This is a genomic window from Phyllobacterium sp. 0TCS1.6A (genome assembly GCF_026420825.1).
Lineage (GTDB): Bacteria > Pseudomonadota > Alphaproteobacteria > Rhizobiales > Rhizobiaceae > Phyllobacterium.
In genome coordinates, this window is the sequence record NZ_JAPMAB010000006.1 from 233,033 (window position 1) to 285,122 (window position 52,090).

The window sequence follows — 52,090 nt, forward strand, 5'->3', positions numbered from 1 at the left end:
CGTCGCTGGCCATCGATGCCGCTGCCCGCGCGTTTCCGCTCTGGCGCGACCTGCTTCCGCAACAGCGCTCGGCAAAGCTGCGCCGCTGGTACGAGTTGATGCTCGAAGCCAAGGACGATCTGGCGCTGATCATGACCCTCGAACAGGGAAAGCCGCTGGCGGAATCACTTGGCGAGATCGAATATGCCGCATCCTTCGTGGAATGGTATGCCGAGGAAGCCAAGCGCCTGAACGCCGAGAGTGTCACCAGCCATCTCGCCGGCGCCGAAATGATGGTGCGCCGGGAGGCACTGGGCGTCGTCGGCGTCGTCACGCCATGGAATTTCCCCTCGGCCATGCTTACCCGCAAGGCGGCCGCAGCGCTAGCCGCGGGCTGCACGATCGTTGCGCATCCATCATCGGAAACGCCGTTCTCGGCGCTCGCGCTCGCCGAACTCGCCGACCGGGCAGGCATTCCGGCCGGCGTGTTCAATATCGTCACCGGCGAAGCATCGAAGGTCGTCGGCCAGTTCTGCGACGATGCGCGGGTCAGGGCCTTGAGCTTTACCGGTTCGACGGAGGTCGGCCGCCTCATCGCCCGCCAATGCGCTGCCACGATGAAGAACCTCGTCATGGAGCTCGGCGGCCACGCGCCCCTGATCATATTCGAGGACGCCGATATCGAACGTGCCGCGGAAATAGCGGTCAACGCGAAATTCGCCACCTCCGGCCAGGATTGCCTCGCCGCCAACCGGATCTATGTGCAGCGGCCGATAGTCCAGGCGTTCGGCCAGGCCTTCGCCAGGAAGGCGGCTGCGCTCAAGGTCGCTGCCGGCCTGACGGAAGGCGCCGAGATCGGCCCGCTGATGCATGAGCGCGCCGTGAAGAAGGTGGAGGAGCACGTCGAGGATGCGCTTGCAAAGGGCGCGAAATGCCTTGTCGGCGGCAAACGCCATCAGGCCGGAGAACTCTTCTACGAGCCGACCGTGCTCGCCGACGTACCGGACGATGCGTTGATCATGCACGAAGAAACATTCGGCCCGGTCGCTGCCATCACGGCGTTCGACAGTGAAGACGAGGTGGTGGCGCGGGCGAATGCGACGGAATACGGTCTCGTTGCCTATGTCGTTACCAAGGACGGCGCGCGCATGCTGCGCCTCGGGCGAAGCCTCGACTACGGCATGGTCGCCGTCAACCGGGTCAAGATCACCGGCGCGCCGATCCCGTTCGGCGGCGTCAAGCAGTCGGGCCTTGGCCGGGAGGGTTCCCGCCATGGCATCGAGGCTTTCACCGAACTCAAATATCTCTGCATCGATACGCACTGAGAATCACGAAAGGACATGGACATGCTCAACAGATCGAACGAACTCAATGCGTGGGACCGCGATCATTTCTTCCACCCGTCGACACATATGGGCGCCCATGCGCGCGGCGAAACGCCGACGCGCGTCATCAGCGGCGGCGAGGGCGTGCGTATCACCGACAGCACGGGCAAGACCAGCATCGATGCCTTCGCCGGGCTTTACTGCGTCAATGTCGGCTATGGCAGGCAGGAAATCGCCGAAGCGATCGCCGAGCAGGCGAAGCAACTGGCCTATTATCACGCCTATGTCGGCCATGGCACCGAGGCATCGATCACGCTGTCGAAGATGATCATCGACCGCGCGCCGGAAGGCATGAGCCGCGTCTATTTCGGCCTATCCGGCTCCGATGCCAATGAAACCAACATCAAGCTGATCTGGTACTACAACAATGTTCTCGGCCGGCCGGAAAAGAAGAAGATCATTTCGCGCTGGCGTGGATATCATGGTTCCGGCGTCATGACCGGCAGCCTTACCGGGCTCGAACTCTTCCACAATGCCTTCGACCTGCCGCGCGCGCCGATACTCCATACGGAAGCGCCATATTATTTCCGCCGCGCCGACCGCTCGATGAGCGAGGAGCAATTCTCCCAACATTGCGCCGACAAGCTGGAAGAAATGATTCTGGCCGAGGGACCGGAAACCGTGGCGGCCTTTATCGGCGAGCCCATTCTCGGCACTGGCGGCATCGTACCGCCGCCGGCACAATACTGGCAGAAGATCCAGGAAGTGCTGAAGAAATATGACGTCCTGCTCGTGGCGGACGAGGTCGTCACCGGCTTTGGCCGCCTCGGCACCATGTTCGGATCGGATCATTACGGCATCAAGCCCGACCTCATCACGATCGCCAAGGGACTGACCTCGGCCTATGCGCCATTGTCCGGCGTCATCGTTGCCGACAAGGTCTGGGACGTTCTGGTCAGCGGTTCCGATGCGCTCGGCGCGATCGGCCATGGCTGGACCTATTCCGCGCACCCGATCTGCACCGCTGCCGGCGTCGCCAATCTCGAACTCATCGACAAGCTGGACCTCGTGCGCAATGCCGGCGAGACCGGCCGCTATTTCCGCGAGCAGCTGGCGCAGGCGCTGGCCGATCATCCGATCGTCGGCGAAGTGCGCGGCGATGGGCTCATGGCCGCCGTGGAATTCGTGGCGGACAAGGACGACCGGGTCTTCTTCGACGCTGCCGACAAGGTCGGGCCGCGGATCGCAGCGGCTCTGGCCGAACGCGGCGTCATCAGCCGCGCGATGCCGCAGGGCGACATTCTCGGCTTTGCCCCGCCGCTGTGCCTGACGCGGGATGAGGCCGACATCGTCGTCAAGGCCACCGCGGACGCGGTGGAATCGGTCGCCCGGGCGCTTTGAGAGGGACCCATGCAGGATAGAAGCACGCAGACCATGGCCGCCGTCCAATTGGTCGGCCATGGCGGATTGGACAAGCTGGTCTACAACACCAATACCCCGCTGCCAGCCGTGGCGCCGGGTGAAGTCCTGATCGAGATCACCGCTTGCGGCATGAACAACACCGACGTCTGGGTTCGCGAGGGCGCCTATGGCACGGAGGAGGACGCGGGCGCCGTATCCACCTGGCGCCGGCAGGAGCCGACGCTGACATTTCCGCGTATCCAGGGAACGGATATCGTCGGCAATATCGTCGAGGTCGGCCAAGGCGTAGCGCGCGAACGTCTCGGCGAGCGGGTCATGGTCGACTTTTCCATCTATAATCGCGACGACGACAGCCTTGCGGACATCGACTATATCGGACATGGCCGCGACGGCGGCTATGCGGAATATGTGGCGGTTCCGGCCGAGAACGCCCATTTCGTCAATACGGACCTCACCGATATCGAGCTGGCGACGTTCTGCTGCGCCTACCTCACCGGCGAACAGATGCTGGAACGCGCTGCGCTGAAGGCCGGGGAGCGGGTCCTCGTCACCGGGGCTTCCGGAGGCGTCGGTTCGGGCATCGTCCAGCTCGCGAGGGCTCGAGGTGCCATTCCCTACGCTCTGGTCGGACCGGGCAAGGAGAAGGCGCTGCTCGACATAGGCGCCGAGGCCGTGATCACCCGCGGCGAAGGCAATCTCGTCGATGCGGTCGCCAAGGCAGCTGGCGGCAAGCCGATCGATGTCGTTGCGGATCTTGTCGGCGGCGCGATCTTCAATGATCTCCTTCGCATCCTGAGAGCTGAGGGTCGTTATACGACCGCCGGCGCCATAGCTGGTCCTGTCGTCCAACTCGACCTGCGCACCATGTATCTGAAACAGCTCGCCTTGCACGGCTCGTCGCAAGGGACACGCGGCGATTTCCGCCGGATCGTGCGCTACATCGAGGAAGGCCGGATCAAGCCGCTGGTCGGCGGCGTCTACCCCTTGTCCGAATTCCACCGGGCTCAAAGCGATTTCATGGCCAAGAGCTTTGTCGGCAAGCTTGTGGTCGTTCCAGACGCCAAATTGCGCGCCGATCGCTGATCAGTGAAAATCGCGGGATTTCGGCAGCATCCTTTCATTGCGGGGGTGACGCCCCCGCGATTCCATCTGCGATGAATGTGTCGGTTCATCGCTGCGCGAAACCGGCAGATGGGCACGCTGCTCCGACAATCTGTGCAGTTCCGCCGTCTTGTCATGCAGCCTGTTGGCGACGATGTGCACGACATTATCGGCGCTCTGCACCACGCCTTCGATCATGATCAGCCGCGAGCCCATGACTTCCCTGCGCTGCTTTTGGAGAAGTTTTTCCCATATCACGATATTGGCGATTCCTGTTTCATCCTCGATGGTCATGAAAACCACCCCCTTGGCGCTGCCCGGCCTTTGCCGCACGGTAATGATGCCCGCCAGCTTCACACGCCTGTTGTTCGGCAGAGCCGTCGCATCCCTGCAGCTCAAAACGCCTGCTTTCGCGAACATTTCACGCAGGAACTGCATGGGGTGACCCTTCAGTGAAAACCGGGTCGATTCATAATCGGCAACGACATGCTCCGAAAACCGCATGTCGGGCAGTCTGGTCTCGGCCTCGGCCGCCAATTCATTCGTGTCCGCCGCGAGAAAGAGCGGGAGCGTCTCATTGTCGGGAAACCGCCGAACCGCCCAAAGAGCCGCGCGCCTGTCCATGGCTATGGAGCGAAACGCGTCCGCATCCGCCAGCAGCACAAACGCCCTTCGCTCCAGCCGGGTCAGACGCCGCACCTGCTCCATATCGGAAAACGGCTTCTGCCTGATTTCGCAGATCCTCTTCGCCCAGTTCTTGGAAAAGCCTTCCACCTGGCGGAAACCGAGGCGCAGAGCGAGCTTATCCGCGTCGATCCGCTCGATCGTATTGTCCCATTCGCTGAAATTGATATCGACAGGCCTTACCTCGACACCGTGCTCGCGTACATCACGGATAATCTGAGCGGGAGCATAGAAGCCCATCGGCTGTGAATTGAGTAGCGCAGCCGCGAAGATCTCTGGATGATGGCATTTGATCCAGGCGGAGACATAGACCAGAATGGCAAAACTTGCCGCATGGCTTTCAGGAAAGCCATATTCGCCAAAGCCCTTGATCTGGTTGAAGCAATTCTGCGCGAAGGTTCGGTCATAGCCGCGGCCGACCATGCCCTCCACCATGCGCTCTTCCATTTCATGGATCGTGCCCATATGGCGGAAAGTCGCCATCGAACGGCGCAGTTTATTGGCATCATCGGCTGAAAAGCCGGCTGCGACAATGGCAATCCGCATGGCCTGTTCCTGGAAGAGCGGAACGCCCAATGTCCTGCCAAGAACATTTTCCAGTTCGTCAGCAGGGCCATATCTCGGCGAGGGCGATGGATAATGGACTTTTTCAATGCCTTTCCTGCGCCGTAAATAGGGGTGCACCATGTCGCCCTGGATAGGACCCGGCCTGACGATCGCCACCTCGATGACCAGATCGTAAAATTCTTGCGGCCGAAGCCTCGGCAGCATGTTCATCTGCGCCCGGCTTTCCACCTGGAAGACGCCGATGGAATCGGCCCTGCAAAGCATGGCGTAAACTTTTTGATCATCCGGAGGGATCGTGGCCAATTCCCAATGTTCGCCTTTGGTCTGGCGAATGAATTCGAACGCCTTTCGGATACAGGTCAACATGCCGAGCGCCAGGACATCGACCTTCATTATGTTGAGTTCGTCGATATCGTCCTTGTCCCATTCGATAAAGGTGCGGTCCTTCATGGCGGCAGGACCTATCGGCACCATTTCATCAAGCCGATCCCGGGTCAGGACATAACCGCCCACATGCTGGGAAAGATGACGCGGAAAGCCGATCAGCGCCCTGGTCAGTTTGATCGCGCGGCGGATCATGCCATTGTCGGGATCAAGGCCCGCCTGCCGGATCTCTTCGTGCTCGATGGTCTTGCCCCAGCTGCCCCAAACCATGTTGGCGAGAGCGCCGGTGACATCCTCGGTCAGTCCAAGCGCCTTGCCGACATCGCGAATGGCGCTGCGCGGGCGATAACAGATCACCGTTGCAATGATCGCGGCCCGCTTTCGCGTATACCGCTCAAAAATCCACTGCATGACCTCTTCGCGCCGCTCATGCTCGAAATCGACGTCGATATCCGGCGGTTCCTTGCGCTCGATCGAAAGAAAGCGCTCGAACAGCACCTCTGACTTCGAGGGATCGACAGCGGTGATGCCAAGGCAATAGCAGACGGCCGAATTGGCTGAAGAACCGCGCCCCTGGCACAATATGCCTTGCGAACGGGCATATTGGACAATGTCGTAGACCGTGAGGAAGTAGGGCTCGTATTTGAGTTGCTCGATCAATCGCAGCTCCTTTTCCAGAAGCTTCCGGACCTTGTCCGGGATGCCTTGCGGATAGCGCCGGGCCGCGCCCTTCCACGTCTCGTCGCGCAGGTGCTGCTGCGGTGTCTTGCCCTTCGGCACCGGCTCGTCCGGATAATTATATTTGAGCTCCGCCATCGAAAAGCTGATCGGCTCGATAAAGCGCTGGGTCTCGTCCAGCGCCGCAGGAAAATACCTGAACAGACGCTGCATTTCGTCCGGCGCCCTCAGATGTCTTTCGGCATTCTTCTCCAGTCTGCGCCCGATAGTTTCAATCGTGACTTGTTCGCGGATACAGGTGAGAACGTCCTGCAAAGGGCGGCGGGCAGGGGAATGGTAGAGCACGTCATTATGCGCGAGGAGAGGGACGTTGCTCGCCGCAGCAATCCGGGCCAGCGCTTCCGCCCGGCGTTTATCCGCGCCGTGATGCGGCATGGCAAGGCCAAGCCAGATGCAGGAAGGGGCGATCCTGCGCAATTGCCTCAGAAAATGCAGCAGTCTTCCTTCCGTATGGGCGGAGGGAAGCACGATGATCTGGAAATTGCGCGCCCGGAATTTGAAATCCTCGAAAAGAAGATGACATTCGCCCTTGATTTTGGCCCGCTCCCGGCCTTCGCTGAGCAGGCGGCAAAGCTGGCCATAGGCGGAACGGTGGCGGGGATAGACGATCAGGTCCGGCGTTTCATCCGTAAAGACGAGCCTGCAGCCTATGAACAGCTTCAAGGGCGAGCCGGTTCTTTCGACCAGTTCACTATGCGCGGAATAGGCCCGCACCACGCCCGCCAGGCTGTTGCGGTCTGCAATCCCGATACCGCCGAGGCCGAGATGATGCGCCTGTTGGATCAATTCCTGCGGGTGGGATGCGCCCTCAAGAAAGGAAAAATTCGTGGTGGTGGAAAGCTCGTGATAGGCCATCAGGCAAAGATTCCATGCACGAACCATTTGGGGTCGGGGTCATTGCGCTCATAAAGCCCTTCGCGAAACACCCAGAAACGCCGTCCCGCATCGTCCTCAAGCCGATAATAATCCCGTGTCAAAGCGCGCGAATTCTCCCGCCACCATTCCGGGGCGATCCGCTCCGGCCCTTCTGCCAGCACGATGATGTGACGCGCCTTGCGCCAGACGAATTGCGCCGGCGCGGCATCGGGAATCTCGAAAGTCGCCTCTATCGGTTCCGGCGGGTGGAACATGCGGATAGGACGTTGCGGCGGGTCGCCTGCAACATCGCCTGCATTCCATCTGGCAGCGGCCGCTACCTTGGTGAGAGTGGCAGGCTCCAGGATGGCAGCGCGTTCCGGAATATGCGTATCGACGAATACCGGCCGCAATACGCGCTTGCTGCCGAGCCGGATGGATAAGCGGTCGACAAGGGTTCCGATCTTGTCGGTTTCCTCGGCATGATTGTCCAGGCTGGTTTGCCTGGCCATGGTCTTCTCGACACGAAGCGCGGCGAGGCGGATAATATCGAAGCCATATCCCGCATCGAGCGGGTCCGAGAGCGAGGCGAGACGTTCCTTCAGCAGCCGCATCAGGATTTCCGCGTCGGTGACGGGGCGCCCGGTCTCGATACGCAGGCGGCGGATATTTCCATCCGCCCGGAAAAAGACAGCCTCCACCTCGCGAGCGCCCTCCACGCGTGCCTTCAGCTGCTGTGCAAGTTCCCCGGCAAGCTCGCGAATAACCCCTTCTATTGCCTCCATGAAGGTCAGCGGTTCCGCCATGCGTCTCTCTGCCATGCAGATGGGCACGATGCGGCGCGGGGAAATCGGCTCGCTGTGCCGGCTGAAGAGCGCATCCAGGCGATTGACCGTCCGGGCGCCGAACCTTGCGGTCAAGGCTGCACGCGGCAGGACATCCACATCGCCGACCGTCAACAATCCTGCCCGCTTCAGCCCCGAAAGATGCGCATGCTCGACTTCGAGACTGGTGAGAGGCAATCTATAGAGAAGCTGTTTCAGATCCGCTCCCGCAATCCCGCCTCCCGCAATCCCGCCATTGCCGTAGCGGGCGAGGGCGCGGGCGGCTGCAGGATTGGCGGCGATTGCCGAACGGACGCAAATGCCATGGCGCTTCAGGCTGGCATGAATGTCGTGCAGCAGCTTCTCCTCGCCGCCATGCAGATGCAGGCAGCCTGTCACATCGAGTATCAGCCCATGCGGCTCGTCCACCGCCACCAAAGGCGTATAGCGATCACACCAATCCGCCAGCTTCTCCAGGAGGGCATTGTCCTGGCGCGGGGCCGCAAAGGCCGTATCGAGCTTTTCGAATTGCGCACGGGCATCGGTCAAGGCCATGCCCCTGTACAGTCCCGCCGCGGCAGCCTTTTCGTCCACCGCCATCAAGCGCAGCACATTCGCCGCCTTTTCGACGATGACCAGATGCCCATTAGTTCCCCGTTGCCGATCTTCTCTCTTGAGGCGATCGGTAGGAAGGTATGGAAACCAAAGGGCCAGAAACCGGCTTTCCGAGTTTGAAAACATGATCGTCACTTTCCCATTCCAATAGCCAGCGCCCCGTCATTCCCATTCTGTTGCGGATCAAGCTTGCATCGAAAACCGGATGCCCCGGCGCATTGGCTCCGCTCGAGCGGGAAGGCGCGGCACGGATCATCCAGCGCGTAACGGCAGCATTGTCGGCCGGCGCCGCTCCGAGACGCAGCAGAAATGCCGGTGTATCGGCTTGCTGCGCAGTCAGGAGCAGCTTGCGCGAGGCGGTCAGGTCCAGGCATTTCGGATTGCTCCAGGGGGCGATGATGACCGCACCCATTCCCGCCGTGCCGAGACTGTCGCAGGCTGCCTTCAGGACATCCTGCGATGTCGAACAACGAACAATGATCAAACGCTCGGGGGCGAGGCCGAAATCATGAAGACCCGCAGCATAAGGAACCCCGTTCTCCCGCTCGGCAAAATCCTCTTCGACCCAGATGATGGGGCTGTGCGATGCCGCAGCGCGCAAGGCCAGGGCAATGATGAAGCCCGTTGCGGCGCCCGCATCGCCCGCCTGCGATGCAAAGACTTCATGGATTGCTCCCCGCTGCAGACCTTCGCGAAAAACGCTGTCGACGGCCTTTTCCCCAAAGTGAAAAAACGACCGCAAACTATTGCTTTGAATAGTCTTTCCAAGAAAAATTATATCGCGCCTTAGCGCTTCGAGGTTGGCGGCTGTCACGGTTCTTCTCAAGAATGTTCATGATATGTTCTATTATGTGACCAATCGACAGGCCAGTCAAGTTTCGCTTTGTGTGTGAACCATCATCAGGGCCCTCGATGCGACGAGCACCTTTGCTCCGGCTCCAAACTGCTTCATTGGAAGCGCCTGTAACTCAGCCTTGATCGCTGAGCCCGGCAGGAAACTGCCGAGCTCAGCGCTGTGCGCGTAGAATACGCTTCCAGATCGTCCCGCCCAAATATCGATTAAAGATGATGAAGTAGACAACGATCAAAGCAAATAGCAACAGCGCTCGCCAGCCAGTAAGCTCAAAGCCATTCGATGTGCGCCCGCCAACGATTGTTGCAACTAGAAATCCGAGCACAAAGAAGGCGGTGAAGAAATCCAGCACTGCGGCCGTGATAATACGCCAAGTCGCCGGACCTTTGCTTGGTTCTGCATCAGACATTCGATCTTCCCCCAATCACCTGATCTCAAATAGTTAGCTTGCCGCGCACGTGTCGGCAAGTCCGGCTCTCGATTGGAGTAGAAATGGCGGCTACGGTACCGGTAACTCAATCACCGAGCGCGAGAATCTCGGCAAGTTCGAGGTGGAACATGCAGTGTCGAGCAGCGCCTCGATTGAAGACATGCAGACCAAATTATAATTCTATGTAAATTCATGATTTTGATGTGGTGAGCGCGCAGGGATTCGAACCCTGGACCTACTGATTAAAAGTCAGTTGCTCTACCGGCTGAGCTACGCGCTCCCAGCGAGGCGTTTCAAGCCCTCGGGAAGTGCGGCGGAACATATGTGCGGGATGCCGATCGGTCAACAGCTATTATTATACGATTTTGCGACAAAAGGACTTTTCGAGCCTCGTTTATCCCGCCCTCAAGCGGATTTTGCTCTCATATCGGTTTGCCGCAAGGCAGAATGGCGAAAAGGTGATTGGAGTTTCACCCGGATTCGGCCTAATCCACGGCCAATCTAGCTTGAAGGAGCGCACATGGCGCTGGATGTTTCCTATCTCACGGCCGCGGGGGCGGGCGCATTGTCCTTTCTCTCTCCTTGCGTGCTTCCCCTGGTTCCTCCCTATCTCTGCTACATGGCCGGCGTCACGGTCGAGGATTTCAGGGCCGACCGCGCAGCGGCCGCCATGTCGCCGGTCCGCAAGGCCCTGCTCGTCTCGTCATTCAGTTTCGTGCTCGGCTTTTCCACGGTCTTCGTCCTGCTGGGCGCCGGTGCCTCGACGATTGGCGGCTTCCTGCGCATGTGGCAGCAGGAAATCGCCATTGCCGCGGGCATCGTCATCATCCTCATGGGACTGAACTTCCTCGGCGTCTTCCGCCTTGCATTTCTCTCCCGCGAGGCCCGCTTCCAGAGCAAGGGGGCTCCGGCCAGCCCGATCGCCGCCTATATAATGGGCCTTGCCTTCGCCTTTGGCTGGACACCCTGCATCGGGCCGGTACTCGGGCCCATCCTGGCTTTGGCGGGCGCGCGCGATACGGTCGCCGATGGCGCGACGCTCCTTGCCGTCTATTCGCTCGGCCTCGGCGTGCCTTTCATCATTGCCGCCATGTTTTCCGGCATGTTCATGCGCTTTCTCGGCCGTTTCAGAATGCATCTCGGCAAGGTCGAAAAGATCATGGGCGGGCTTCTCGTCATTACCGGAATTCTGTTCCTCACCGGCGGATTGCAATCCTTTTCCTTCTGGTTGCTCGAAACATTTCCCATTCTCGGCCAACTCGGCTAAAGGGACGAAATTACCTATTGGAAACCTGCGCCGTGCTACGCCTGCCGGCACATGGTTTTCCCGTCGATCTGAAGGTTCAAGATGGCCCAACGTTCCTGTCTCACAATCATACTTGCCGCGGGCGAGGGTACCCGCATGAAATCCGCACTGCCGAAGGTGTTGCATCCGATTGCCGGTCTGCCCATTGTCGGCCATGTCGCCAAGGCGGTTCAGGCGGCAGGCGGCATGGATATGGCGCTGGTCGTCGGCCGGGGCGCGGAGGCCGTCGAGCAGGCGGTTCGCAAGCTCGTGCCGGCGCTGAGCGTCCACGAGCAGACGGAACGGCTTGGGACAGGCCATGCGGTCCTTGCCGCGCGCGACGCCATCGCCAAGGGCTATGACGATATTCTCGTGGTTTTCGCCGACACGCCGCTGATCGAGACTGAAGCGCTGGAACGTGCGCGGCAGAAACTGGCCGATGGTGCCCATGTCGTCGTCATGGGGTTCCGGCCCGGCGATCCGCACGGCTATGGACGGCTGATCGAGGAAGAGGGCCGCCTTCTCGCCATTCGCGAGGAGAAGGATGCCAGCGATGCGGAACGGCGCATCGGCTTCTGCAATGGCGGCCTGATGGCCCTCAGCGGCGAGACTGCGCTCGATCTCCTGGAACGCATCTCCAACGAGAACGCCAAGGGCGAATATTATCTCACCGACGTCGTCGAGATCGCCAATGCAACGGGCCGCAACGCGGTTGCGATCGAAGTGGCGGTCGATAATGTCATCGGCATCAATACGCGTGTCGAGCTCGCGGCGGCCGAAGCCATCTGGCAGGAACGCAAAAGGCGCGCGATGATGCTGGCCGGCGTCTCCATCCAGGCGCCCGAAACCGTGTTCTTCGCCCATGACACCCTGATCGAGGCGGATGTGACGCTGGAGCCCAATATCGTGTTCGGTCCCGGCGTATTCATCGAGAGTGGCGCGATCATCCATGCATTCTCGCATCTCGAAGGTGCAAGGGTCGGGCGCAACGCCACGGTCGGGCCCTACGGCCGGCTGCGCCCCGGCGCGGACCTTGCCGAAAAGGCCAAGGTCGGAAACTTCGTCGAAGTCAAGAATGCCCGGATCGCCGCCGGGGCCAAGGTCAATCATCTGTCCTATATCGGCGATGCCGCGGTCGGCGCAGCGGCCAATATCGGCGCCGGCACGATAACCTGCAACTATGATGGCTATAACAAATCCCATACGGAAATCGGCGCGGGTGCCTTCGTCGGCTCCAATTCATCGCTGGTGGCGCCTGTTTCGATCGGAGACAACGCCTATGTGGCCTCCGGCAGCGTCATAACCAGCGACGTTCCGGCGGACTCGCTGGCTTTCGGGCGGGCGAGGCAGGAGATCAAGCAAGGCAGGGCCATCGAGCTCCGGGCAAAATACGAAGCCCGCAAGCGCGCCGGCAAGCCGAAAGCATAGTCAGGCGTATTTCAGTTCCACCGGACTAGTCCTGTCTATCTCCATTTAATTAGGTAAGGAAAATTGACTTTGCATGCCGCAGTCCGGCAACTAGACGGCAGAACGGTATTGGCCAAGCGTTGAGGTGATAAATGTGCGGAATTGTTGGAATTATCGGACAGGAACAGGTCGCGCCGCTTCTGGTCGATGCCTTGAAGCGGCTCGAATACAGGGGATATGATTCCGCCGGTGTTGCAACGCTCAATAATGGTACGCTCGATCGCCGCCGCGCCGAGGGAAAACTCGGCAATCTGGAAAACGCCCTGAAGGCCGAGCCGCTCAGCGGCACGATCGGCCTCGGCCATACACGGTGGGCGACGCACGGAGCGCCGGTCATCCGCAATGCCCACCCTCACATGACGCCGCGCCTGGCCGTCATCCATAATGGCATCATCGAAAACTTCGCCGAGCTTCGCGCGACGCTCGAAGCCGATGGCTATGTGTTCGAAACCGAGACGGACACCGAAACCGTTGCCCATCTCGTCACCCGCGCCATGGATCGCGGACGTTCCCCGGTCGAGGCAGTGCGCGAATCCCTGCCGCTGCTGCGCGGCGCCTTCGCCATAGCGATCATGTTCAACGGCGAAGAGGACTTGCTGATCGCCGCCAGAAACGGCCCGCCGTTGGCCGTCGGCTATGGCGATGGCGAGATGTATCTCGGCTCCGACGCCATAGCGCTGGCACCATTCACCGACCGATTGTCCTATCTCGATGATGGCGACTGGGCCGTACTGACACGCCGAGGCGTCGTCATCTATGACGAAAGCGGAGCCGAAGTGAAGCGCCCGGTGCAGAAGTCCGCCGGCAGCGCCTTCCTCGTCAGCAAGGGCAATCACCGGCACTTCATGGAAAAGGAGATCCATGAGCAGCCGGAGGTGATTTCGCACACGCTCGCCAATTATCTCGATTTCGCCAGGGGAACGATCCGAAGCGAGGCGAGCGCCATCGATTTCAGCAAGATCGACCGTATCGCCGCCTCCGCCTGCGGCACCGCCTATTACGCCGGACTCGTCGGCAAATACTGGTTCGAGCGTATCGCCCGCCTGCCAGTCGACATCGATGTGGCTTCGGAGTTCCGCTATCGTGAAATGCCGTTGTCCAAGGACAGTCTGGCGCTGTTCGTCACCCAGTCGGGCGAGACGGCAGATACGCTGGCATCGTTGCGCTACTGCAAGCAGCAGGGCCTGAAGATCGGCACCATCGTCAACGTCAGGGAATCGACGATGGCGCGGGAGTCCGACGTGATTTTCCCGACCCTTGCCGGCCCGGAAGTGGGTGTTGCCTCGACCAAGGCCTTTACCTGCCAGCTGGCGGTCCTCGCCTCGTTGGCTGTTGCTGCCGGAAAGGCGCGCGGCACGATCGATGCGGAAGACGAGAAGCGGCTTGTGCGCGAACTGTCCGAGATACCGCGTTTCGCCACGCAGGTTCTGAAGCTTGAGGAGCAGATCGAGGCGATCAGCCGCGAACTCAGCCAGGTCAAGCACGTCCTCTATCTCGGCCGCGGCACCAGCTATCCGCTTGCCCTCGAAGGCGCGCTGAAGCTGAAGGAGATTTCCTATATCCATGCGGAAGGCTATGCCGCCGGCGAGTTGAAGCACGGGCCGATTGCCCTGATCGACGAAGCCATGCCGGTCATCGTCATCGCACCGCACGATTCCTGGTTCGAAAAGACTATATCCAACATGCAGGAATCGGCTGCCCGCGGCGGCAAGATAATTCTCATCACCGACGAGAAAGGCGCTGCGGCAAGCACGTTGAAGACGCTGCACACCATCGTGCTGCCGGACATGCCGGAGCTCATCGCGCCGATCATCTACACCTTGCCGATCCAGATGCTGGCCTATTACACCGCCGTCTTCATGGGGACGGATGTGGATCAGCCGCGCAATCTCGCCAAGTCCGTCACGGTCGAGTAGGCCGCGCTAGCCGGCGCGGAGCAGGCGGATGGCCTCGTCGCGCTCGAAGAGATAAAGCAGGACGCGCAGCGCCTCGCCGCGCGTCGTCTGCAACTCCGGATCGCGCGTCAGTATATAGCGCGCGTCCTTGCGGGCGATCTCCAGCAGGTCCTGGTGGGCTTCGAGATTGGCAAGCCTGAAACCGGGCGTTCCCGATTGCCTCGTCCCCAGCAACTCGCCTTCGCCGCGCAGTTTCAGGTCCTCTTCGGCGATCCGGAAGCCGTCTTCCGTCTCGCGCATGATCTTGAGTCGCGCCTGGGCGACCTCGCCGAGCGGCGCCTTGTAGAGCAGGAGGCAGGTCGATGGCTTGTCGCCGCGCCCGACGCGCCCGCGCAACTGATGCAGCTGTGCAAGGCCGAAACGTTCCGCATGTTCGATGACGATGATCGTGGCATCCGGCACGTCGACGCCCACCTCGATGACGGTGGTTGCGATCAGCAGCCGCGTATCGCTTCGCTTGAACGCGCCCATGGCCGCGTCCTTCTCGGGTCCGCTCATGCGCCCGTGCACGAGACCGACACGCTCGCCGAATATCGGCCGCAGGCTTTCGAACCGCTCTTCGGCGGAGACGAGTTCGACGGCTTCGGATTCCTCGACCAGCGGGCAGATCCAGTAGACCTTCTGCCCCTCGGCGATGGCCTTGCGGATCCGGTCCACCAGTTCGCCGAGACGCTCCATCGGGAGGATGGCCGTGGTGATCGGCCGCCGGCCCGCCGGCTTCTCGGTCAGCTTCGAAACGTCCATGTCGCCAAATGCCGTCAGGACGAGGGTGCGCGGAATGGGCGTCGCCGTCATGACCAGCATGTCCGGCGCCCCGCCTTTCGACGTGAGCAAAAGGCGCTGGTGCACGCCGAACCGATGCTGCTCGTCGATGATGACGAAGGCCAGATCGCGGTAGTTCACCTTCTCCTGGAACAACGCATGGGTGCCGACGATGATATGGATCGAACCATTGGCCAGCCCCTCGAGGACCTGGTCGCGCTCCTTGCCTTTTTCACGTCCCGTCAGCAGCGCGACATTCAGTCCGGCCCTTGCTGCCAGCGGTGCGATGGTGGCGAGGTGCTGGCGCGCCAGCACCTCCGTTGGAACCATGAGCGCGGATTGTCCGCCGGCTTCCGCCACATGCGCCATCGCCAGCAGCGCGACGACGGTCTTTCCCGAGCCGACATCGCCCTGCAGCAGCCGCAGCATGCGTTCGGGCTGGCGCAGATCGGCGATGATCTCCTGAAGCGCCTGCCGCTGGCTGTTCGTCAGCGTATAGGGCAGGGCGGCGACGATCCTGGAGCTGATGTCGCCATTGCCTTCGAGGCGCCTGCCAGAAAGCTTGCGTGTCTTCATCCGCACCAGCGCAAGAGCGAGCTGCCCCGCGAGGAACTCGTCATAGGCAAGGCGCTGGCGGGCCGGCCGGTCGAGCGCGATATCCTGCGGTTCGCGAGGATTGTGCAGGATATCCAGAGCTTCCCGGTGCGATGGAAGCGCATATTTATCGAGAAGCGGGCGTTCTATCCATTCGGCGAGATCGGGCGACTTTGCCAGCGCCTCCTGCACGCCGCGTACCAGCACCTTCGGCGAAAGCCCGGCCGTCAGCGGATATACCGGCTCGATCAGCGGCAACGACGCGGCATTCTCGATCGGCGTGATATGATCGGGATGAACCATTGTCGGGCGACCGTTGAACCACTCCATCTTCCCGGAAACGATCACCGTCTCGCCGACAGGCATCATTTTCTCGAGCCACGCCTGTTTCGCATGAAAGAAGGTCAGTCCGACTTCACCCGTATCGTCATGGGCATAGACGCGGTGCGGCACGTTGTTTCTCCCCGCCGGCGGCGGCTGGTGCCGGTCGATACGCACTTCGAGCGTCACGATCGCACCTTCGGGAGCAAAGGCGATACCAGGCCTGTTGCGCCTGTCGATGATGCTGTGCGGCGGCAGGAAGAGCAGGTTCACCACGCGCGGATCGCTGCCGGGCGGCTGCGCGCCCAATAAGGTGCCAAGCAGACCGGAGACCTTGGGGCCGATGCCTGGCAGCGAGCGGACGGATGCGAAAAGTGGGTCGAGTTGGGATGGACGCATAAATAAGGTTTAGCGCGTTCAATATACGTTGCAAGGCTGACAGACGCGGCAAGGCAGGTTATACCCACCGCCACCCGCCTCTTGTAGCCCACCCATGGAGTTCCCAAATGTCCGGAAGCAGTCGCACCACTGCGGATCTGTCGCCAAGGCAGCGAAAAATCCTGTTTCGCTGCTGGCATCGCGGCATGCGCGAGGTGGATTTGCTTCTCGGCCAGTTCGCGAATGAGCATATCGATCGCCTGACCGATGAGGAACTCGACCAACTCGAAACACTCATGGATGAACTCGACCGCGATCTGTTGAAATGGTTCACGGGCGAGGCCGAGGTGCCCACCAGGCTCGACACTCCAATCTTCCGCAGGATCGTGACCTCGCGAAGCCAGATGAAGTTCTAGAAGACAATGAACGCATTCAACAAGCTCGGACTGAATTCCGGTATCGGCTCCCATGTCGTCATCGATGGCGTCGTGGACGGCTATGAGGCCTTTGCTCTGGCGAAGATCGTCGCCGAGGCGGGCGCCGGCGGTCCGGTGCTCTTCATCGCCCGCGACGGCCAGCGCGTCGCCGACATCGAGCAGGTGTTGAGCTTTGTCCAGCCGGACCTGCCGGTGTTGCAATTGCCCGCATGGGATTGCCTGCCCTATGACCGCGTTTCGCCGGGTGCGACCACATCGGCGCGCCGGCTGGCGGCGCTGACCGGGCTGCTGGCGCTGCGGGAACAGACGCACCCGGCGGTCATCCTGGTGACGGCCAACGCCGTCCTGCAGAAGCTGCCGCCGCGCGATGCGCTTGAGAAACAATTGTTCCGCGCGAAGCCCGGCAACAGAATTGACATGAACGAACTTGTTCAACGCCTTGAAAACAATGGCTTCGAACGCGTTTCGACTGTACGCGAGGTCGGCGAATACGCCGTGCGGGGCGGTATACTGGACCTGTTCGCACCGGGGGAGGAAGAACCGCTGCGTCTCGATTTCTTCGGGGATACGCTCGAAACCATACGGGCGTTCGATCCGGCAACGCAGCGGACTTTAAGTCAGAAATCCGAATTCGCCATGCAGCCCATGAGCGAAATCACGCTTTCGCCCGAGACGGTCAGCCGTTTCCGCTCGCAATATGTGCAGAAATTCGGCGCTGCCTCGCGGGACGATGCGCTCTATCATTCCATATCGGAAGGCCGTCGCTTTGCCGGCATGGAACATTGGCTGCCGCTCTTCTACGACCATCTTGAAACCGTGTTCCATTATGCGGGCAAGATGCCGGTCATCTTCGATCATCTCGCCCATGAATCGATGGCCGAGCGGCACAAGCTGGTGCTGGACCATTACGAAGCCCGCAGCCGCCAGTCGGACGGCAAGGAACCGGGTGATGCGATACCGTACAAGCCGGTCGAACCCGATGCGCTGTACCTGTCTTCAGAGCAGGTGGAGAAGGCTGCGCTCGATTCCGGCATGCGCATCGACTTCACGCCGTTCGATGCGCCATTCGTCTCCGGCCGGGCCACCATTCACGCCGGTGTCCGCAAGGGCCGAAGCTTCGTCGAGGAGCGATCGGCGAAGGATGTCAACGTCTTCGACAGCGTGGTCAAATATATCGGCGATGAGCGCGCTGGCGGCAAGAAGGTGCTTCTGGCCGCCTGGAGCGAGGGCAGCCGCGACCGGCTCGTTCAGGTTCTTGCCGAACACGGGCTCGAAAAAATCGAGTTCGTCGAGGATCTGCGCACCGTCAAGGCACTCGGGCGCGACAAGATCACGGCGAGCATCCTTTCGCTCGAGACCGGTTTCGATGCGGGCGACCTCGTCGTGGTCGCGGAGCAGGATATACTTGGCGACCGGCTTATCCGCCATTCGCGCCGCCGCAAGCGCGACAAGGACTTTATCAGCGAGATCGCGGCGCTGAACGCGGGCGATATCGTCGTGCATATCGATCACGGCATTGGCCGCTTCGTCGGCCTGCGCACCATAACGGCCGCCGGCGCGCCGCATGACTGCCTGGAACTGCATTATGCCGGCGACGACAGGCTGTTCTTGCCCGTCGAGAACATCGAACTATTGTCGAGGTTCGGCTCGGAGAGTTCCACCGCGGTCCTCGACAAGCTCGGTGGCGGCGCCTGGCAGGCGCGCAAGGCCAAGCTGAAGAAGCGGCTCCTCGACATTGCCGGTCATCTCATCCGCATCGCGGCCGAGCGCCAGATGCGCGGCGCGCCCGTGCTGGCGCCGCCGGAGGGGCTTTATGGCGAATTCGCCGCCCGTTTTCCCTATGATGAAACCGAGGACCAGGATCGGGCAATCGACGCGGTGATTGACGATCTCTCGCAGGGCAAGCCCATGGACCGCCTCATTTGCGGCGATGTCGGCTTCGGCAAGACCGAAGTGGCGCTGCGGGCGGCTTTCATTGCCGCGCTGAACGGCGTGCAGGTCGCGGTGGTCGTGCCGACGACATTGCTGTCGCGGCAGCACTTCAAGACCTTCGCATCGCGTTTCCAGGGGCTGCCGGTCAATGTCGTACAGGCATCGCGCCTGGTGGGGGCCAAGGAACTTGCCGAAAACAAGAAGGCGCTGGCGGAAGGCCATGCCGATATCGTCGTCGGCACCCATGCCTTGCTGGGGCAGGGCATCAAGTTCAAGAACCTCGGGCTGCTGATCATCGACGAGGAGCAGCATTTCGGCGTCAAGCACAAGGAACGGCTCAAGGAGCTGAAATCGGACGTGCATGTCCTGACCCTGTCGGCCACGCCCATACCACGCACGCTGCAGCTTGCACTGACCGGCGTTCGGGAACTGTCGTTGATCACCACGCCGCCGGTCGACCGCATGGCCGTGCGTACATTCGTTTCCCCGTTCGATGCGCTCGTGATCCGTGAAACGCTGCTGCGCGAACGCTATCGCGGCGGGCAGAGCTTCTATGTCTGCCCGCGCATATCGGATCTTGGCGAGATCAAGGATTTCCTCGATGCGAATGTGCCGGAGCTGAAAGTGGCGGTCGCGCACGGCCAGATGGCGCCGGGTGAGCTCGACGACATCATGAACGCCTTTTATGACGGCCAATATGATGTGCTGCTCTCGACCACGATCGTCGAATCCGGCCTCGATATCCCGACCGCCAATACGCTGATCATCCATCGCGCCGACATGTTCGGCCTGTCGCAGCTCTACCAGCTGCGCGGCCGGGTAGGGCGGTCGAAACAGCGCGCCTATGCCCTGTTCACGCTTCCGGCGAACAAGGTCCTGACCCAGATGGCCGATCGCAGGCTCAAGGTGCTGCAATCGCTCGATACGCTCGGCGCGGGGTTCCAGCTGGCGAGCCATGACATGGATATCCGTGGCGCCGGCAATCTGCTCGGCGAGGAGCAATCCGGCCATATCAAGGAAGTCGGGTTCGAGCTTTACCAGCAGATGCTGGAAGAAGCGGTGGCGGAACTCAAGGGAACGGGCGACACCGGATCCGACCAATGGTCGCCGCAGATATCCGTCGGCACCGCTGTCATGATCCCGGAAAGCTACGTGCCGGATCTGCAACTGCGCCTCGGCCTCTATCGGCGCCTTGCCGATCTCGACGATCTTCAGGATATCGATGGCTTCGGCGCGGAACTGATCGACCGTTTCGGCCCGCTGCCGGAAGAAGTGCAGCACCTGTTGAAGATCGTCTATATCAAGGCATTGTGCCGCCGTGCCAATGTCGAGAAGGTCGATGCCGGCCCGAAGGGCGCGGTGATCCAGTTCCGCAACAAGACCTTCGACAATCCCGCCGCGCTGGTGAAGCTGATCGGAGAGCAGGGCGCCATGGCGAAGATCCGGCCGGATCAGAGCATCGTATTCGTGCGCGACTGGCCGACGCCCGAAAAACGCCTGAACGGCGCCGCGGTCATCATGACCCAGCTTGCCAAGCTCGTGACGGACTGAGCCATGCCGCCGCGCTCAGGCAGGGCGCGGTTCATAGCCATCGGCGGTCTGGCGGATCGCATCGGCGAGCACGTCCGCCGATTGCGCGCCCATGATCGCGTATTTCTGGTCGAGGATGAAGCAGGGAACGCCGCGAACGCCGACCTGGCTGGCCATATCGATTTCCTGCCGGACGCCGACAACATCCGCATCGGTCGGCAGCAGGCTTTCGACGATCGCAGCATCCAGCCCCGCTTCGGCGGCGGCTTCGAGCAATATCTGCCGGTCGCCAATATCCTTGCCCTGCTCGAAATAGTACGAAAACAGGATGCCGACGAGCTCGTCCTGAACGTTCGGCGTTGCCTGGGCGGCCCAGCGGATGAGCCTGTGCGCGTCAAGCGTGTTGGGACTGACCTGGATGGCTTCGAAGTCGAACTCGATCCCGACTTCGCCGCCGAGTTCGGTCAGTTGCTGGTGTACCTCGAAAATCCGGTCGGAACTGCCGAATTTCTCCTGCATGTAGCGCTGCCGGTCCTTGCCCTTGGCCGGGATGGTCGGATCGAGCTGGAACGGCCGCCAGTTCACGGTGGCATCGAGGTCGGGATTGAGCGCTAATGCCTGTTCGAGGCGCTTGCGGCCGACGAAACACCATGGGCACACCACGTCGGAGACGACGTCGATCGTAATTTTCTTGGCAATCATGTCCATCTAGCGCCTTTCCGACCACCAGGTGGGTAACTGGTAGCCTATGAGTGCGGTTGCGTCCGGGTGCTTGATATGGGTCCAGCGGGCAACCCATTGCGCAGGCTGATAGTAGATAGGTATGAAATAATTGCCCGATATCAACACCCGATCGAGGGCGCGAACCGCGCTGACGAATTCGTCCTGCCGGCGCGCGGCAAGCATCTTGCCGATCAGCGTATCGACCGCCGGATCGGCTACCCCGGCATAGTTGAAGCTGCCGTCCGTATCGCGCGCCTCGCTGCTCCACCGCCGGAACTGTTCGAAGCCCGGCGAGAGCGAACCCGTATAGGCGCCGAGGATCATGTCGTAATCGAAAGTCTCGAGCCGCTTCTGGTACTGGGCGTCATCCACGGTGCGAATGGAAACGTTGATCCCGAGGCGAGACAGGGTGCGCCTGTAGGCGAGGCCGAGCCGCTCCTCCGCCACCGAGCGGGTCAGGATCTCGAAGGTCAGCGGATTGCCCGCAGGATCGAGCATGGTCTCGTCCCTGATCGCAAAGCCTTTGCCCATCAGGATGTCATAGGCCTGTTTCATCGCCGTTCGGTCGCGCCCGGAGCCATCGGTTTTCGGCGGCGCGTAAGTGCCGTCCATGACGTCGGGCGCAACCGCGGCGGGAAAGGCAGCAAGCAGCGCACGTTCGGTACTGTCCGCTGGTTTCCCAAGAGAAGAAAGTTCGGAGCCCTGCCAATAACTTGCGAGGCGTTCATAACGTCCCGCATAAAGATTGCGGTTGGTCCATTCGAAATCGAACATGGCGGAAAGCGCCCGCCTGACATCGCGATCGGCGAATTTTTCGCGGCGCGTATTGAATACGAACCCGAACATGTTCGACGGCGCCTTGGTCTTGAACGTTTCCTGGACGACACGCCCCTCCTTGAAGGCGGGGAAATTATAGGAGGCCGCCCATTTGTTCGGATCGCCTTCCATGAAGATATCGAACACGCCCTTCTTGAAGGCTTCGAACTGCGATTGCTCGTTGCGGAAATATTCGACGGTGATCTGGTCGAAATTGTTGAAGCCGCGCCGGCTCGGAATGTCCTTGGCCCAGTAATCGGGGTTGCGCTTGTATATGATGCGCTGTCCGGGACGGACCTGCGATACGAGATAAGGGCCGGTTCCGACCGGGACTTTCAGCGGCGAGGCATCGAAGTTTTCCGCATCGACGGCATGCCTGGGCAGGACGGGCGTCAGCGCGAGGATCAGGGGCAGTTCGCGGTCTGCCTGCTCGTTGAAGGTAAAGCGGATGCCCCGTTCCCCGACCTTGTCGATCTTCTCGATGCGGTCGAGGCGCTGCTTATATTGCGGAAGGCCCTTTTCGGCGAGGAGATGCACGCTGAAAATGACGTCATCCGGCGTAACCGGCATCCCGTCGGAAAACCTGGCGCGCGGATCGAGCGTGAACTCCACCCAGGTTCGCTCGTCATTCGTCTCGACCTTTTCCGCGAGGAGGCTGTAAACCGTGAACGGCTCGTCGGCGCTGCGCTGCATCAGCGTTTCATAGACGAGGTTGCCGAACTGGAGATCGTTGAAGATGCCGCGCGCCGTCGTGCGAAGGCTCTTCACGAGGAAGGGATTGAGGCTGTCGAACGTGCCGACGACGCCATAGGTGATCTGGCCGCTCTTCGGGGCATCGGGGTTTGCATAGGGGAAATGCTCGAAATTCGCGGGCAGGGCAGGCTCTCCCCGCATGGCAAGGCCATGAGCGGGCTCGGCGGATACCTGACTCCACGGCACCAGCGAGGTCGCCAGTACCAGTGTCACAATCTGCAAGCAATTTTTCAACATCAAACAAACCTTGAACTCGACCAGGCACATATCCTGATTCGAACCACAGAATATCATTTGGCGACAATTATGCGGCGGATCATGTTGAAACTCGGCGTCAAACGCGAAAAACTCTCAAAAACTGGTCTGGATTTGCTGGCACATGCAGTGTAACACGGCGTTCGGTAATCAGGGTCACTCTGTTGCCGCATTTGGCAATCAAAGCCAGACGAGCAAATTAAGTGATCGAGAGTGACACACTTGGGATAAGTGCGCTGAAAGGAACCAGTTGACCATGTCCAACCCAAAGATAATCGCTGCCACCACGTCTTTGGCGGGTGCCATCGCCCTGCTCGTCGGCGCAGCGCTACCAGCATCAGCCCAGCAGCAGCAGCAACAGCAGAGAGCGCCACAGGGTTGGTACAAGGTTTGCACGAAGCAGGATGAGAACGACATCTGCAACACGCAGAACATCGTTACCGCCGACAGCGGCCAGCTGCTGACCGCGTTGAGCCTGCTTGAGATCAAGGGCAAGGTAAACCGGAAGATCTTCCAGGTTTCCGTCCCGACCGGCCGTCTCATTACCCCGGGCGTCGGACTGCAGATCAATGGCGGCAAGACCGTCAAGGTCGAATACGCAATCTGCTTCCCGGACCGCTGCATCGCCGAAGTGGCGCTTTCGGACGATCTCGTGAATTCGTTCAAGAAGGGCAACCAGCTGACGCTGACATCCGTCAATTTCCAGAACAAGCCCAATCCGATCAATGTCGCGCTGACCGGGTTCACGCAGGCCTATGACGGCCCCGGCATGCAGCAGAACGAGCTTGAACAGCGCCAGAAGACGCTTCAGGAAGAAGTCCAGAAGCGCCAGAAGGAATTCCAGGACAAGATGAAGGCCGAACAGGAAAAGGCCAAGACCGCAAATTGACCTGATTTAAGGGCGCCTCGGGCGCCCTTTTTCTTCGGCCCTTTTTCTTGGGCGCCTTTTCCTTGGCGGCCTCAGTTCACATGGGGCGTTTTCACCCGGTAGAAGCCATCATTCACCTTTTCGAACAAGGCGCCTACCTGCGGGTGCCGCAGCGGCACCCCGGTCGTATCGGGCACGAGGTTCTGTTCCGAAACATAGGCGACATACTCGCTGTCGGCGTTTTCGGCGAAGAGATGGTAAAACGGCTGGTCCCGCCGCGGCCGGATGTTCTCGGGTATCGACTGGTACCATTCCTCGGTATTGCTGAATTCCGGGTCGACATCGAAGATCACGCCCCGAAAGTCGAAAATGCGATGGCTTACGACCTGGCCGATCTGGAACTTGGCATGTGTTATCTGTGTCATCGATATCGTTTGCTTTGGATGGTGTTTCCGTAATACCCGGGAATTCTCGATTCTCGCGCGCTAAAATCTAAAAGTTCATCATGCTTGACGTCTTCAATCTCGTACTACCGTTCTTTGGACTTATCTTTCTCGGCTTTTTCGTGGCGCGAGTGAACCGGCAGCCCCTGGAAGCGCTGGGCTGGATGAACACCTTCATCATATATGTGGCGTTGCCCGCCATGTTTTTCCAGATACTTTCGAAAACTCCCGTAGCGGAACTTACCCAATGGTCGTTCATCGTCGGCACGACCGGCACGACGTTTCTGGTGTTCGCGGCAATGTTCGCCATCGGCTTCGCCCGCACGCGCCGGGTTGACGAAAGCACGATCCAGGGACTGGCAGCGGCCTATGGCAATATCGGCTATATGGGCCCGGCATTGGCGATTCTCGCCTTCGGCGCACCGGCGGCGGTACCTGTCGCGCTGATCTTCTGCTTCGACAACATCCTGCATTTCGTCATGGCGCCGACCTTGATGGCCCTGTCGGGGAGGGAGCAGCGCCCGGCAGGTCTCGTCGCACTCAACGTCCTCAAGCGGATATTCCTCCATCCTTTCATCATTGCGACGATTTTCGGTATCGGCGCCGCCATTCTGGGTGCGGAACCGCCGCTGGCGCTCGAGCGCCTGATCGATCTTCTGGCGCGCGCAGCCGCGCCTTGCGCATTGTTCGCAATGGGCGCGACCCTGGCATTGCGACCCTTGAAGCGCGTTCCGCGCGAACTCTACGTCATCGTTCCGCTGAAACTGTTGCTGCAGCCCTTGCTCATCTATCTGGTGCTGACATGGATCGGCACGTTCCCCAAGGTGTGGATATTCACCGCCATGCTGACGGCGGCCCTGCCGACGGCAACCAATGTCTTCGTCATTGCCCAGCAATATGGCGTCTGGGTCGAGCGGGCTTCGAGCAGCATTCTCGCCACGACGCTGATCTCCATCGCGACATTGACCCTTTGGCTCTATGCCATGACGCATGGCTGGATAGGCTGATGAACAGCGCCCACTTGCGGCGGCCGTCCGCGAATGTATATATTTGCAAATGATTTGCAGTTGCGGATAATCAGCATGGATCAATTGGGTCGGACAGGGGAGCAGCCGGAAGGCTGGCTCCGCGGTAGGGGTGAGGCGTCGCTGTCGGACGTCCACCGCTCCATAGCGGTACGGAAGACAGGCCCGGGCTGGCGCCGCGCCGCTGCATTTGTCGGCCCGGGCTATCTCGTGGCTGTTGGCTATATGGACCCCGGCAATTGGGCGACATCGCTCGCCGGCGGATCGAAATTCGGCTATTCGCTGCTCGTCGTCGCGCTTGTATCGAACATCATGGCGATCGTGCTGCAGGCGCTTTGCGCGCGCCTCGCCATCGGTTCGGGGCGGGATCTTGCCCAGGCTTGCCGCGATGCCTTCCCCCGTCCGGTGGCCTATGTCCTGTGGCTCCTCGCGGAGATAGCCATCATCGCCACCGATATCGCCGAGGTTATCGGAACGGCCATCGGCCTCAATCTCATTTTCGGCATACCGCTGGAAATCGGCGTGCTGATTACCGCGCTCGACGTTTTCCTCATTCTCTACCTGCAAAAACTCGGCTTCCGCTGGGTGGAAGCGCTGGTCATCACGCTGCTGGGCGTCATCGCAATCTGCTTCGGCATCCAGATCATGCTGGCGGACCCCGAATGGGGCGCCGTCGTGCTCGGCTTCGCCCCGACGACCGAGATCGTGCGCAATCCGGAAATGCTCTATCTGGCGCTTGGCATTCTTGGCGCCACCGTCATGCCGCACAATCTCTATCTGCATTCGGGCGTAGTCCAGACCCGCGCCTATGGCCATACGACAGAGGAAAAGCGCCACGCCTTGAAGTTCGCGACGATCGACTCGACCGTTGCGCTGATGTTCGCCCTGTTGATCAATGCGTCGATCCTGATCCTTGCGGCGGCAACCTTCCACAAGACGGGTCAGACCGAGATCGCCGAGCTCGGCGATGCCCATTCGCTGCTGGCCCCGCTACTCGGCTGGTCGATAGCGCCGACGCTGTTCGGCATTGCGCTCCTCTGCTGCGGCATCAATTCCACCGTGACCGCGACGCTTGCCGGCCAGATCGTCATGGAGGGGTTCCTGCATCTGAAACTTGCTCCCTGGATGCGCAGGCTCATCACCCGCGCCATAGCGATCGTTCCGGCGGCCGCCGTGACGATCTGGTATGGCGATGACGGCACGGCCCGCCTGCTCATCCTGACCCAGGTGGTGCTGAGCCTGCAGCTTTCCTTCGCGGTCTTCCCATTGGTGATGTTCACGGCAAGCCGCGGCAAGATGGGCGCGCTGGTGGCGCCGCGCTGGCTGACCGCCATCGCCGTCTTCATCGCCATCATCATCGCGGCGCTGAACGTGAAACTGCTGCTGGACTACGTGCTCAGCTGATCGGCTTGGTGCGCCGGCTCGCCGCCGCGCGCCAGCCGCTGCCGGGGCGCAGACCCTCGCGCATGATGAAGCTGCGCAGCGGCGAGAACGCCCGCAACAGTTCCAGCCCGCCGCTGCGCACGATCTGCATCGGCAGAAAATCCGACAGCAGCGAACGGTTCAATGCGTCGACCGCGCCTGTGCGCGCCAGAATATCGGGGCGCCGGGCGCGGTTATAGGCGGCGATCAGGCCATCCGCGCCAAGGTCTGAACCGTCCAGCGGCAAGGTTTCCAGCAGCGCTTCGACATCCCTTATGCCCAGATTGAGCCCCTGCGCACCGATGGGCGGGAACACATGGGCGGCCTCTCCGGCGAGATAGACGCGGTTGCGGGCAAAGGCGGACGGGACGAGGCCCGCGAGCGGCCAGCTCTGCGGACCGGTTTCGATAGTGACGGCGCCGAGCATCGATTGCATCCGCTCCTCGACGCTCGTCGCCAGGTCCTTGGGCTCCAGCGTCATCAGCCTCTCGGCGTTCTCCGGCGTTGTCACCCAGACGAGGCTGGACCGCCGCCCGCTCAGCGGCACCTGCGTGAACGGCCCATGTTCCGTATGGAATTCGGTCGAGGTGTCGTGATGGTCGCGGCTGTGGCGGAAGCTCAACACCACCGCCGTCTGGCGATAGCTCCACTGCCGCACCGCGATGCCGGCGGCTTCTCTCGCCAGCGACGAACGGCCGTCCGCTGCAATGACGACCTCGCCGGCATGGACGCTTCCGTCGGCGGTTTCGATCTCCACCCCGTCCGCGGTCAATGCGTAGCGGCTTGCCTGCGAGGCGACGACATCGACGCCCGAGGCGGCGAGGGCGGTGCCCAGGCATTCGCTCAGCGCCTGGTTCGGAATATTATAGCCAAAAGTCGGCTCGCCGATCTCCGCTGCATCGAAAGTAACGGTAGAACTCCGGATGAGCCGGCTGGTTCCGTCGATGATCCGCATGGAAGTCATCGGCGCGGCGTGCGGCTCGATCGTCTCCCAAAGCCCCACGGATTGAAGAAACCGGATGGCCGGCATCATCAGGGCCGTGGTCCGCTTGTCCGCTGCGCCGGGCAGGGCGCCGATGGCAAGCACATCATGGCCGGACCGCTTCAACGCGAATGCAGCGAGCAATCCGACATGGCCTGCGCCTGCTACGATGATTCTGCCCATGACAACCGCACTCCTCGCTACCGCTTTCAACAGCTATATCAATCTCATTGCTTGCACTTTCCGCCATTTTCAAGAAAAGCTGGTCGCAAAGCGCATGTCATACAAGGATATAGTGGCGGCGAGACAATTATCATGCAGCAGATTGGCGCGGTCCCGTGAAAAAACCAGCTTTACCCAAGGGCATCAAGGCAAAGAAGGTGACGGCGCCGCAGGCCAAGGCCTTCTCGGTGCATCTTCTGACCGCATCGGGCTCGTTCCTGGCCTTTCTGTCGGTCGTCGCCGCCAGCGAGGAGAGCTGGACCGCAATGTTCTGGTGGCTGGGACTGGCGCTGTTCGTCGATGGCATCGACGGGCCCATCGCGCGCAAGCTGGACGTGAAATATGTCCTGCCCAATTGGTCGGGAGAACTGCTCGACAATATCATCGACTACATGACCTATGTGCTGATACCGGCTTTCGCGCTTTACCAGCGCGGCTTCATGGGCGAGGGGCTTTCGTTCCTCGCGGCGGCGATAATCGTCGTATCCAGCGCAATCTACTATGCCGATACGGGCATGAAGACCAAGGAGAACTTCTTCAAGGGCTTCCCAGTGGTATGGAACATGATCGTCTTCACGCTCTTCGTCGTGCGGCCGGGAGAATGGGTGGCCTTCGCCATCGTGCTCGTCGCCGCCATCGTATCCTTCCTGCCGATCTATTTCCTGCATCCGGTGCGCGTGCAGAGGCTGAGGCCGCTCAACCTGGCGATCTTCATCATCTGGTGCCTGTTCGGCGCCATCTCGCTGTACCAGCATCTGGATTCGCCGCTCTGGGTGCGCATCGGCATCTCGGCGACAGGCATCTATCTCTTCTGCATCGGCGCGGTGATGCAGGCATTCCCCAATCTTGGACGTGTGGAGAAAGCGTAATGGTCAAGGCGATAAGGGTTCACCAGACAGGCGGTCCGGAAGTTCTGTCCTATGAGGACGTGGAGCTTGCAGCGCCGGGCGAGGGGCAGGTCCATATTCGCAACGAGGCGATCGGCCTGAATTTCATCGACGCCTATTACCGCACCGGTCTCTATCCCGCGCCCAAGGGCCTGCCGCTCATACCGGGTCACGAGGGCGCTGGCGTCGTGCTTGCCGTTGGCACCGGGGTTACCGACCTCAAGCCCGGCGATCGCGTTGCCTATACCGATCCGATCGGCGCCTATGCGCAGGAGCGCCTTATCCCCGCCGATCGTCTCGTCAAAATTCCGGACGGCATTTCGGCGCAACAGGCGGCCTCGATGATGCTGAAAGGCATGACCGCGCAATATCTGCTGCGGCAGACCTTTCCGGTGAAGGCGGGCGATACGATCCTCTTCCACGCATCCGCCGGCGGCGTCGGCCTGATCGCCGGTCAATGGGCCAAGCATCTTGGCGCAACGGTGCTCGGCACTGCTGGCTCGCCCGAGAAGATCGAACTCGCCCTCAAACATGGCTATGATCATGTCATCAATTACCGCACCGAAGACTTCGTCGAGCGGGTCAAGAGCCTGACCAACGGCAAGGGCGTGGACGTCGTCTACGACTCCGTCGGCAAGGATACGTTCGATGGCTCGCTGGATTGCCTGCGGCCGCGCGGCATGATGGTCGGCTTTGGCCAGTCCTCGGGGCCCGTACCGCCGTTCGATCTCGGCATACTGGCCAGGAAGGGCTCGCTTTTCCTCACGCGCCCGTCGCTCTTCGCCTATGTGTCGTCGCGGGAAGCGCTGGTGCAGGCAGCTTCGGAACTGTTCGATCTGGTGCTCAAAGACGTCATCCGCATCGAAATCAACCAGACCTATGCGCTGAAAGACGCGCAGCAGGCCCATCGGGATCTCGAAGCGCGGAAAACGACGGGGACAACTGTGCTCATTCCTTGAGCCTATTGCAGGCTTGCACTATTTGTGTGCGAAATGATCGCAACCATAGATTTGTCCTTCCCAAGTTCGGTGGGCCTGACATAGGATTGATTACGGTCTTGGCCGCGGGGAACTATGACAGGCGACACAATAATAAACAGCTCCGACACCGTGCTGCTGCGAGCAAATGGGCTAACGAAGATTTTCGGCACACTGAAGGCGTGCGACGACGTTGATCTCGTCATCGCGCGTGGGGAAATCCACGCGCTGCTGGGCGAGAACGGCGCAGGCAAGTCGACGCTGGTAAAAATGCTTTTCGGCGCGTTGCAGCCCACGTTGGGCAGCATTGCCTGGAAGGGCGAGGCGGTGACGATACCCAGTCCATCCGTGGGAAGAACCCTCGGTATCGGCATGGTTTTCCAGCATTTTTCACTGTTCGACGCGCTGACCGCCGCCGAGAATATCGCCCTGTCGATCGATGAGGCGACGCCCATCGGCATGATCGCCGAAAAGGCGCGGCAAATCGGCAAGGCCTATGGCCTGCCGGTCGATCCGGATGCGCTCGTCGGCGACCTTTCGGTGGGCGAGCGCCAGCGCATCGAGATCATCCGCTGCCTGCTGCAGAACCCCGATCTGATCATCCTCGATGAGCCGACTTCCGTCCTCACCCCGCAGGAAGCGGAACTGCTTTTCGTCACCCTGGAGCGGCTGCGGTCCGAGGGCAAGTCGATCCTCTATATCAGCCACCGCCTCGAAGAGGTGCGCCAGCTTTGCGACAGGGCGACCGTGCTTCGTCACGGGAAAGTGGTCGGCGAGTGCAATCCCCGCGAGCAGACGGCGAATTCACTGGCGCGCATGATGGTCGGCGGCGACATCCACCGGGTGGAGCGCGAACCGCTCGCTGCCGATGCGGCTGCGGCCAAGGCGGCGCTGATCGAGGTCAAGGGACTGTCGCAACGTCCCACCGGGCCGTTCTCGGTCGCCTTGCACGATATCGGCTTCACGGTTCATGCCGGCGAGATCCTCGGCATAGCCGGTGTGGCCGGCAATGGCCAAAGCGAGCTCTTCGAGGCCGTTTCGGGCGAGCGATTGCAGGAGCGCCCGGATATCATTCGCATCAGAGCCATCGACGCGGGCAGGCAAGGCATATCGGCACGTCGCAAGCTTGGCGCGGCCTTCGTGCCGGAGGAACGGCTCGGCCATGGCGCCGTGCCGGACATGTCGCTCAGCGACAATCTCCTCCTCTCGCGCCACGCCACCGACCGCAAGGTCTTCACTTCGGGCGGCGTGCTCAAGCTGATTTCGGCTTCGAGCCTGACTTCCGCCGCCAGGCGCATCATCAGCCGCATGGATGTGCGCAAGAGCGCGGAAAATCCGGATGCTTCAGCGCTTTCGGGCGGCAATCTGCAGAAATTCCTGATCGGCCGCGAACTCGATCGGAACCCTTCCGTCCTCGTCGTCAATCAGCCGACATGGGGCGTCGATGCCGGTGCGGCGGCGCATATCCGCCAGGCGCTGGTCGATCTCGCACGCGGCGGCTCCGCCGTCATCGTCATCAGCCAGGACCTCGACGAACTCTTCGAGATCTCCGACCGGATCGCCGCCATGGTGCATGGCCGGCTGTCGGATTCGGTGCCGATCGAAGAGATGAACATGGAGCGCGTGGGCATGATGATGGGCGGCGCCGACCACAGCGCGCCGGAGGCGGCATGATGCGCATAGAGATCATCAGGCGGCCCCAGCATTCGGCGCTTTTCAGTGCGCTTTCGCCGTTCATCGCGCTGCTGCTGACGCTTCTGGCTGGCGCGGTGCTGTTTGCGATACTGGGCAAGAACCCGGTCGCCGCGCTCTATTCCTATTTCGTCGAGCCCCTGACCGAAATCTGGTCGATCCACGAATTGCTGATCAAGGCGGCGCCGCTAATCCTCATTGCCGTCGGGCTTTCCGTCTGCTTTCTGTCGAATAACTGGAATATCGGCGCCGAGGGGCAGTTCATCGCCGGCGGCATAGCGGGCTCCATTCTCCCGGTCGTGTTTCCGGATTTCCAGGGCTGGTACGTCCTGCCGGTCATGCTCGTCCTTGGCATGGCTGGCGGCATGGCCTATGCCGCGATCCCCGCTCTGTTGAAGACCCGGTTCAACACCAATGAAATTCTCACCAGCCTCATGCTGGTCTATGTGGCGCAATTGTTTCTCGACTGGCTGGTGCGCGGCCCATGGCGCAATCCGCAGGGCTATAATTTCCCCGAGACGATCCAATTCAACTCCAGCGCCATACTTCCCGAGATCTGGACGGCATCCGGCCGCGCCCATTGGGGTTTCGTGCTGGCGCTGCTCGCCGCGCTCCTCGTCTGGTTCATGCTGTCGCGCATGTTGAGCGGCTACGAGATCAAGGTGCTCGGACGCAGCGCGCGGGCAGGGCGCTTCGCCGGGTTCAGCGCCGGACGGCTGACATTCTTCGCCTTCCTCATCTCCGGCGCCCTGGCGGGACTGGCCGGCATCAGCGAAGTTTCCGGCGCTGTCGGGCAGCTGCGTCCCAGCATTTCGCCGGGATACGGGTTCACGGCCATCATCGTCGCATTTCTCGGCCGGCTCAATCCGCTCGGCATCATAGCCGCCGGACTGGTTCTCGCCCTCACTTATCTCGGCGGCGAGGCGGCGCAGATATCGCTCGGAATATCCGAGAAATCGGCGCGTATTTTCCAGGGAATGGTGCTGTTCTTCATCCTCGCCAGCGATACATTGATCTATTACCGCATCCGGATCGTGTCGCGCTCCGTCGAGACCGCGGCAAAGGGCGCTTGATCATGATGTTTGAAGCAATCCTGCTGACAGTTGCCACGGCGGCGACGCCGCTTCTGATAGCGGCCCTCGGCGAGCTCGTGGTCGAACGGTCGGGCGTCCTCAATCTCGGCGTCGAGGGCATGATGATCATGGGCGCCGTCTGCGGTTTTGCCGCCGCCCAGATGACGGGATCGGCCTGGATCGGCCTCATCGCTGCCATCTGCGCCGGCGCGGCGTTCTCGCTGCTCTTCGGTTTCCTCAGCCTGACGCTGGCGACCAATCAATACGCCACCGGCCTGGCGCTGACCTTGCTCGGGCTCGGAGCTTCGGCGATGATCGGCGAAAGCTTCGTCGGCATGCCGGGCGTGCGCATGCAGTCGATCAGCATTCCCGGCCTGACGGAAATTCCCTTTATCGGCAAGTTCCTCTTCGGGCAGGACCCCATCTTCTATATTTCCATCGCCCTGACGGCAGCCGTCGCCTGGTTTCTGTTTCGAACCAAGGCCGGGCTGACATTGCGCGCCATCGGCGACAATCACACATCGGCGCATGCGCTCGGCGTGCCGGTGCTGCGGTACCGCTATCTCGCCGTCCTCTTCGGCGGTGCCTGTGCAGGTCTTGCCGGCGCGCAGCTTTCGCTGGTCTATGTGCCGCAATGGGTCGAGAACATGACCTCCGGCCGCGGCTGGATCGCGCTGGCGCTGGTGGTCTTCGCTTCATGGCGCCCCTGGCGGGTGCTGGCGGGAGCCTATCTCTTCGGCGCCGTCACCATCGGCCAGTTGCACGCGCAGGCCCTCGGGATCGGCATTCCATCGCAGTTCATGTCGTCCTTGCCCTATCTGGCGACGATCATCGTCCTCGTCCTGATATCGCGGAACAAGCGGCTGACGCTCATGAATACACCAGCATCGCTCGGCAAGGCCTTCGTGCCGGACCGGTAGCGCTTACAAACTGAATTAACAGAGAGGTGAACACGCAAATGAAAAAATACATTCTGGGACTTGCGGCAGGTCTTGGCCTCGCCAGCCTTGCCGTCACCGGCGCCTTTGCCGCCGACAAGCTGAAGGTCGGTTTCATCTATATCGGGCCACCCGGTGATTTTGGCTGGACCTACCAGCACGATCAGGGCCGCAAGGAAATGGAGAAGGCGCTCGGCGATCAGGTCGAGACGACGTTTCTCGAGAGCGTTCCGGAAGGAGCCGACGCCGAACGTTCGATCGAGCGGCTGGCGCGCGCCGGCCACAAGCTGATCTTCACCACCTCGTTCGGCTATATGGACCCGACGGTCAAGGTCGCCCAGAAATTCCCCGACGTGAAGTTCGAACACGCCACGGGCTACAAGACCGCCGAGAATGTCTCCGTCTACAATTCGCGCTTCTATGAAGGGCGCTATGTCCAGGGCGTGATCGCCGCGAAAATGTCGAAGGTCGGCGTCGCCGGTTACATCGGCTCTTTCCCGATTCCCGAAGTGGTGCAGGGGATCAACGCCTTCATGCTGGGCGCGCAGTCGGTCAATCCGGATTTCAAGGTCAAGGTGATCTGGGCCAATTCCTGGTTCGACCCGGGCAAGGAAGCCGATGCCGCGAAGGCGCTGGTGGATCAGGGCGTCGATATCATAACGCAGCACACCGATTCGACGGCTCCGATGCAGGTCGCCGCCGAGCGCAAGATCAAGGCGTTCGGGCAGGCCTCCGACATGATCAAATTCGGACCGGAAACGCAGCTCACCTCGATCGTCGACAATTGGGGCCCGTATTATATCGAGCGCGCCAAGGCCGTCATCGATGGGAGCTGGAAGTCGCACAACGTCTTCGAAGGCATGAAGGAAGGGCTGGTCGTCATGGCTCCCTACACCAACATGCCTGACGACGTGAAGAAGCTGGCCGAGGAGACCCAGGCGAAGATCGCATCCGGCGAGCTCAAGCCCTTTACCGGCCCGGTCAAGAAGCAGGACGGTTCCGATTGGCTGAAGGCCGGCGAGACCGCCGACGACAAGACGATCCTCAGCATGAACTTCTATGTCGCCGGCGTGGACGACAAGCTGCCGCAATAAGAAGCGCATCGCGAGCAAACAGAAAGGGCGCCTTCGGGCGCCCTTTCTCTTTACCGGCTGATCGGAGCGGCGGCCGGCGATACAGGGCCGCCCGTTCCGAAATCAGATCATTCAGCGTCGTTGGCCGGTGCGGCGTTCAGCTGTCCGTAGCGCTCGACGCCAATGCGGTTCAACAGGTCAAGCTGTGTCTCGAGGAAGTCGACATGGCCTTCCTCGTCCTTCAGCAGCTCGTCGAAGAGCTCCTTGGAGACATAGTCGCCAACCTCGGCGCAAATCTCGCGCGACTTCTTGTAGGAAGCGATGGCGTCATACTCGCCGGCCAGATCGGCCTCGAGCACTTCCTTGATGTCCTGGCCGATGCGCAGCGCGCCAATGGACTGGAGGTTGGGGTGGCCTTCAAGGAAAATGATGCGCTCGATGATGCGATCGGCATGATGCATCTCCTCGATCGACTCGGCGCGCTCTTTCTTGGCCAGGAGCTTGTAACCCCAATCATCGAGAAGACGATAATGGAGCCAATACTGGTTGACGGCTCCAAGCTCGAGAAACAATGCCTCGTTAAGCCGCTCGATGACCCGTGTGTCGCCTTTCATGCCTTAAACTCCTGTATTCGTGACGCAATGACCGCACACGGTCAATAAACGAAACCGAATCAGAATCGTTGGAACCGTGGCGAAGATGATAATCCTCGGTCACCTTTATGATGGTTTCAACGACGTTTGGGAAGCAGCCACAGCACCTGCCGCGCTTCTTCAGGGCATGATAGACCTTCGCCGGGACTACGAGTTGCCACGGGTCAGCATCGAGGAGTTCAATGATAGTATCCTCGATCTCTTTCTGGGTGATGATATTGCAGTGACAGACCAGCATCGCGTTATGAAACAGTTGTTCCGCAGTCACGCCCGGAATTGATGGCGCGATAACTGCTGAAATGCGAACACGGTACTATCTTGGTCGTCATCCTGGCCGAACTGCAGGCCGAAAATACACGTCCACCGGAGTGGAATACTTTTGAACCAGTCAAAGGTTCCTCCAATCGCAAGGGTTCAAGGCCCTAACATTAAAGGTCAAGCGCTTGTGCAGCGCGGCTTCCATCAAAAGACTTTCAGAGGATTATGTCAAATCGCCGACAATAATAACGTTGTGAATTCAATAAGTTAGAACAGTTCTAAACTAGGAAATAATATAACCAAATCAATCATGTTTGACCAGGGAAGCACCCGCGCGGCGCCTGATTTCGGCCGCGGATCGCACTGTGTCAAAACGTCTCATCCAGCACGGTCAGGGCGGAATCCGAGGTCAATCCGGCGCATGGGCCACGCCATTGCGGCGCGAGAAGACGCCGAGGCGCTTCCTTGCAGCGTCAATCGCGGGCCGATTCGGGGAAGGCGTGAAACTCAGCTCGCGGTCGCGAGCTGGGGTCCGAGGGAATCGATGCCGAGAAGCGCACGAACGTCTCTCTTGTCGACAATATCGTCGATCGAGTACTGCGCGAGCACTTCGAAGAAGGCATTCAGCGCCTTGCGCAATGCGGCGTTCAGGCCGCAGCTGTCGATGAGGGGACAATCCGCGCCATCCGCCTCGAAGCATTCCGCCATGGCGAAATTCTCTTCGGTGACGCGGACGACATCGAACAGGGTGATGGCATTGGCCGGCTTGCCGAGGCGGACACCGCCATTACGGCCACGAACGGTTTCGATAAAACCATTCTCAACCAATGGCTGGAGAATCTTGAACAGAAACAGTTCGGAAACGGTGTAGGCCTGCGCGATTTCACCGATGCGGCTGAGCCTGCCTTCATTGGCGGCGCAGTACATCAGGATACGGATGGCGTAATTGGTCTGGCGTGTCAGTCGCATGTCAAATGTCTTTCTCAACCTTAAATGGCGAGGCCATTAACTCGGGCCTAGTTTAGAATTATTCTCGACAAAGTAAATGGGAAAAATATGAACGACATTATCATATTTACATCAACGGACGAGCACCGTGATCGAAGCTGCGATGAGAAGGATCGCGCACAGGAGCAGCAGCCCGTACAGGCGCGGCTTGTCGAAGAGGACGGCAAATCCCGCGCCCCAGACGACGACTGCCGATCCGAGGGCGAAGAGGAAGCCGGCCTTGTGCATCCAGGCGATATGAATGGCCATGAGACCGCCGATGACGAGGGCACCGAACACGACCATCAAGGCCAGGGCGTAGTTTTCGAATTTGTCCACCGGTGACTCCATTGAGACTCCACGGCATGCAACCGCGCGCCGCCAGGATGTTCATACCCCGTTCGGCCGCTACAACGCAACAAGGGGGAGGGCGTCCGGCGGGCCCGTCACATGAAAAAGGCCGGGAGGAGAATCCCGGCCTCTTTCTGCAGGACAACGCTGCATCATCGGCGATAAGCACTCAAACCAGCCAATAGCCCGATAGCGGCGACCGCAGATACGATGGCAACGGCAGTCAACGGATTCTCCCGCGCCTTGTCGGCAACGAAATGTGCCTCTTCGCCAACATATTTCACGGCTTTTCGGCCGCTTCGCTTGACGGCGTCATAGGCGGTGGCCGCCTGGTCGCCGATCTCATAGCCCTGTTCGGACAAGGATTGCGTTATTGATGAAAGCTCTTTGCGCAGCGACGCGATCTGGCTCTCCAGATCTTCCTCGGTAGCCGCTCGAACCTTCTCCATATTGGTAGCCATTCCACTTATCCTCTATGTTGCAACACAAAGGAAACGTGGCAATCGCCATCTTTGTTCCGGCCTGCGGGGTTCAGCGCGGAACGGCGTTATTTCCAGCAGCCATTGTTCTGCCCGTTCAGATTATGCGCGTCGATGTCGATGCCGGCGGCAAAGTCGTTCCTGGCAAGATAAAGCGCCGTTTCGGGCTTGATCCTGATCTTGTTCCAGCCGGCGCAGGCCGATGTGACCTGGGGCCGCTCGGTCGCCCAGCGGGTACTGCCGCAGCCGGACATTCCGACCGCGCCCGGAACGAGCATGAATGTCACCACTCTCTTGAAAATGCAGTTCACTTCCGACCTCACCAACCCCGCCAGGGGTTCCGCTGCATGATGCCACAATTCCCGTCGCAAACATATGTCTTTGGGTCAATCATCATTGCTGGCGTCAATCATCATTGCTGGCATTGAGTTCCTGCGGCGGCATGCCTTCGGCGGCGCGCGGGCTGAGCGATTGCGCGAGAATGAGACGGCTGGATTTCAGCAGCGGGGCGTTCGTGGCGCGCAGCTTCGGCATTCGCGGGTTGTTCTCATGCGCGGTGACTGCCGCCTCGTTGGCGTAGAGTTCATTGACCATCACCCTGTTGGGAATGGGAGTGCCGTCGCGATTGATCGGCTTGATCACCTCGAAACGCAGGCAGCCCGGCTCCTCTTCCAGCGTCTTGCGGGCATGTTCCCTGATGCTGGCGATGAATTCCTCCTCGCGGCCCTCATTGGTCTCGAACTCGACGATAATGGTCAAAGCAGTCATTCATGTCTCCCGGTCTGCACGCTGCACGAACCTAGCTCTAACAGCGCGTGGCCGACAAATCCAGCGCGGCGCGGCTGAGTGCCGAACACCGGCCGGAGGGCGGGAACATCTCGATTGGGCAGGCGTTAAATTCGTGAGCGGGAAATGCACGCCCGGCTCGATGACCGCCATTCGGAAGGAGACCCCCATGACATGCAATCATCTCGAAACCCTCGGCACGGGAGCGGAATGATATGGTCGACCTGCCACTCAATCGCAAGACGTGGATCATCGTTGCGGATGGCGAGAAGGCGCTGTTTCTTCGCAACGGCAAGGACGTCAAGAACGTCCATCTCGAAACGATCCATCAGATGACCCAGTCCAACCCGGCAACGCGCGAGCAGGGCACCGACAAGCCCGGGCGCTTTGCCGATGGTCCGAGCGCCCACCGCAGCGCAACGGAAGAAACCGATTGGCACGAGATCTCCAAGCGCCGCTTTGCCAGGGATATTGCCGAGGCGCTCTACGCTTACGCCCACAAGGGAGAATTCGAACGGCTGATCATCGTCGCGCCGCCTCTGGTTCTCGGCGAGATGCGGCAGGAATTCCATAAGGAAGTGACGGACAGGATCGTAAGCGAGATCCCGAAGACGCTCACCAACCATTCCACGGACGATATAAAGGCTATTGTCGAGGCAAGCTGACGCCCCGGGTAATGACAGGTGGCAATATCAGGCGGAAATATCAGGCGGTAGCGTCACAAGCAAAACCCCTGCCGGACGGGTAGGGGCTTTGCGCGTTGAGGCTTGATTTGGCTCTAACAGACTGGACTCTGGATAAATCTATCACGCATCGTTTCAGTGTGGCACAGGCTCAAGATACCGCGACACTCAACTATGGACATAGTACCATGATCGGCGGGATATTCAAGAATCAGCTGGGCCCGAGCCGTTCAACTTTGCTTTCAGCTGCGCCGTTTCCCGCTCGAGTTCCTTGATCCTTTCCTCGAGGGCATTGATCGCCTTGAACACGGCGATACCCATGCTCTTGAAATCGCCGGAATGAATTGCAGCCTCTATTGCCTGTCTGGCATTTTCGAGCGACATCGATCCCTCCATCGCAAAGAATAAAGCCCAATCCTCAGGGGCAAGAGGATTGGGCTGTTTGGCTTGTGGGTTTTAGCCATACTGGTCTGGGGGAACCAGTGCCTCTATAACGACGCGCCTGAAAATAGGTTCCGGCGAGTTGCAGATTTTTTTGCTTTTTTGGAAGTTATTTCGGCAGAAGGTCAAAAAGAATGGCGAGGTGGAATATCACCGCGCTGAGGAAGAGGGCGAAGCCGCCGATCCTGTCGGCGCGCAGCGGATTTGCCCGGCGCGGAATGGCTCTCGAAAGACGGACTTCTTCATTCAGCATCATGTTCTTCCCGTTGCCGGCGAAGAATAGGGGCTTGCTTACCCGATTGGAACGGTCGTGTTTACGCCTTGTGGCGCAATCGGGGAATGATTTTGCGCGTCAGCGGCGATTGTTGGATTTTATGACTAGGTGACGATGGCCGTCACCGATCCGGCGATGAGGACGAACGAGACGAACAGGATAAGGCCGTAGAGCCGCGGCTGGTCGAATATGACGGCGAAGCCGAGAAAGAATGCGCTGCAGGCGGCGGCGAAGGCAAAGAGGAACACGGGTTTGTCGTCGGCGGCGATGCCGAACGCCATCAAACCGGCGATGATCAATGCACCGAAGACAATGAATATCCAGGTGGCAAACGTTTCAAAGCGGTCCATTCAATGCTCCTGCAACTCGGTACGGCGCGGCAAATAAAACGGATTAATCGCCCACAGTCAAATCGCATTGCGCCGCGGCCGCATGGCAAATCAATTCCATAATATGGTTCCAAACGGGCAAAGCCTGCTCACAAGCACCGGGTTTTTGATCGGATTTGCGTTATGGAGCGAGGGCCTGTCCGCTAAAATCGCCGCAAACGAAGCAATTTCAGGACAGATGACCGCCAATGAATGCCAGAACCACCATCGCCAGCAACGGAAGCGGCCGCGCCCAGGCCGCTCGTTCGCCGTTGCCCGTGCCGGCGATCTACGGTGAGGATCAGGCGCAATCGGCGCTCGCCGTGCTCGAAGCGGCCAAGCAACGCGTCGCCAAGGCGCGTGCCGCCGCGGATTCCAGCCTGTTGAAAGCCAAGTCCGCGCCGCCGCCGCATGAAATCGGCAACCCGCTATTTGTGACGCTGTTCGAAAAGCACCAGAACGATCGCGAGGTCCTCTTCGCCGCCATGCGCGCCCTGGAAAGGGCGCGTGCCGAGGCAGGGCGCGGCGGCGAGGAATGAACTCGGCCTTCTAGGCCGAGCGGGCCGGAATTTCGAGCCCGCGTTGCACGGCGGGGCGCGCCAGCCCACGCTCCAGCCACGCCGGAACATGCGTCAGGCCGGCATAGTCGACAAGTTCGCCCGCGCCATAGAAGCCGACAAGATTGCGCACCCAGCCGAGCATCGAGATATCGGCGATGGTATATTCGTCGTCCATGATCCACTGCCTGCCGGCGAGGCGGCTTTCCAGCACGCCGAGCAGGCGCTTCGATTCCTTGCTGTAGCGTTCCAGCGGCCGCTTGTCCTCGATCTCCCGGCCGGCGAATTTATGGAAGAAGCCGACCTGGCCGAAGATCGGACCTATGCCGGCCATCTGGAAGAACACCCATTGGATGGTCTCGTAGCGCCGCGATGCGCTGGCGGGCAGCAGCTTGCCCGTCTTCTCGGCGAGATACAGCAGGATCGCGCCGGATTCGAACAGGGCGAGGGGCTTTCCATCCGGCCCGTCCGGATCGATGATAGCCGGGATCTTGCCGTTCGGATTGAGCGACAGGAATGGCGGCGTCCAGGTCTCGTCCTTGCCGATATTGATCGCATGCGCCTCATAGGGCAGCCCGATTTCCTCGAGCGCGATCGAGACCTTCACGCCGTTCGGCGTCGGAAAGGAATAGAGCTGCAGGCGGTCGGGATGCTGTGCCGGCCAGCGCTTGGCAATGGGAAAGGACGAAAGATCGGTCATCGAATTCTCCAGATGGATTCGGGGAGGCTCATACGGTTTTAGCCGGGACGAGCCGCGACCGGAAGCGGCATGAAGGGAGAAATCGTGTTCCCGGGAGCCCCGGTTCATGGCACGAATACGTCGATCGCCTTTTCGCGGATGGTGAAGTGAACGGGCGTATGCGTCTTCAGTTCGCCGTCAAGATTGACCGCCCGCGGGCGCCGGGTCCGGATGACGAGTTCCTTGGTCGAAAAGGCGCGCACATCGTCCCATTGCCCATGCGTGCCCTTGCGCAGGCTCGGCAGCAGGCCCAGCAGGCGCCACCAGTGATCGACTTCGAGACTGTAGAAATCCAGCAGCCCGTCCGTGGCGGTCGCATCCTCATGCACGGTCATGCCGCCGCCATAATGGCGGCCATTGCCGACGGAAACCTGCAATGTCCTCAATTCCTCGCTGGTGCCGTCATGCTCCAGCGTGGCCGTGAACAGCCGCGAGGCTGCCAGAAGCCGGGCGGCAACAATGGCGTAGCCGAGCTTGCCCCAGTATTTCTTGGCTTTCTCGGTCAGCGCCATGGCGAGATCGGCGCTGAAGCCAATGCTGGCGACGTTGAAGAACGGGAAGTCATTGGCCATGCCGAGATCGACCGGCGTGGTCTTGCCGGCGGCGATTGTCTTGACGGCGGAGGGCAGGTCGAGCGGTATGCCGATCGTGCGGGCGAAATCATTTGCCGTGCCGAGCGGCAGCACGCCGAGCGGAAGTCCTGTCTCCAGCAGGCCCTGCGCGGCGTCGTTGAGGCTGCCGTCGCCGCCGCCGACGATCACGAGATCGATCTTCCCGGCATTGGCCCGGATCGTGTCCGACAGCGTTTTGCCGCGCTCGGGAAAATCCTCCACCGCGTCGATGTCGATCTGCTCCAGCAGGATACGGGCCTGTTGCAGCCCGTTCTTGCCCCGTCTGGCATAGGGATTGATGAGAACCAGGGCAGTTTTTCTCGGCACGCTTTACTCCGTACAAGGCAACGATCTATGAAGAAGTGTCAGCCGCATATGTGCCGCTGGTGCGATATATTCAAGCACCATATATTGAAGCATTGGGACGTTATGATGATCATTCGCAGCGAGACCGCCACGGATGCCGGAGCGATCGGCAAGCTCATCGACGATGCCTTTCGGGACGTCGCCTATGCCAGCGGCACCGAGGCGGCAATCGTCCGGGCTCTGCGCGCTGCCGGAGCATTGAGCCTGTCGCGCGTCGCCGTCGAAGACGACCGGATCATCGGCCAGATCGCATTTTCGCCGGTCACGATCAATGGTGCCGACCTTGGCTGGTACGGGCTCGGTCCCGTCGCCGTCCGGCCGGATTGTCAGGGACGTGCCGTCGGGGCCGAATTGATCCGGGATGGCCTGGATCATATGCGCGGGCGCGGCGCCGAGGGCATCGTGCTGCTGGGCAATCCGGCATATTACGGCCGTTTCGGCTTTGAGGCAGTGCCGGAGCTTCGACTTCCGGACGTTCCGCCCGAATATTTTCTGACGCTTGCGTTCAAAGACAAGATACCCAGCGGCATCGTTGCATTTCATCCTGCGTTCGACGTGTCGGCTTGATACGTCAGTCTGACCAGGCAAAAGGCGAGTGCACCGCATCAGTTGCAGATTGAGCTTCGGGCACCACGGAGGAGACGCATGTCGCATTTCATCCTTGAACCCACCCGGGTCGGCATAAAAGTCGCATAAGACAGATTATGGAACCAACGGACATGGCGCGAATGCCGTACTCAGCCGGTTATATCGGCAATACGCGCCTTTGCCGCCTTCGCCAAAGCCCGAGGCTCGCACGGAAAAACGAAGTTCACGCCACCTGCCGCCGCCCAGACGACATCATACTGCATCAATGTCTCATCCGCATAAGCGTCGATCTCGATCTGATGGCCCAGCGGTGAAACGCCGCCGATGGCGAAGCCGGTCTGCTTGCGCACGAACTTCGGATCGGCCCTGTGCAATTCCTCGCCGATCAGCGCCGCAGCTTTCGCCGGATCGAGCCTGCGTGGACCGGATATCAGGAACAGGTAGAGTTTGCCGCTCGTGCTGCCCTGGAACACAAGCGACTTGACGATCTGGCCGACCGTCACGCCGCACTGGATGGCGGCGTCCTCGGCCGTATGGGTCGAATCCGGCATCTGGCGGATCTCTATGTCGAGGCCTGCCGACCGGGCGGCCTGCCGTACGCGCTCGACGCTCTTGCTCACAGTTCGACCTCGAATGTCAGCCCGTCAAAGGCCGGCTCCACATGCTCCGGCGTGCCGCGCATGACAGTTCCATAATCCAGGGGAATGTGCATATGGGTCAGGATGGCTCGACGCGGCTTGAGCTTCTCGATCCATGTCATTGTTTCGTCGATGGAAAAATGGCTTGGGTGCGTACGATATTGAAGCGCGTCGATGATCAGGACATCGAGATCGCCAAGCTGGTTGACCGTCGTATCGGGAAACTCGCTGACGTCGGAACAATAAGCCACATCGCCGATCCTGAACCCCAGCGACAGGATATCGCCATGCACCTGCGGCAAAGGCAGGAAGCGGATCGGCCCGCCGGGTCCGGTAATTTCGAAGGCCTCGTGGTGGACGATCTCGTGCGGGCGAAGGATCGGCGGATAGCTGGAACCGGCCGGCGTCCTGAAACAATAGGCAAAGCCCTCGACCAGCCGCCGCTGGGTCGTTGCGTCCGCATAGATGTCCATCAGGTCGCGGCGATCGATGACGAAGGTGCGCAGGTCGTCCAGCCCGTGTATATGGTCGGCATGGGCGTGCGTATAGACCACCGCATCCAGCCGTCCATGGCCGAAATTGATCATCTGCGTGCGAAAATCCGGGCCGGTATCGATGATGACGGTTGTGGTCGCGCCGCCGGCCGCGATCCTTTCGACAAGCATGGAAGCCCGCATGCGCCGGTTCTTCGGCTCCGCCGGATCGCAATTGCCCCAATCGCCATTCAGGCGTGGAACGCCGGGCGACGATCCACAGCCGAGAATGGTGAAGCGCATGCGATCAGGCATCGGCAGGCCTTGGCATCTTGGTGAACAGGCGGAAGAAATTGTCGGTGGTTATCCACGCGATCTCTTCGTCGCTGACGCCGATCGTCTCGGCCAGGACGGCTGCCGTATGGCGGACGAAACTCGGCTCGTTGCGTTTGCCCCGATGCGGCGCGGGCGCCAGATAAGGCGCGTCCGTCTCTACCAGCAGCCGCTCGCGCGGCACCGTGCGGGCAATGTCGCGGATCTCGGCCGAATTCTTGAACGTCAATATTCCCGAGAAGGAGATATATCCGCCCAGCTCCACGCCGACACGCGCCAGTTCGGGACCGGACGAGAAGCAATGGAGGATGAAAGGGAAGGCCCCCTTCCCCATCTCTTCGCGCAGGATGGAAATCATGTCCTCATCGGCGCTGCGGGCATGGACGACGAGCGGAAGCTGCGTCAGCCGCGCGGCGGCGATATGGTTTCGCAGCCCCTCGGCCTGCGCCGCGGGCGGCGCATAGTCGTAATGATAGTCGAGACCCGCCTCGCCTATGGCTACGACTTTCGGATGTTCGGCCAGCCGGACGAGTTCGTCCGCCGTGACGTCCAGCTCTTCATGCGCATTGTTCGGATGCGTTCCGACCGATGCGTAGACGCTGTCATAGGCTTCGGCGATCTCGAGGATCGATGCAAACCGCCGGACCCGCGTCGAAATCGTGACGAGGCGCTTGATGCCCTGATCCAGGGCGCGCTGCACGATCGCATCGCGTTCCTCGGCGAAGTCGGCGAAATCCAGATGGCAGTGACTGTCGACTAGCATGGTCAATTCGACTTATCGGCCTCTACATAGCGCGGGAAAACCGGCTGGGGCGGCGGCAGGTCCGTCCCCACGACGAGCGCACCCGCGTCTCCAATATCCGAGAAATTGCGCTTGTCCGGCGCAACGGCGAGGATGTCCAGCAGCTTGGCCGCGGAACCCGGGATGAAGGGCTGGCTCATGATCGCGACGCGGCGGATGACCTCGGCCGTCACATAAAGCACGGTCTCCATGCGCGCCGGATCGGTCTTCTTGAGCGCCCAGGGTTCCTGCGCGGCGAAATAGCGATTGGCTTCCGCCACCACCGCGAAGATCGCCGCCAGCGCCTGGTGCAATGCCTGCGTCGCCACCGCCTTGCGCGCCGTATCGAGCGCCGCCACCGCCTGTCCGAGGATGGCCTGGTCGGCCGCCGTCAGCTCGCCGCGCTGCGGCACCTTCGCCTCGCAGTTCTTGGCGATCATCGACAGCGACCGCTGCGCCAGATTGCCGAGATCATTGGCAAGATCGGCATTGGTGCGATTGACGATAGCCTCATGGCTGTAATTGCCGTCCTGGCCGAACGGAATTTCGCGCAGCAGGAAATAGCGCAGCTGGTCGAGGCCGTAATGTTCCACCAAGGCCGCCGGATCGATGACATTGCCGACCGATTTCGACATTTTCTCGCCGCGGTTGAACACGAAGCCATGGCCGAAAATGCGCTTCGGCAGCTCGATCCTGGCCGAAAGCAGGAAAGCCGGCCAGTACACCGCATGGAAACGGATGATGTCCTTGCCGATGACGTGAACGTCGCACGGCCAGAAGCGCCTGCGTTCCGCGCTTTCGTCCGGATAGCCGATGCCAGTCAGATAATTGGTCAGCGCATCGACCCACACATACATGACGTGCTTTTCGTCGCCCGGCACCGGCACGCCCCAGTCGAAGGTCGTGCGCGATATCGAAAGATCCTTCAGGCCGGATTTGACGAAGGAAACGATTTCATTGCGCCGCTCGTCAGGGCCGATGAACTCCGGATTGCCTTCATAGAGCGCAAGCAGGCGGTCCTGATAGGCAGAAAGCCGGAAGAAATAGCTCTCTTCCTCGAGCCATTCCACCGGAGCACCGGTCGGGGCATAGCGAACGCCGTCGCGCAGCTCCGTCTCATCCTCCTGGAAATAGGCTTCGTCGCGGACGGAGTACCATCCGGCATAGGAATCCTTGTAGATGTCGCCGGCGGCTTCCATCCGCTTCCAGATCGCCTGGCACGCCTTGTAGTGGCGCTCTTCGGTGGTGCGGATGTAATCGTCGAAGGACGCATTCAGAAGCGTGCCCATCTCACGGAAAAGCTTGGCGTTTCGATCTGCAAGCTCGCGAACCGGAATACCCTCCTTGCGCGCCGTCTGCAGCATCTTGATGCCGTGTTCGTCGGTGCCGCTGAGAAACATCACATCCTTGCCATCGTGCCGGTTGAAGCGGGCAATGGCGTCCGTCGCTATGACCTCATAGGCATGGCCGATATGGGGGCTGCCATTGGGATAGGCGATCGCAGTCGAGGTGTAGAATGTTTCGCGGCTCATCGTATGTGATTTCGTCTTTGTTGGACAATCGGGGAAATGGTCAGGCTGACATAACCCAACTTGGGTGGGAATGCCATAGCGGCGCAGTCCATGGAAGGGCTATGACTGCGCGCCGTGCATTCGCTCCAGAAATATGAGCACTGTCTGCTTGCGGTCAAGGTTGAAGGCCGCGGCCTCGTCGGCCTCTGCCTGCATGTCCTGCCACAGCTGCGACCAGCGATTGGCCTGCGCCAGGTCGCCCTGCTCCGCCGCAAGGCGCGCCCTGTTGCTCAGGCGGGCGAAAATGTCTTCGAGGAAGAGTTCGTACTGGATCTCCGAATCGCGGCCGGACAGGACACCGGCCAGCGCCTGCGCCTTCGGCACGTCGAACCGGCCCGTACCGATGATCTCCTCGGTTGCCCGCGCGATTTCCAGCCCGCCGAATGCCAGCAGCAATGCGGCTTTCCTGACGCTGCCATTGGCCTGCGCCACAAGCCCATCCATCTGCGCGGCGTCGACGTCGAGGCTGATGGCCGCAAGCGCTGCCGGAAGCTCCTGCTGCGACAATGGATCGAGGCGCACCGACTGGCAGCGCGAGCGGATCGTCGGCAATAGCCGGCCGGAGGAATGCGACACCAGAATGAACAGGGTTTTCTTCGGTGGTTCTTCGAGAGTCTTCAACAAGGCATTGGCAGCATTACGATTCATGTCGTCGGCCGGATCGACGATGACGATCCGCCACGCGCCGTCATGCGCCGTGCGGTTGAGGAAATGCGTGACGCGGCGAACCTCGTCTATGGTAATGGCGGTCTTGAACTTGCCGGTCTTCGCATCGACCGGCCGCGTGATGTGCAGCACCGAGGGATGCGTGCCGGTGGCGATCTGCCGATAGGGCGCAACGCTGAAATCCGGCTGCGCCAGCACCAGCGGCGCCTCGCCGGCGCGCGCATGTTTCAACATATGGCCGGCAAGGTGGAAGGCGAGCGTCGCCTTGCCGATGCCCTGGGGCCCTTCGAGCAGCAGCGCGTGATGCAATTGGCCGCTCTGGTACGATCTTGCCAGGAAGGATGCCGCGCCCGCATGGCCGACAAGCGCCGGATTGGCGGAGGGCGCAACGATGCCGTCAATGGAATCATGGTTCAGCGGAACGTCGAGCTCGACTTCGCTCATAGCGCCACCTCCTTGTTGACCGCCGGGCCGCCGGCCACCTGCTCCAGCCCGTCCACCAGCGCGGCTATCTCGCCCGCGATCTCATCCACGGGGCGGTCGGCCGGCACCACCTTGCAGCGCCCGGGCTCCATCCTGGCGATATCGAGATAGGCCTCCCTGCGCCTGACATGCAGGTCCAGCGTTTCCTTCTCGAATCGATCGGCGGCGCCCTCCCCGCGTCTTTTGTTGGCGCGTTGCAATCCGGCTTCGGCGGGAAGGTCCAGTATGACCGTGAGGTCCGGCATAAGCCCGTTGATCGCGGCGTTTTCCACCGCGCGCATCAGCCTCGGATCGAGGTTGCCGGTGACGCCCTGGTAGACCCGGCTGGAATCGATGTAGCGATCGCAGAGGACGACCTTGCCGGCTGCCAGCGCCGGACGAATGACCTGTTCGACATGATCGTTGCGGGCGGCGGCGAACAGCAACGCCTCCATCGCCGGCCCGAACGATTCGACCGCGCCGCTCAGAATGACATGGCGCGCCGCCTCCGCCCCGGGCGTGCCGCCGGGTTCGCGGGTGACCACGACTGTCCGCCCCCGCTCGCGCAGATGCGTGGCAAGCAGGCCGATCTGGGTGGATTTACCCGCGCCCTCGCCGCCCTCGAAGGTTATGAACAAACCGCGCACGCCTGCCTTCTTCCGCTGATCGTCTATCGTCATTGAGTGGCATGTTTAGCCTCAGCGCGGGCAAAGGTCGAGGCAAATGCACATCGGCACGGATCAGAATCGCAGCCGGCGCATCCAGCCGGTCGTCAGCTCGACGACAGCATCGAGCGCCTTCTTTTTCAGCCCCGCCGATTCCACCGGCTGCGCGGTATAGACCGGCGTTTCCTGCACAAGGGCCTCGCCCATCCAGATTTTCAGCGTACCGACCGGCTGGTCTGCGGCGAGCGGCGCGATCAAGGGCCCGTTATAGACGATATGGGCCTTGAGGCGGTCGCGCCTGGCCACCGGTACGAGCAGGCTCACCTTGTCATGCGCCTTCAGCGGCACGCTCGAGACCACGCCGCCATAGACGCTGGCTTCGCCGACGGTTTCCTCCTTGGCGAAAATATCGAGTTCGTCGAAGGCGCCATAGGCCCACTCGAAGATGCGCCGCGCCTCGTCCGCCCGCTCTTTGTCGCTCGCCAGTCCGCTGAGGGCCGCGACATAGCGCCGACCTTCATGTTCGGTCATGCCGACGATCCCGTAGCCGGACTGTTCCGTATAGCCGGTGCCCATGCCGTCCGCGCCGATGCTCAGCCTGAGCAGCGGATTGCGGTTGCGCTGGAAAATATTGTTCCAGGTGAAGCTTTCCTGCGCATAAAGGCGGTATTGATCGGGATATTCCCGCCTTATATGCCGCGCCAGCGTCACGAGATCGGTAAGCGAAACCCGCTGCGCAGGATCGGGCAGGCCCGTGGAATTGACGAAATTCGAGTGCTGGAGGCCGATCTCCTTCGCCCTTGCATTCATCAATTCGGCGAACTTGGCCTCCGAGCCGGCGATTCCCTCGGCAAGGACGATGCAGCCATCATTGGCCGATTGCACGATGACGCCCTGAATGAGGTCGCCAACGGCGACCGAGGATTTCAGCTTGGCGAACATGGTGGAGCCGCCCGACGGGGCGCCGCCGGTCCGCCAGGCATTCTCGGAAACCGGATATTGCGTCGATGGCTGGATCCGGCCCTGCTTCAATTCATGGAACACGACTTCCATGGTCATGAGCTTGGCGAGCGCGGCCGGCTCGATGAGCGCATCGGGTGTCTTGGAGTAGAGAACCGTCCCCGTCCGGTCCTCGATCATCAAGGCGTGCTTGGCCTTGCTCTCGAACAGAGTATCCTGCGTTTGCGCATAGGCTTGCGAAACCAGAGAGAGCCCGACGAACAGCAGCGGCAGCAGGCGATGCGCGAACGGACGGGTCCTGTCCTCTTCACCTGTCATCGCGCACGACAAAGGCATCTTCCGCACCGGCGTTCCAGGCAGCACGGAGCAAGGCATCATTGCCGGCCGCATCCCTGGCCTTGGCCACGAGCGCGGTCCGCATGCCTTGCGGGCTTGCCACCTCCGACAGGCTGACACTGCCAAGACCCTGCAACAGTTTCGACAATCGCAGCGCCTCGGCCCGATCCTCGAACAGGCCGAGATCCACATATTCGCCTTCCGGCGCCGGCAGGTTCGACAGGCGCGCAAGGCGCTTCCAGGTTGCGGATTCGACAGCGGGGTCGACGGTGGGGTCGATGGCAGCTTCGAGCGCGGCGCTGGCCGAATTGGCGGCGGCAATCCGCTCGTCCGCATAGGAACTGACCAGAGCCGAAGCGCGGCGCTGCTCCTTGTAGGTACCGATCATGATCGCCGGCTTGTCGGCGACAAAGGGGCCGATCAGCGGCAGGACCGGATCGGCGTCGCTGAAATTGAGACCGCTGCTGTCGACCGCCGGCTGCGACTGCGCCGTGCCTGCGAGACTGCTTGCCTGGTAGTCCAGCGAAGGCGCCGCCGCGTCGAGGCTGGCGACCTGCACGCCCGTTGCGGGCTGCGGCGCCATTCCGGGAATGGCAGCCGCCGCCTTGCTCGTCGGCGTAGCGCCGTTCATGGCGATCATGACACCCGATGCCGGCTGGCCATAGGGATCGCCGGCGCCGGGGCCGCGATAGGAAGCCATGAGGAAGCTTTCATCCGCACCGTCCAGCGGCGCACGCCCCACATATTCGACTTTCACATCGGCGGTGCCCGTATGCTGGTAGTCCAGCATCGACGCCGCCCGCTGCGACAGATCGATCACCCGATTGCCATGATAGGGCCCGCGATCATTGACCCGCACGACGACCGAACTGCCATTCGCCATGTTGGTGACGCGCGCATAGCTCGGCAGCGGCATGGTCGGATGCGCCGCTGTCAGATGATTGGTGTCGTAGACCTCGCCATTGGCCGTCAGCCGGCCGTGGAAGGCCGCGCCATACCAGGACGCCTTGCCCTTGCGCACATAGCCCGGCTCTTCCTTTGGATAATACCACCTGCCCGCCACCTGATAGGGCTTGCCGACCTGATAGCGGCCGCCGCCACGCGGGATTTTCCGCCCCTCGCCCACGATTCTGGGACTGGCCTTCACGCCATATTTCGATTCGGCGAAATATTCCTTGCCGTGGGATTTCCTGGCGGATTTCGGCTTCGGCGAAGCGCAGGCAGCCATAAGGGCGCCCATTGCCACCACCCCTGCTATTCGAAAAGCTTTGGCTTTCAGCAAACTCAACACGGCGGATGCCGTCCCCACACAAGTCAGACTCGGATACGATAACAGATGGAAACATCTGCGCAAACCCGTGACCGCGGGTTATCAAGCCTATAGATGGCATCGATTGGTTGATGCCGCGTTAACCCCCGAGATGGCCGCCGCGACCCGGAGCCGGCGTCCCGCGCGGCCATGCCAATCGGCCCTGGAGCCGATATTTACTTGTTCACGCCATTACCGGTTGCGGGGCCGGTTTCGGGGCCGGTTGCGGGCCCGGTTTCAGCACCGGTCGTTCCGGATGTTCCAAACGTGCTCGATATATTGTCGCCGAGCGACGAGATGGCGGTGATGATGCCGACGGAGATGAGGGCTGCGATCAGGCCATATTCGATAGCCGTTGCGCCCGATTCGTCCTTCAGAAAACGCCAGAAGAGATTTTTCATCTGATTGCCTGCCTGTCAGTTGTTTTGGGTCTTGTTGAATTGCCCCGAACATAAGGCGACGCGAATTGCGGGCTTCTTAATTGTAATGGTTAGCAAAAACTCTCTGAAATAACTGGATAATTTTCGCTTGCGAACTTGTTTAAAATGCGGATCAAACTGGAACGAAAGCCGGCTGCACTCTAATCCTCGGCCTTGCGTATATTGAAGCTTCGAATGGAGCGGTCGACCTGGTCCGCCTCGATCCGTCCGGCAGCGATCAGATGGCGCAGCCGCGATATGACCAGGATATCGCCGAGGCCATTGCGCGGATCGCATCGCGACATGACGTCTCCGACGACGCGCGCGGCGCGTGTCCATTCGGGATCATTCATGGCGATCCCCTCCGTCGAAGATTGCGCAAGCAACCGACGCTTCTAAAATGACAATTGCCAATGTTCCTGTCTCTCATGCCCACCTCCTTCATACCGAGCCTGTCCCGGTTGATTGCAGTGATGTACCGCGTGCTTCGACAGGCTCAGCATGAGGGAGGTGGGGGCTCAGCATGAGGGGGTTGGGTGTTTGGCAGGGTGGTAGTTCTGCGAGGTTTCAAATTTCAGCGCCCTCCCTTTTGCAATCAATCCAATTTCCCTCATCCTGAGCCTGTCGAATGGCGCAGCAACGTTTGTGCAATCCCTTTTCCAGATGCTGGATAAGCAAAATCCGCACCACGCCCGCGAAAATCGCGTCTGGTCATTGAAATGGGGGGAGACGGGCGGTCTTCAGCGCGT

The 52,090-nt window shown here is 60.8% G+C and carries 51 protein-coding genes and 1 tRNA gene (1 of these 52 only partly in view); 20 read left to right on the forward strand and 32 right to left on the reverse strand.

All coding sequences use genetic code 11. From position 1 onward, the window contains the following. The 3 genes in view from OSJ75_RS14905 to OSJ75_RS14915 are tightly spaced (at most 21 nt apart) and all read left to right on the forward strand, a layout consistent with a single transcriptional unit that may run on beyond the window. Positions 1–1,304, forward strand: partial view of an NAD-dependent succinate-semialdehyde dehydrogenase gene (locus OSJ75_RS14905; protein ID WP_267228579.1) — the 3' portion only. Its footprint begins 190 nt before the window's first position; 1,304 of the gene's 1,494 nt are visible here — the last part of the coding sequence; its start codon lies beyond the left edge, outside the window; its stop codon occupies positions 1,302–1,304. Between the two features lie 21 nt (positions 1,305–1,325). Further along, a complete protein-coding gene (locus OSJ75_RS14910; protein WP_267228580.1) occupies positions 1,326–2,705 on the forward strand; it encodes an aspartate aminotransferase family protein in 1,380 nt (459 codons plus the stop codon). 9 nt (positions 2,706–2,714) lie between these two features. After that, positions 2,715–3,809 (forward strand): alcohol dehydrogenase family protein, encoded by a 1,095-nt coding sequence (locus OSJ75_RS14915; protein WP_267228581.1) that lies wholly within the window; start codon positions 2,715–2,717, stop codon positions 3,807–3,809. Here the strand turns inward: OSJ75_RS14915 and OSJ75_RS14920 are convergent, their stop codons facing one another. From OSJ75_RS14920 to OSJ75_RS14940, 5 genes are all read right to left on the reverse strand, one after another. Further along, entirely contained in the window at positions 3,810–7,058 is a 3,249-nt protein-coding gene (locus OSJ75_RS14920; RefSeq protein ID WP_267228617.1) for an error-prone DNA polymerase, read from the reverse strand. Further along, positions 7,055–8,512, reverse strand: a complete 1,458-nt coding sequence (locus OSJ75_RS14925; RefSeq protein WP_267228618.1) for a Y-family DNA polymerase — start codon at positions 8,510–8,512, stop codon at positions 7,055–7,057. Before OSJ75_RS14925 ends, OSJ75_RS14920 begins: the two co-directional genes overlap by 4 nt. A gap of 13 nt (positions 8,513–8,525) precedes the next feature. After that, positions 8,526–9,236: an ImuA family protein gene (locus tag OSJ75_RS14930; RefSeq protein ID WP_250018723.1), complete on the reverse strand. Its 711-nt coding sequence runs from the start codon at positions 9,234–9,236 to the stop codon at positions 8,526–8,528. A 265-nt stretch (positions 9,237–9,501) separates the two neighbouring features. Next, the gene (locus OSJ75_RS14935) at positions 9,502–9,756 is read right to left on the reverse strand and encodes a hypothetical protein (protein ID WP_267228582.1); all 255 of its coding nucleotides are present in this window, start codon (positions 9,754–9,756) and stop codon (positions 9,502–9,504) included. Positions 9,757–9,981: 225 nt separating this feature from the next. Next, positions 9,982–10,057 (reverse strand) — tRNA-Lys (locus OSJ75_RS14940). A gap of 240 nt (positions 10,058–10,297) precedes the next feature. Here OSJ75_RS14940 and OSJ75_RS14945 point away from each other — a divergent pair. The 3 genes from OSJ75_RS14945 to glmS all read left to right on the forward strand — a co-directional run bounded on the left by OSJ75_RS14945 (position 10,298) and on the right by glmS (position 14,445). Further along, on the forward strand, positions 10,298–11,044 hold the full coding sequence (locus OSJ75_RS14945; protein ID WP_267228583.1) for a cytochrome c biogenesis CcdA family protein: 747 nt from the start codon (positions 10,298–10,300) through the stop codon (positions 11,042–11,044). Between the two features lie 81 nt (positions 11,045–11,125). Continuing rightward, positions 11,126–12,490 (forward strand): bifunctional UDP-N-acetylglucosamine diphosphorylase/glucosamine-1-phosphate N-acetyltransferase GlmU, encoded by a 1,365-nt coding sequence (gene glmU / locus OSJ75_RS14950; protein ID WP_267228584.1) that lies wholly within the window; start codon positions 11,126–11,128, stop codon positions 12,488–12,490. A 131-nt stretch (positions 12,491–12,621) separates the two neighbouring features. Continuing rightward, positions 12,622–14,445 carry a glutamine--fructose-6-phosphate transaminase (isomerizing) gene (gene glmS, locus OSJ75_RS14955; protein ID WP_267228585.1) on the forward strand — a complete coding sequence of 608 codons (1,824 nt, stop codon included), beginning with the start codon at positions 12,622–12,624 and terminating at the stop codon, positions 14,443–14,445. 6 nt (positions 14,446–14,451) lie between these two features. Here glmS and recG read toward each other — a convergent pair whose 3' ends face one another. Further along, positions 14,452–16,560, reverse strand: a complete 2,109-nt coding sequence (recG, locus tag OSJ75_RS14960) for an ATP-dependent DNA helicase RecG (protein ID WP_267228586.1) — start codon at positions 16,558–16,560, stop codon at positions 14,452–14,454. Positions 16,561–16,667: 107 nt separating this feature from the next. Between recG and OSJ75_RS14965 the strand changes: the two genes are divergently transcribed. Together OSJ75_RS14965 and mfd are read left to right on the forward strand one after the other, a co-directional pair. Beyond that, the gene (locus tag OSJ75_RS14965) at positions 16,668–16,955 is read left to right on the forward strand and encodes a succinate dehydrogenase assembly factor 2 (protein ID WP_267228587.1); all 288 of its coding nucleotides are present in this window, start codon (positions 16,668–16,670) and stop codon (positions 16,953–16,955) included. Positions 16,956–16,961: 6 nt separating this feature from the next. Continuing rightward, positions 16,962–20,459: a transcription-repair coupling factor gene (mfd, locus tag OSJ75_RS14970; protein ID WP_267228588.1), complete on the forward strand. Its 3,498-nt coding sequence runs from the start codon at positions 16,962–16,964 to the stop codon at positions 20,457–20,459. Positions 20,460–20,474: 15 nt separating this feature from the next. On the opposite strand, the gene OSJ75_RS14975 is transcribed toward mfd, so the two are convergent. After that, complete coding sequence (locus tag OSJ75_RS14975) at positions 20,475–21,140, reverse strand: DsbA family oxidoreductase (protein WP_267228619.1); 666 nt, start codon at positions 21,138–21,140, stop codon at positions 20,475–20,477. Positions 21,141–21,146: 6 nt separating this feature from the next. Next, complete coding sequence (locus OSJ75_RS14980; protein WP_267228620.1) at positions 21,147–22,871, reverse strand: extracellular solute-binding protein; 1,725 nt, start codon at positions 22,869–22,871, stop codon at positions 21,147–21,149. A 370-nt stretch (positions 22,872–23,241) separates the two neighbouring features. On the opposite strand from OSJ75_RS14980, the gene OSJ75_RS14985 reads away from it, so the two are divergent. After that, positions 23,242–23,874: an invasion associated locus B family protein gene (locus tag OSJ75_RS14985; protein ID WP_250018732.1), complete on the forward strand. Its 633-nt coding sequence runs from the start codon at positions 23,242–23,244 to the stop codon at positions 23,872–23,874. A 71-nt stretch (positions 23,875–23,945) separates the two neighbouring features. On the opposite strand, the gene hspQ is transcribed toward OSJ75_RS14985, so the two are convergent. Then, positions 23,946–24,284, reverse strand: coding sequence for a heat shock protein HspQ (gene hspQ / locus OSJ75_RS14990; protein ID WP_250018777.1), 339 nt, complete (start codon positions 24,282–24,284; stop codon positions 23,946–23,948). A gap of 74 nt (positions 24,285–24,358) precedes the next feature. On the opposite strand from hspQ, the gene OSJ75_RS14995 reads away from it, so the two are divergent. After that, on the forward strand, positions 24,359–25,303 hold the full coding sequence (locus tag OSJ75_RS14995) for an AEC family transporter (protein ID WP_267228589.1): 945 nt from the start codon (positions 24,359–24,361) through the stop codon (positions 25,301–25,303). A gap of 75 nt (positions 25,304–25,378) precedes the next feature. Then, positions 25,379–26,725, forward strand: coding sequence for an Nramp family divalent metal transporter (locus tag OSJ75_RS15000; RefSeq protein ID WP_267228590.1), 1,347 nt, complete (start codon positions 25,379–25,381; stop codon positions 26,723–26,725). Here the strand turns inward: OSJ75_RS15000 and OSJ75_RS15005 are convergent. Then, entirely contained in the window at positions 26,718–27,908 is a 1,191-nt protein-coding gene (locus tag OSJ75_RS15005) for a UbiH/UbiF family hydroxylase (RefSeq protein ID WP_267228591.1), read from the reverse strand. The two genes, OSJ75_RS15000 and OSJ75_RS15005, sit on opposite strands and share 8 nt — an antisense overlap. Before the next feature lie 155 nt (positions 27,909–28,063). On the opposite strand from OSJ75_RS15005, the gene pcsA reads away from it, so the two are divergent. The 6 genes from pcsA (at position 28,064) to OSJ75_RS15035 (ending at position 34,608) form a co-directional block, all read left to right on the forward strand. Next, on the forward strand, positions 28,064–28,816 hold the full coding sequence (pcsA, locus tag OSJ75_RS15010; protein ID WP_250018736.1) for a phosphatidylcholine synthase: 753 nt from the start codon (positions 28,064–28,066) through the stop codon (positions 28,814–28,816). Continuing rightward, entirely contained in the window at positions 28,816–29,793 is a 978-nt protein-coding gene (locus OSJ75_RS15015) for a quinone oxidoreductase family protein (protein WP_267228592.1), read from the forward strand. The genes pcsA and OSJ75_RS15015 overlap by 1 nt, the downstream gene beginning before the upstream one ends. A 114-nt stretch (positions 29,794–29,907) precedes the next feature. Further along, positions 29,908–31,485 carry an ABC transporter ATP-binding protein gene (locus OSJ75_RS15020; protein ID WP_267228593.1) on the forward strand — a complete coding sequence of 526 codons (1,578 nt, stop codon included), beginning with the start codon at positions 29,908–29,910 and terminating at the stop codon, positions 31,483–31,485. Next, positions 31,485–32,576: an ABC transporter permease gene (locus OSJ75_RS15025; protein ID WP_267228621.1), complete on the forward strand. Its 1,092-nt coding sequence runs from the start codon at positions 31,485–31,487 to the stop codon at positions 32,574–32,576. The genes OSJ75_RS15020 and OSJ75_RS15025 overlap by 1 nt, the downstream gene beginning before the upstream one ends. Before the next feature lie 5 nt (positions 32,577–32,581). After that, entirely contained in the window at positions 32,582–33,496 is a 915-nt protein-coding gene (locus OSJ75_RS15030) for an ABC transporter permease (protein WP_256473198.1), read from the forward strand. 38 nt (positions 33,497–33,534) lie between these two features. Beyond that, complete coding sequence (locus OSJ75_RS15035; RefSeq protein ID WP_250018739.1) at positions 33,535–34,608, forward strand: BMP family ABC transporter substrate-binding protein; 1,074 nt, start codon at positions 33,535–33,537, stop codon at positions 34,606–34,608. A 107-nt stretch (positions 34,609–34,715) separates the two neighbouring features. On the opposite strand, the gene bfr is transcribed toward OSJ75_RS15035, so the two are convergent. The 7 genes from bfr to OSJ75_RS15070 form a co-directional block, all read right to left on the reverse strand. Continuing rightward, a complete protein-coding gene (gene bfr, locus OSJ75_RS15040) occupies positions 34,716–35,201 on the reverse strand; it encodes a bacterioferritin (RefSeq protein WP_250018740.1) in 486 nt (161 codons plus the stop codon). Continuing rightward, positions 35,167–35,478, reverse strand: coding sequence for a (2Fe-2S)-binding protein (locus OSJ75_RS15045; protein WP_267228622.1), 312 nt, complete (start codon positions 35,476–35,478; stop codon positions 35,167–35,169). The genes bfr and OSJ75_RS15045 overlap by 35 nt, the downstream gene beginning before the upstream one ends. A 527-nt stretch (positions 35,479–36,005) precedes the next feature. Continuing rightward, complete coding sequence (gene rirA, locus OSJ75_RS15050) at positions 36,006–36,467, reverse strand: iron-responsive transcriptional regulator RirA (protein ID WP_250018741.1); 462 nt, start codon at positions 36,465–36,467, stop codon at positions 36,006–36,008. Between the two features lie 111 nt (positions 36,468–36,578). Further along, a complete protein-coding gene (locus tag OSJ75_RS15055; RefSeq protein ID WP_250018742.1) occupies positions 36,579–36,824 on the reverse strand; it encodes a hypothetical protein in 246 nt (81 codons plus the stop codon). Between the two features lie 164 nt (positions 36,825–36,988). Continuing rightward, the gene (locus OSJ75_RS15060) at positions 36,989–37,297 is read right to left on the reverse strand and encodes a hypothetical protein (protein ID WP_250018743.1); all 309 of its coding nucleotides are present in this window, start codon (positions 37,295–37,297) and stop codon (positions 36,989–36,991) included. Positions 37,298–37,383: 86 nt separating this feature from the next. Beyond that, complete coding sequence (locus OSJ75_RS15065; RefSeq protein WP_267228594.1) at positions 37,384–37,593, reverse strand: hypothetical protein; 210 nt, start codon at positions 37,591–37,593, stop codon at positions 37,384–37,386. 127 nt (positions 37,594–37,720) lie between these two features. After that, a complete protein-coding gene (locus tag OSJ75_RS15070) occupies positions 37,721–38,083 on the reverse strand; it encodes a putative quinol monooxygenase (RefSeq protein WP_267228595.1) in 363 nt (120 codons plus the stop codon). Positions 38,084–38,316: 233 nt separating this feature from the next. Between OSJ75_RS15070 and OSJ75_RS15075 the strand changes: the two genes are divergently transcribed. Beyond that, a complete protein-coding gene (locus OSJ75_RS15075; protein WP_250018746.1) occupies positions 38,317–38,766 on the forward strand; it encodes a host attachment protein in 450 nt (149 codons plus the stop codon). Positions 38,767–38,988: 222 nt separating this feature from the next. On the opposite strand, the gene OSJ75_RS15080 is transcribed toward OSJ75_RS15075, so the two are convergent. The 3 genes from OSJ75_RS15080 to OSJ75_RS15090 all read right to left on the reverse strand — a co-directional run bounded on the left by OSJ75_RS15080 (position 38,989) and on the right by OSJ75_RS15090 (position 39,849). After that, positions 38,989–39,168 carry a hypothetical protein gene (locus tag OSJ75_RS15080; protein ID WP_250018747.1) on the reverse strand — a complete coding sequence of 60 codons (180 nt, stop codon included), beginning with the start codon at positions 39,166–39,168 and terminating at the stop codon, positions 38,989–38,991. Between the two features lie 166 nt (positions 39,169–39,334). Then, positions 39,335–39,478: a hypothetical protein gene (locus OSJ75_RS15085; RefSeq protein WP_267228596.1), complete on the reverse strand. Its 144-nt coding sequence runs from the start codon at positions 39,476–39,478 to the stop codon at positions 39,335–39,337. 125 nt (positions 39,479–39,603) lie between these two features. Beyond that, positions 39,604–39,849, reverse strand: a complete 246-nt coding sequence (locus tag OSJ75_RS15090; protein ID WP_250018749.1) for a hypothetical protein — start codon at positions 39,847–39,849, stop codon at positions 39,604–39,606. A 227-nt stretch (positions 39,850–40,076) separates the two neighbouring features. Here OSJ75_RS15090 and OSJ75_RS15095 point away from each other — a divergent pair, with 227 nt between their 5' ends. Then, the gene (locus tag OSJ75_RS15095; RefSeq protein WP_267228597.1) at positions 40,077–40,406 is read left to right on the forward strand and encodes a hypothetical protein; all 330 of its coding nucleotides are present in this window, start codon (positions 40,077–40,079) and stop codon (positions 40,404–40,406) included. Positions 40,407–40,416: 10 nt separating this feature from the next. On the opposite strand, the gene OSJ75_RS15100 is transcribed toward OSJ75_RS15095, so the two are convergent. Both OSJ75_RS15100 and OSJ75_RS15105 read right to left on the reverse strand, forming a co-directional pair. Then, a complete protein-coding gene (locus OSJ75_RS15100; RefSeq protein WP_267228598.1) occupies positions 40,417–41,124 on the reverse strand; it encodes a glutathione S-transferase N-terminal domain-containing protein in 708 nt (235 codons plus the stop codon). Positions 41,125–41,228: 104 nt separating this feature from the next. Beyond that, positions 41,229–42,101, reverse strand: coding sequence for a lipid kinase (locus OSJ75_RS15105; protein ID WP_267228599.1), 873 nt, complete (start codon positions 42,099–42,101; stop codon positions 41,229–41,231). A gap of 105 nt (positions 42,102–42,206) precedes the next feature. Between OSJ75_RS15105 and OSJ75_RS15110 the strand changes: the two genes are divergently transcribed. Then, positions 42,207–42,707 carry a GNAT family N-acetyltransferase gene (locus OSJ75_RS15110; protein ID WP_267228623.1) on the forward strand — a complete coding sequence of 167 codons (501 nt, stop codon included), beginning with the start codon at positions 42,207–42,209 and terminating at the stop codon, positions 42,705–42,707. A 170-nt stretch (positions 42,708–42,877) separates the two neighbouring features. Here OSJ75_RS15110 and OSJ75_RS15115 read toward each other — a convergent pair whose 3' ends face one another. From OSJ75_RS15115 to OSJ75_RS15160, 10 genes are all read right to left on the reverse strand, one after another. Continuing rightward, on the reverse strand, positions 42,878–43,348 hold the full coding sequence (locus OSJ75_RS15115) for a YbaK/EbsC family protein (protein ID WP_250018753.1): 471 nt from the start codon (positions 43,346–43,348) through the stop codon (positions 42,878–42,880). Continuing rightward, entirely contained in the window at positions 43,345–44,154 is an 810-nt protein-coding gene (locus OSJ75_RS15120) for an MBL fold metallo-hydrolase (protein ID WP_267228600.1), read from the reverse strand. The genes OSJ75_RS15115 and OSJ75_RS15120 overlap by 4 nt, the downstream gene beginning before the upstream one ends. Further along, positions 44,147–44,935: a TatD family hydrolase gene (locus OSJ75_RS15125; protein ID WP_267228601.1), complete on the reverse strand. Its 789-nt coding sequence runs from the start codon at positions 44,933–44,935 to the stop codon at positions 44,147–44,149. Before OSJ75_RS15125 ends, OSJ75_RS15120 begins: the two co-directional genes overlap by 8 nt. Before the next feature lie 2 nt (positions 44,936–44,937). Then, positions 44,938–46,485 carry a methionine--tRNA ligase gene (gene metG / locus OSJ75_RS15130; protein WP_267228602.1) on the reverse strand — a complete coding sequence of 516 codons (1,548 nt, stop codon included), beginning with the start codon at positions 46,483–46,485 and terminating at the stop codon, positions 44,938–44,940. Positions 46,486–46,584: 99 nt separating this feature from the next. Further along, the gene (locus OSJ75_RS15135) at positions 46,585–47,634 is read right to left on the reverse strand and encodes a DNA polymerase III subunit delta' (RefSeq protein WP_267228603.1); all 1,050 of its coding nucleotides are present in this window, start codon (positions 47,632–47,634) and stop codon (positions 46,585–46,587) included. Then, the gene (gene tmk, locus OSJ75_RS15140; RefSeq protein ID WP_267228624.1) at positions 47,631–48,299 is read right to left on the reverse strand and encodes a dTMP kinase; all 669 of its coding nucleotides are present in this window, start codon (positions 48,297–48,299) and stop codon (positions 47,631–47,633) included. Before tmk ends, OSJ75_RS15135 begins: the two co-directional genes overlap by 4 nt. 93 nt (positions 48,300–48,392) lie before the next feature. Then, positions 48,393–49,595, reverse strand: a complete 1,203-nt coding sequence (locus OSJ75_RS15145) for a D-alanyl-D-alanine carboxypeptidase family protein (RefSeq protein WP_267228604.1) — start codon at positions 49,593–49,595, stop codon at positions 48,393–48,395. Continuing rightward, positions 49,585–50,841 (reverse strand): septal ring lytic transglycosylase RlpA family protein, encoded by a 1,257-nt coding sequence (locus tag OSJ75_RS15150; protein ID WP_416362571.1) that lies wholly within the window; start codon positions 50,839–50,841, stop codon positions 49,585–49,587. The genes OSJ75_RS15145 and OSJ75_RS15150 overlap by 11 nt, the downstream gene beginning before the upstream one ends. A gap of 257 nt (positions 50,842–51,098) precedes the next feature. Continuing rightward, on the reverse strand, positions 51,099–51,323 hold the full coding sequence (locus OSJ75_RS15155; RefSeq protein WP_267228606.1) for a Flp family type IVb pilin: 225 nt from the start codon (positions 51,321–51,323) through the stop codon (positions 51,099–51,101). A 179-nt stretch (positions 51,324–51,502) separates the two neighbouring features. Continuing rightward, on the reverse strand, positions 51,503–51,694 hold the full coding sequence (locus tag OSJ75_RS15160) for a DUF3658 domain-containing protein (RefSeq protein ID WP_267228607.1): 192 nt from the start codon (positions 51,692–51,694) through the stop codon (positions 51,503–51,505). Between the last annotated feature and the right edge of the window lie 396 nt (positions 51,695–52,090).

Bases quoted from the DNA above. Each gene is read 5' to 3' on its own strand.
- rirA (WP_250018741.1), bottom strand. From the start codon at position 36,467: ATGCGACTGACACGCCAGACCAATTACGCCATCCGTATCCTGATGTAC.
- OSJ75_RS14945 (WP_267228583.1), top strand. From the start codon at position 10,298: ATGGCGCTGGATGTTTCCTATCTCACGGCCGCGGGGGCGGGCGCATTG.
- OSJ75_RS14915 (WP_267228581.1), top strand. From the start codon at position 2,715: ATGCAGGATAGAAGCACGCAGACCATGGCCGCCGTCCAATTGGTCGGC.
- OSJ75_RS15120 (WP_267228600.1), bottom strand. From the start codon at position 44,154: ATGCCTGATCGCATGCGCTTCACCATTCTCGGCTGTGGATCGTCGCCC.
- recG (WP_267228586.1), bottom strand. From the start codon at position 16,560: ATGCGTCCATCCCAACTCGACCCACTTTTCGCATCCGTCCGCTCGCTG.
- bfr (WP_250018740.1), bottom strand. From the start codon at position 35,201: ATGAAAGGCGACACACGGGTCATCGAGCGGCTTAACGAGGCATTGTTT.
- OSJ75_RS15000 (WP_267228590.1), top strand. From the start codon at position 25,379: ATGGATCAATTGGGTCGGACAGGGGAGCAGCCGGAAGGCTGGCTCCGC.
- OSJ75_RS15065 (WP_267228594.1), bottom strand. From the start codon at position 37,593: ATGCTCGTTCCGGGCGCGGTCGGAATGTCCGGCTGCGGCAGTACCCGC.
- OSJ75_RS15090 (WP_250018749.1), bottom strand. From the start codon at position 39,849: ATGGACCGCTTTGAAACGTTTGCCACCTGGATATTCATTGTCTTCGGT.
- OSJ75_RS15095 (WP_267228597.1), top strand. From the start codon at position 40,077: ATGAATGCCAGAACCACCATCGCCAGCAACGGAAGCGGCCGCGCCCAG.
- OSJ75_RS15145 (WP_267228604.1), bottom strand. From the start codon at position 49,595: ATGACAGGTGAAGAGGACAGGACCCGTCCGTTCGCGCATCGCCTGCTG.
- OSJ75_RS14935 (WP_267228582.1), bottom strand. From the start codon at position 9,756: ATGTCTGATGCAGAACCAAGCAAAGGTCCGGCGACTTGGCGTATTATC.
- OSJ75_RS15025 (WP_267228621.1), top strand. From the start codon at position 31,485: ATGCGCATAGAGATCATCAGGCGGCCCCAGCATTCGGCGCTTTTCAGT.
- OSJ75_RS15045 (WP_267228622.1), bottom strand. From the start codon at position 35,478: ATGCTGGTCTGTCACTGCAATATCATCACCCAGAAAGAGATCGAGGAT.
- OSJ75_RS15135 (WP_267228603.1), bottom strand. From the start codon at position 47,634: ATGAGCGAAGTCGAGCTCGACGTTCCGCTGAACCATGATTCCATTGAC.
- OSJ75_RS14965 (WP_267228587.1), top strand. From the start codon at position 16,668: ATGTCCGGAAGCAGTCGCACCACTGCGGATCTGTCGCCAAGGCAGCGA.
- OSJ75_RS14910 (WP_267228580.1), top strand. From the start codon at position 1,326: ATGCTCAACAGATCGAACGAACTCAATGCGTGGGACCGCGATCATTTC.
- OSJ75_RS15020 (WP_267228593.1), top strand. From the start codon at position 29,908: ATGACAGGCGACACAATAATAAACAGCTCCGACACCGTGCTGCTGCGA.
- OSJ75_RS15100 (WP_267228598.1), bottom strand. From the start codon at position 41,124: ATGACCGATCTTTCGTCCTTTCCCATTGCCAAGCGCTGGCCGGCACAG.
- glmU (WP_267228584.1), top strand. From the start codon at position 11,126: ATGGCCCAACGTTCCTGTCTCACAATCATACTTGCCGCGGGCGAGGGT.
- OSJ75_RS15150 (WP_416362571.1), bottom strand. From the start codon at position 50,841: ATGGCTGCCTGCGCTTCGCCGAAGCCGAAATCCGCCAGGAAATCCCAC.
- OSJ75_RS15070 (WP_267228595.1), bottom strand. From the start codon at position 38,083: ATGACTGCTTTGACCATTATCGTCGAGTTCGAGACCAATGAGGGCCGC.
- OSJ75_RS14975 (WP_267228619.1), bottom strand. From the start codon at position 21,140: ATGATTGCCAAGAAAATTACGATCGACGTCGTCTCCGACGTGGTGTGC.
- OSJ75_RS15005 (WP_267228591.1), bottom strand. From the start codon at position 27,908: ATGGGCAGAATCATCGTAGCAGGCGCAGGCCATGTCGGATTGCTCGCT.
- glmS (WP_267228585.1), top strand. From the start codon at position 12,622: ATGTGCGGAATTGTTGGAATTATCGGACAGGAACAGGTCGCGCCGCTT.
- mfd (WP_267228588.1), top strand. From the start codon at position 16,962: ATGAACGCATTCAACAAGCTCGGACTGAATTCCGGTATCGGCTCCCAT.
- metG (WP_267228602.1), bottom strand. From the start codon at position 46,485: ATGAGCCGCGAAACATTCTACACCTCGACTGCGATCGCCTATCCCAAT.
- OSJ75_RS15160 (WP_267228607.1), bottom strand. From the start codon at position 51,694: ATGAATGATCCCGAATGGACACGCGCCGCGCGCGTCGTCGGAGACGTC.
- OSJ75_RS15125 (WP_267228601.1), bottom strand. From the start codon at position 44,935: ATGCTAGTCGACAGTCACTGCCATCTGGATTTCGCCGACTTCGCCGAG.
- OSJ75_RS15085 (WP_267228596.1), bottom strand. From the start codon at position 39,478: ATGCTGAATGAAGAAGTCCGTCTTTCGAGAGCCATTCCGCGCCGGGCA.
- OSJ75_RS15110 (WP_267228623.1), top strand. From the start codon at position 42,207: ATGATCATTCGCAGCGAGACCGCCACGGATGCCGGAGCGATCGGCAAG.
- OSJ75_RS15080 (WP_250018747.1), bottom strand. From the start codon at position 39,168: ATGTCGCTCGAAAATGCCAGACAGGCAATAGAGGCTGCAATTCATTCC.
- OSJ75_RS14995 (WP_267228589.1), top strand. From the start codon at position 24,359: ATGCTTGACGTCTTCAATCTCGTACTACCGTTCTTTGGACTTATCTTT.
- OSJ75_RS14980 (WP_267228620.1), bottom strand. From the start codon at position 22,871: ATGCGGGGAGAGCCTGCCCTGCCCGCGAATTTCGAGCATTTCCCCTAT.
- OSJ75_RS15035 (WP_250018739.1), top strand. From the start codon at position 33,535: ATGAAAAAATACATTCTGGGACTTGCGGCAGGTCTTGGCCTCGCCAGC.
- OSJ75_RS15060 (WP_250018743.1), bottom strand. From the start codon at position 37,297: ATGGCTACCAATATGGAGAAGGTTCGAGCGGCTACCGAGGAAGATCTG.
- OSJ75_RS15075 (WP_250018746.1), top strand. From the start codon at position 38,317: ATGGTCGACCTGCCACTCAATCGCAAGACGTGGATCATCGTTGCGGAT.
- OSJ75_RS14985 (WP_250018732.1), top strand. From the start codon at position 23,242: ATGTCCAACCCAAAGATAATCGCTGCCACCACGTCTTTGGCGGGTGCC.
- OSJ75_RS15015 (WP_267228592.1), top strand. From the start codon at position 28,816: ATGGTCAAGGCGATAAGGGTTCACCAGACAGGCGGTCCGGAAGTTCTG.
- OSJ75_RS15030 (WP_256473198.1), top strand. From the start codon at position 32,582: ATGTTTGAAGCAATCCTGCTGACAGTTGCCACGGCGGCGACGCCGCTT.
- OSJ75_RS15155 (WP_267228606.1), bottom strand. From the start codon at position 51,323: ATGAAAAATCTCTTCTGGCGTTTTCTGAAGGACGAATCGGGCGCAACG.